This window comes from Bacteroides sp. HF-4919 (assembly GCF_018860125.1).
Genome location: NZ_JAHKNF010000015.1, coordinates 1 through 57,671, shown reverse-complemented (window position 1 = coordinate 57,671; position 57,671 = coordinate 1). Strand labels below are relative to the sequence as shown.

At 43.3% G+C, this 57,671-nt stretch carries 39 protein-coding genes, 3 tRNA genes and 10 pseudogenes; 34 read left to right on the top strand and 18 right to left on the bottom strand.

Going from position 1 to position 57,671, the window contains the following annotated elements; all coding sequences use genetic code 11:
- Positions 1-31: 31 nt before the first annotated feature.
- The 5 genes from KO473_RS20620 to rpsU all read right to left on the bottom strand — a co-directional run bounded on the left by KO473_RS20620 (position 32) and on the right by rpsU (position 1,818).
- A tRNA-Tyr gene (locus KO473_RS20620) sits at positions 32-114 on the bottom strand.
- 71 nt (positions 115-185) lie between these two features.
- Positions 186-259, bottom strand: a tRNA-Thr gene (locus KO473_RS20615).
- Between the two features lie 98 nt (positions 260-357).
- Entirely contained in the window at positions 358-657 is a 300-nt protein-coding gene (gene hpf / locus KO473_RS20610) for a ribosome hibernation-promoting factor, HPF/YfiA family (protein ID WP_005782154.1), read from the bottom strand.
- A 14-nt stretch (positions 658-671) separates the two neighbouring features.
- Positions 672-1,553, bottom strand: coding sequence for a tyrosine recombinase XerC (xerC, locus tag KO473_RS20605; protein ID WP_005811400.1), 882 nt, complete (start codon positions 1,551-1,553; stop codon positions 672-674).
- Between the two features lie 73 nt (positions 1,554-1,626).
- The gene (gene rpsU, locus KO473_RS20600; protein WP_005782152.1) at positions 1,627-1,818 is read right to left on the bottom strand and encodes a 30S ribosomal protein S21; all 192 of its coding nucleotides are present in this window, start codon (positions 1,816-1,818) and stop codon (positions 1,627-1,629) included.
- Between the two features lie 172 nt (positions 1,819-1,990).
- On the opposite strand from rpsU, the gene KO473_RS20595 reads away from it, so the two are divergent.
- Together KO473_RS20595 and KO473_RS20590 are read left to right on the top strand one after the other, a co-directional pair.
- Positions 1,991-3,769 (top strand): aminopeptidase P family protein, encoded by a 1,779-nt coding sequence (locus KO473_RS20595; protein ID WP_005822143.1) that lies wholly within the window; start codon positions 1,991-1,993, stop codon positions 3,767-3,769.
- A gap of 114 nt (positions 3,770-3,883) precedes the next feature.
- Positions 3,884-4,396, top strand: a complete 513-nt coding sequence (locus tag KO473_RS20590; protein ID WP_005822144.1) for a gamma carbonic anhydrase family protein — start codon at positions 3,884-3,886, stop codon at positions 4,394-4,396.
- An 80-nt stretch (positions 4,397-4,476) separates the two neighbouring features.
- Here the strand turns inward: KO473_RS20590 and KO473_RS20585 are convergent, their stop codons facing one another.
- Positions 4,477-5,697: a 3-deoxy-D-manno-octulosonic acid transferase gene (locus KO473_RS20585; RefSeq protein ID WP_005822145.1), complete on the bottom strand. Its 1,221-nt coding sequence runs from the start codon at positions 5,695-5,697 to the stop codon at positions 4,477-4,479.
- Positions 5,698-5,709: 12 nt separating this feature from the next.
- Positions 5,710-7,227, bottom strand: coding sequence for a glutamate--tRNA ligase (gltX, locus tag KO473_RS20580; RefSeq protein WP_005822147.1), 1,518 nt, complete (start codon positions 7,225-7,227; stop codon positions 5,710-5,712).
- A 94-nt stretch (positions 7,228-7,321) separates the two neighbouring features.
- On the opposite strand from gltX, the gene KO473_RS20575 reads away from it, so the two are divergent.
- A complete protein-coding gene (locus KO473_RS20575; protein ID WP_005822149.1) occupies positions 7,322-9,379 on the top strand; it encodes an HD family phosphohydrolase in 2,058 nt (685 codons plus the stop codon).
- On the opposite strand, the gene KO473_RS20570 is transcribed toward KO473_RS20575, so the two are convergent.
- From KO473_RS20570 to KO473_RS20555, 4 genes are all read right to left on the bottom strand, one after another.
- A complete protein-coding gene (locus KO473_RS20570) occupies positions 9,354-9,827 on the bottom strand; it encodes a low molecular weight protein-tyrosine-phosphatase (RefSeq protein WP_005822151.1) in 474 nt (157 codons plus the stop codon). The genes KO473_RS20575 and KO473_RS20570 overlap by 26 nt on opposite strands.
- Before the next feature lie 113 nt (positions 9,828-9,940).
- On the bottom strand, positions 9,941-11,740 hold the full coding sequence (locus tag KO473_RS20565; protein ID WP_005822153.1) for a DUF4091 domain-containing protein: 1,800 nt from the start codon (positions 11,738-11,740) through the stop codon (positions 9,941-9,943).
- A gap of 40 nt (positions 11,741-11,780) precedes the next feature.
- The gene (gene priA / locus KO473_RS20560; RefSeq protein WP_005782144.1) at positions 11,781-14,240 is read right to left on the bottom strand and encodes a primosomal protein N'; all 2,460 of its coding nucleotides are present in this window, start codon (positions 14,238-14,240) and stop codon (positions 11,781-11,783) included.
- A gap of 75 nt (positions 14,241-14,315) precedes the next feature.
- Entirely contained in the window at positions 14,316-14,894 is a 579-nt protein-coding gene (locus KO473_RS20555) for a porin family protein (RefSeq protein ID WP_005782143.1), read from the bottom strand.
- 340 nt (positions 14,895-15,234) lie between these two features.
- Between KO473_RS20555 and KO473_RS20550 the strand changes: the two genes are divergently transcribed.
- Positions 15,235-15,322 (top strand) — tRNA-Ser (locus tag KO473_RS20550).
- Positions 15,323-15,419: 97 nt separating this feature from the next.
- Here KO473_RS20550 and KO473_RS20545 read toward each other — a convergent pair.
- Both KO473_RS20545 and aspA read right to left on the bottom strand, forming a co-directional pair.
- Positions 15,420-16,580 carry a 6-bladed beta-propeller gene (locus tag KO473_RS20545; protein WP_005822156.1) on the bottom strand — a complete coding sequence of 387 codons (1,161 nt, stop codon included), beginning with the start codon at positions 16,578-16,580 and terminating at the stop codon, positions 15,420-15,422.
- A gap of 186 nt (positions 16,581-16,766) precedes the next feature.
- Complete coding sequence (gene aspA, locus KO473_RS20540; protein WP_005782141.1) at positions 16,767-18,200, bottom strand: aspartate ammonia-lyase; 1,434 nt, start codon at positions 18,198-18,200, stop codon at positions 16,767-16,769.
- 321 nt (positions 18,201-18,521) lie between these two features.
- On the opposite strand from aspA, the gene KO473_RS20535 reads away from it, so the two are divergent.
- The 4 genes and pseudogenes from KO473_RS20535 to KO473_RS23615 all read left to right on the top strand — a co-directional run.
- Complete coding sequence (locus KO473_RS20535; RefSeq protein WP_005822157.1) at positions 18,522-19,832, top strand: anaerobic C4-dicarboxylate transporter family protein; 1,311 nt, start codon at positions 18,522-18,524, stop codon at positions 19,830-19,832.
- Between the two features lie 43 nt (positions 19,833-19,875).
- A complete protein-coding gene (gene ansB, locus KO473_RS20530) occupies positions 19,876-20,934 on the top strand; it encodes an L-asparaginase 2 (protein ID WP_005782137.1) in 1,059 nt (352 codons plus the stop codon).
- Positions 20,935-20,966: 32 nt separating this feature from the next.
- Positions 20,967-22,154, top strand: coding sequence for a porin (locus tag KO473_RS20525; RefSeq protein WP_005822160.1), 1,188 nt, complete (start codon positions 20,967-20,969; stop codon positions 22,152-22,154).
- A 391-nt stretch (positions 22,155-22,545) separates the two neighbouring features.
- Positions 22,546-22,647 (top strand): annotated as a pseudogene (locus KO473_RS23615) (XRE family transcriptional regulator); the annotation flags it as partial.
- 20 nt (positions 22,648-22,667) lie between these two features.
- On the opposite strand, the gene KO473_RS20520 reads toward KO473_RS23615, so the two are convergent.
- Entirely contained in the window at positions 22,668-23,666 is a 999-nt protein-coding gene (locus KO473_RS20520; protein ID WP_005822162.1) for an IS110 family transposase, read from the bottom strand.
- A gap of 174 nt (positions 23,667-23,840) precedes the next feature.
- On the opposite strand from KO473_RS20520, the gene KO473_RS20515 reads away from it, so the two are divergent.
- From KO473_RS20515 to KO473_RS23855, 8 genes and pseudogenes are all read left to right on the top strand, one after another.
- A complete protein-coding gene (locus KO473_RS20515) occupies positions 23,841-24,005 on the top strand; it encodes a helix-turn-helix domain-containing protein (protein ID WP_371316905.1) in 165 nt (54 codons plus the stop codon).
- 7 nt (positions 24,006-24,012) lie between these two features.
- Positions 24,013-24,375, top strand: coding sequence for a hypothetical protein (locus tag KO473_RS23610; protein WP_005811421.1), 363 nt, complete (start codon positions 24,013-24,015; stop codon positions 24,373-24,375).
- Entirely contained in the window at positions 24,357-24,776 is a 420-nt protein-coding gene (locus KO473_RS23605) for a hypothetical protein (RefSeq protein WP_005811422.1), read from the top strand. Before KO473_RS23610 ends, KO473_RS23605 begins: the two co-directional genes overlap by 19 nt.
- 4 nt (positions 24,777-24,780) lie before the next feature.
- On the top strand, positions 24,781-25,038 hold the full coding sequence (locus KO473_RS20505) for a restriction endonuclease subunit M (RefSeq protein WP_005811423.1): 258 nt from the start codon (positions 24,781-24,783) through the stop codon (positions 25,036-25,038).
- Between the two features lie 6 nt (positions 25,039-25,044).
- Positions 25,045-25,920 (top strand): class I SAM-dependent DNA methyltransferase, encoded by an 876-nt coding sequence (locus KO473_RS20500; protein WP_224223199.1) that lies wholly within the window; start codon positions 25,045-25,047, stop codon positions 25,918-25,920.
- A 3-nt stretch (positions 25,921-25,923) separates the two neighbouring features.
- Positions 25,924-26,334: a type I restriction-modification system subunit M gene (locus KO473_RS20495; RefSeq protein WP_005811425.1), complete on the top strand. Its 411-nt coding sequence runs from the start codon at positions 25,924-25,926 to the stop codon at positions 26,332-26,334.
- Positions 26,321-26,829: pseudogene (locus KO473_RS20490) on the top strand (DUF1016 N-terminal domain-containing protein). The gene KO473_RS20495 and the pseudogene KO473_RS20490 overlap by 14 nt, the downstream one beginning before the upstream one ends.
- An 11-nt stretch (positions 26,830-26,840) precedes the next feature.
- A complete protein-coding gene (locus tag KO473_RS23855) occupies positions 26,841-27,326 on the top strand; it encodes a PDDEXK nuclease domain-containing protein (protein WP_014299517.1) in 486 nt (161 codons plus the stop codon).
- Here the strand turns inward: KO473_RS23855 and KO473_RS23850 are convergent.
- A pseudogene (locus KO473_RS23850) lies at positions 27,212-27,490 on the bottom strand (transposase); the annotation flags it as partial. The gene KO473_RS23855 and the pseudogene KO473_RS23850 sit on opposite strands and share 115 nt — an antisense overlap.
- 229 nt (positions 27,491-27,719) lie before the next feature.
- Here KO473_RS23850 and KO473_RS20475 point away from each other — a divergent pair.
- From KO473_RS20475 to KO473_RS20445, 6 genes and pseudogenes are all read left to right on the top strand, one after another.
- A pseudogene (locus KO473_RS20475) lies at positions 27,720-27,824 on the top strand (DNA-binding protein); the annotation flags it as partial.
- A 133-nt stretch (positions 27,825-27,957) separates the two neighbouring features.
- Positions 27,958-29,066, top strand: a pseudogene (locus KO473_RS23590) (tyrosine-type recombinase/integrase).
- A gap of 225 nt (positions 29,067-29,291) precedes the next feature.
- Positions 29,292-29,471 (top strand): membrane protein, encoded by a 180-nt coding sequence (locus KO473_RS23735; protein ID WP_005811434.1) that lies wholly within the window; start codon positions 29,292-29,294, stop codon positions 29,469-29,471.
- 6 nt (positions 29,472-29,477) lie between these two features.
- Positions 29,478-30,142: pseudogene (locus KO473_RS23845) on the top strand (transposase).
- A gap of 182 nt (positions 30,143-30,324) precedes the next feature.
- Positions 30,325-30,698, top strand: a pseudogene (locus KO473_RS20450) (helix-turn-helix domain-containing protein).
- A gap of 6 nt (positions 30,699-30,704) precedes the next feature.
- Positions 30,705-31,298, top strand: a pseudogene (locus KO473_RS20445) (AAA family ATPase); the annotation flags it as partial.
- Between the two features lie 6 nt (positions 31,299-31,304).
- Here KO473_RS20445 and KO473_RS20440 read toward each other — a convergent pair.
- The 3 genes from KO473_RS20440 to istA form a co-directional block, all read right to left on the bottom strand.
- Positions 31,305-35,228, bottom strand: a complete 3,924-nt coding sequence (locus KO473_RS20440; RefSeq protein WP_005822169.1) for a two-component regulator propeller domain-containing protein — start codon at positions 35,226-35,228, stop codon at positions 31,305-31,307.
- Between the two features lie 197 nt (positions 35,229-35,425).
- A complete protein-coding gene (istB, locus tag KO473_RS20435) occupies positions 35,426-36,217 on the bottom strand; it encodes an IS21-like element ISBf2 family helper ATPase IstB (protein ID WP_010993677.1) in 792 nt (263 codons plus the stop codon).
- Positions 36,186-37,745, bottom strand: a complete 1,560-nt coding sequence (istA, locus tag KO473_RS20430; RefSeq protein WP_011203618.1) for an IS21-like element ISBf2 family transposase — start codon at positions 37,743-37,745, stop codon at positions 36,186-36,188. The genes istB and istA overlap by 32 nt, the downstream gene beginning before the upstream one ends.
- Before the next feature lie 230 nt (positions 37,746-37,975).
- Between istA and KO473_RS20425 the strand changes: the two genes are divergently transcribed.
- The 12 genes and pseudogenes from KO473_RS20425 (at position 37,976) to KO473_RS20370 (ending at position 57,299) form a co-directional block, all read left to right on the top strand.
- Positions 37,976-39,610, top strand: coding sequence for a sialidase family protein (locus KO473_RS20425; protein ID WP_005822175.1), 1,635 nt, complete (start codon positions 37,976-37,978; stop codon positions 39,608-39,610).
- Positions 39,611-39,792: 182 nt separating this feature from the next.
- Positions 39,793-41,424 carry an IS1182-like element ISBf5 family transposase gene (locus tag KO473_RS20420; protein WP_005822177.1) on the top strand — a complete coding sequence of 544 codons (1,632 nt, stop codon included), beginning with the start codon at positions 39,793-39,795 and terminating at the stop codon, positions 41,422-41,424.
- A gap of 34 nt (positions 41,425-41,458) precedes the next feature.
- Positions 41,459-42,223, top strand: a pseudogene (locus tag KO473_RS20415) (AGE family epimerase/isomerase); the annotation flags it as partial.
- A gap of 9 nt (positions 42,224-42,232) precedes the next feature.
- Entirely contained in the window at positions 42,233-43,471 is a 1,239-nt protein-coding gene (locus tag KO473_RS20410) for an MFS transporter (RefSeq protein WP_005822181.1), read from the top strand.
- A 129-nt stretch (positions 43,472-43,600) separates the two neighbouring features.
- A complete protein-coding gene (locus KO473_RS20405; protein WP_250716602.1) occupies positions 43,601-44,707 on the top strand; it encodes a cyclically-permuted mutarotase family protein in 1,107 nt (368 codons plus the stop codon).
- Positions 44,708-44,974: 267 nt separating this feature from the next.
- The gene (locus KO473_RS20400) at positions 44,975-48,220 is read left to right on the top strand and encodes a TonB-dependent receptor (protein ID WP_005822182.1); all 3,246 of its coding nucleotides are present in this window, start codon (positions 44,975-44,977) and stop codon (positions 48,218-48,220) included.
- Positions 48,221-48,234: 14 nt separating this feature from the next.
- Complete coding sequence (locus KO473_RS20395) at positions 48,235-49,851, top strand: RagB/SusD family nutrient uptake outer membrane protein (RefSeq protein ID WP_005822183.1); 1,617 nt, start codon at positions 48,235-48,237, stop codon at positions 49,849-49,851.
- Between the two features lie 87 nt (positions 49,852-49,938).
- Positions 49,939-50,772, top strand: a complete 834-nt coding sequence (locus KO473_RS20390) for a glycoside hydrolase family 16 protein (protein ID WP_005798047.1) — start codon at positions 49,939-49,941, stop codon at positions 50,770-50,772.
- A 256-nt stretch (positions 50,773-51,028) separates the two neighbouring features.
- The gene (locus KO473_RS20385) at positions 51,029-53,389 is read left to right on the top strand and encodes a family 20 glycosylhydrolase (protein ID WP_122130212.1); all 2,361 of its coding nucleotides are present in this window, start codon (positions 51,029-51,031) and stop codon (positions 53,387-53,389) included.
- Between the two features lie 30 nt (positions 53,390-53,419).
- Positions 53,420-54,280, top strand: coding sequence for a glycoside hydrolase family 16 protein (locus tag KO473_RS20380; protein ID WP_005822185.1), 861 nt, complete (start codon positions 53,420-53,422; stop codon positions 54,278-54,280).
- A gap of 87 nt (positions 54,281-54,367) precedes the next feature.
- Positions 54,368-54,907, top strand: a pseudogene (locus KO473_RS20375) (beta-galactosidase); the annotation flags it as partial.
- Between the two features lie 517 nt (positions 54,908-55,424).
- Entirely contained in the window at positions 55,425-57,299 is a 1,875-nt protein-coding gene (locus tag KO473_RS20370) for a beta-galactosidase (RefSeq protein ID WP_005822187.1), read from the top strand.
- Positions 57,300-57,671: the final 372 nt, after the last annotated feature.

Here is a 57,671-nt window from a genome sequence, read left to right as displayed (position 1 = left end):
ATTTGCCAAAGTTTTCACTCTGTCTTCTCCGTGGGCAAAGATGGATTCGAACCACCGAAGGCGTAAGCCAGCAGATTTACAGTCTGCCCCATTTGGCCACTCTGGTATTTGCCCTTCATTACAGAAATCGAATTTCGAAGTAAGCGTAAGAACGCCCAAACTTTTTCTATTCTGATTTATTCTTGAGCCTCTTGTCGGATTCGAACCAACGACCCCGAGATTACAAATCACGTGCTCTGGCCAACTGAGCTAAAGAGGCGTTTTTACTTAAAAAATGCAACCGTCACGTCCTAACGCGAGCGAAACGGCTGCAAATTTAGTTATTTATTTCTTTCCCGCAAAATATTTGCGGTATTTTTATTTATTTCGTTGTTTTTCCTTGTACTTAACCAACTGCTTCTCCAATGCTTCCACACACAAATCAACCGCTTCTTCAAACGTATCACAGATTTTGCTTGCATGAAAATCATTGTTTGGAACCAACACCGTAATTCCGGCCTCCTTATTCTCCGCAGTTTCTGGTTTAACCACCTTTAATGACACCTCTACTTTCTTTATATCTTCGTAATATTTTTCCAACTTAGACACTTTCTTCTGAATGAAAGCCTGCAATTGTTCTGTTGCATCAAAGTGAATCGATTGAATTCTAATTTCCATACTTACCTCCTTTTTTAGGCTCGTGGATGAGCTTGTTTATACACTTTTTTAAGTTCTTCAAAAGTGGTATGCGTATAAATCTCCGTAGTCGCCAAACTACTATGACCTAAAAGCTCCTTCACCGCACCCAACTCCGCATCATTATTCAGCATTGTTGTGGCAAAGGTATGCCTCAACACGTGAGGACTGCGCTTCTTAAGCGTTACCACCTTCGAAAGGTTCCGTTTCACCAAATTATAGACCAGATTCTTATAAAGTCGTTCGCCATTCTCTCTAACAAAAAAAGCATCAGACTTCACTGAAATCACTTTGTTCCTTACATCAACATACTCAAACATCGCTTCTTTCAATTCATCCCCAAAAGGGATCAAGCGCTGCTTATTTCTCTTTCCCGTTACTTTCAGAAGAGAGGCTGAGAAATCTACATCCTTATCATCCAAACCTATCAATTCAGAGAGACGCATGCCTGTGGCATAAAACACCTCAATAATCAAACGATCCCGACACCCCTTAAACCCTTCACCAAAATCCGTGTCATCCAGCAATTTATTCATTTCACTCTCTTTCAAGAAAGAAGGAAGTGGCTTTTTATTTTTTGGCCCCGTTATTTTACGTAACGGATCAACACTCACCTCTCCTTGTCTGAGGAGATATTTATAAAACGACCGGAGCGAACTCAGCTTACGATTCACAGAAGTTGAAGTATACCCCCGATCCATCAGTGAAACAATCCACTCACGAATCAGTTCGGGCTTCACTTCCAACGGATTAAACTCCCCAATCTCCTCTTGAGCAAACTCCTGCAACTGCGAAATATCCTCGCCGTAAGCCAGTACGGTCTTCTCAGAATAATTCCGTTCGTACCGGAGGTAATCAAGAAAAGAATCTGCTAACATAATATCGCTACATCTATAATTCTGCAACGAATGTATGAAAAGAATTCAATAATTCAAAGGAAATTACGAATTATTAATCTTCTACTTGCTGAAGTTTTTGTACGTAAACTGCACGTTCTTTCTTAAGTCTTTTAGTTACAGACGGTTTGTCGAACTGTTGTCTGCTTCTCAACTCTTTAACGATGCCAGTTTTTTCAAATTTTCTCTTAAACTTCTTCAGCGCTTTTTCAATGTTTTCGCCTTCTTTTACAGGTACTACAATCATTTTGTTACTATTAAATATGTTATGGTTTAAAATTTCCGCAGTCAAATTGCGCCGCAAAATTACACATACTTTCTTTATTCACAAAACTTTCGGCAATTATTTCTCAAAATCAATGCAAAAGGAACAGAAAGTAGTTATCTTTGGAGAGTATAACATATAATATATATAATGTATGAAACAGTCTATCAGTGAACGAATACATGCATTACGCATGTGGTTTAAGCCAAACATTCAAGCATTCATCATCCCCAGCACAGACCCTCATCTCAGTGAATACGTTGCACCACACTGGAAATCACGAGAATGGATTTCTGGATTTACCGGGTCGGCCGGTACGGTAGTGATTACAGCAAAGAAAGCAGGACTCTGGACTGACTCAAGATATTTTTTACAAGCAGCAGAACAGTTACAAGGAAGTGGCATAGACTTATATAAAGAGATGCTGCCGGACACTCCAAGTATCACAGAATTCTTGTCTACCCAGTTAAAACCGGGAGAGGCAGTAGGTATCGATGGAAAAATGTTCTCAGTGGAACAAGTGGAGTATATGCAAGCCGAACTTTCATCAAGTAATCTTCAAATCATATTCTGCCCTGATCCTATGCAGGAGATATGGACAAATCGACCGCCTATGCCGGAATCACCTGCCTTTGTATACGACATTGAATATGCGGGAAAAAGTTGCACAGAAAAAATCGCATCCATTCGTACGGAGCTAAAGAAAAAGGGTGCAGAAAGTGTTATATTATCAGCTTTAGATGAAATAGCCTGGACCCTAAACCTACGCGGAAACGATGTACATTGCAACCCCGTAGTAATAAGCTATTTACTTATTACAGAAGACAGCACGATATTATTCATTGCTCCGGAGAAAGTAACTGAAGAAGTACGGAACTACTTAAAAGAGCAGCAAGTAGAGATACGGAACTACGCAGAAACAGAAATTTACTTATCAGATCTCAAGAGCACCAGCATCCTGATGAATCCGGCAAAAACCAATTATGCTATTTTTTCCTCCGTAAACCCCAAATGCCGGATCATACGAGGAGAAGCACCGGTAGCCTTACTGAAAGCTGTCCGTAACAATCAAGAAATAGCAGGAGTCCATGCAGCCATGCAGCGTGACGGTGTCGCCTTAGTCAGATTCCTTAAATGGCTGGAGTCTGCCGTCCCTTCCGGAATAGAAACAGAATTAAGCATCGATCACAAACTGCACAAGTTCCGTGCTGCACAGAATTTGTACGTAGGCGAAAGTTTTGATACCATTGCGGGTTACAAAGAACACGGGGCTATTGTACATTATTCAGCAACCGAAGAAAGCAACGCGACATTGCAACCCAAAGGCTTTCTTTTACTCGACTCAGGAGCTCAATACATGGATGGCACCACTGACATCACACGTACCATTGCATTGGGTGAGCTAACAGAGGAAGAAAAGACAGACTATACACTGGTCCTCAAAGGACACATCGCATTGGCGATGGCCGTTTTTCCGGCAGGAACCAGAGGGGCACAACTGGATGTACTGGCACGTATGCCATTATGGAGCCACAAAATGAATTTCCTGCATGGCACCGGTCATGGCGTAGGCCATTTCCTCAGCGTGCACGAAGGTCCACAAAGCATTCGTATGAACGAGAATCCGGTTGTATTGCAACCCGGCATGGTCACCTCAAACGAACCCGGAGTATATAAAGGTGGTAGCCACGGCATACGAATCGAGAATCTGACACTGGTATGCAAGGCTGGTGAAGGCTTGTTTGGCGAATACCTGAGGTTCGAAACCATCACGCTTTGTCCTATCTGTAAAAAGGGTATAATCAAGGAGTTGCTAACCGCAGAAGAAACAGACTGGCTGAATGATTATCACCGGCAAGTATATGAAAAGTTATCCCCCGGTCTGAATGAAGAAGAAAAAATATGGTTGAAAGAGGCAACAGCCGCAATCTGACAAACCAAAGGAAGGACCGCCTTTATAGGTCACCAAAATCATTATTAGTGTGAATCAGCATCTTATAGGATGCTGATTCCATCTATTTCTCAAACATATTTTAATCAATAACCTATGGCTTTAATAAAATCAGTAAGAGGTTTTACTCCTGAATTCGGAGAAAACTGTTTTCTGGCCGACAATGCCACCATCATCGGCGATGTAAAGATGGGGCGCGATTGTAGCCTTTGGTTCAGCACCGTGCTGAGAGGGGATGTAAACTCCATCCGCATTGGCGACGGAGTGAATATACAAGACGGGAGTGTATTACACACTCTCTATCAAAAATCGACGATTGAAATAGGTAATCATGTATCGGTAGGACATAATGTAACCATTCATGGTGCGACAATTAAAGATTACGCATTGATCGGTATGGGATCGACCCTGCTCGATCATGCTGTTATCGGTGAGGGAGCGATTGTAGCAGCAGGCTCACTTGTACTCAGCAACACCATCATCGAACCGGGAAGTATTTGGGGAGGAGTACCGGCAAAATTTATAAAAAAGGTTGATCCGGAACAAGCCAAAGAGTTAAACCAAAAAATAGCTCATAATTACCTGATGTACTCTGATTGGTATAAATAAGACCCGACCTGATAAACAAAAATATCCTCCGGAGGGACTGGGTTCCCCGGAGGATATTTTTGTTTATCAGGTTCAAAGCCTTAAAAATTTATCATGTGTAGTACCTTGTCCGTCGCTCCGGAGTTGCCAATCACATAATTACCAGCGTTAGTTCCCGTTTCTTTCAGGAACTTTTCATCGGACAGAAGCCTGTCGAGCAACGTCTTCAGCTCCTCGTAATCCTTAATCGAATAAGCCCCTTTGGCTTCAATCAATTGTACCGCCTCCATAAACTTCTGATATTTGGGTCCGAAAATTACCGGAATACCATAAACTGCCGCTTCAAGAGTATTATGAATTCCTACTCCGAAACCACCTCCGATATAAGCAATCTCTCCGTAACGATAAATAGAAGACAGTAAACCGAAACAATCGATTATCAGGCAGTCCGCCTTCCGGACATTCTTTTCATCGGCACGGGTATAACGCACAGAAGGACGTTTCAACTTACCAATAATCTCTACCAAATGATTCTCATCGATTACATGTGGTGCTATAATCAACTTCATCTCAAGATGATTATTAAAATACTCAATGAAAAGATCCTCATCCGGTCCCCAGGAACTTCCGGCCACAAAAGTAAATGCGCCATCCTTGAACTGTTCCACCAGCGGCAACTCCTTGGCCTGCTCACGAATCTGCAAAACACGGTCAAAACGCGTATCTCCCACTACCGTAACCCTTGTAATTCCAATCTTGGCAAGGAAACGCTTCGATGCTTCGTTCTGCACAAACAAGTGATCAAAATCCTTCAGCACATTTCTGTAAGTACCTCCATACCACTTAAAGAATATCTGATCTTTACGGAAAATGGACGAAACACTATACACAGGGATACGACGCTTGTGTAATTCATCCAGATAGTTCTTCCAAAATTCGTATTTGATGAAGAAAGCCATACAAGGATTCACAATATCCAGAAACTTCTTCACATTACGAGGTTTATCAAACGGCAAATAGCAGACAATGTCGGCTCCACGGTAGTTCTTCCGGACCTCATATCCCGAAGGAGAAAAAAACGTTTGCAGTATTTTATAATCCGGATACCTCTCCCGTATTTTCTCAATCAAGGGACGCCCCTGCTCAAACTCTCCCAAAGAAGCAGCATGAAACCAGATATAGCGCGCGTCCTTCTCTACCTGTTGACGAAGAAGGTCGTACACTACCCAATGCCCCTTCATCATCTTTCGGGGCTTACGGCTGAATGGTGCAGCCAGATGCACCAGAAGGTCGTAAATTCCTATTGCCAGATCGTAAAACATACCTCCGGATTCTTATTTCAAAACCTCTACGGCACGTTTCATACGAGCCAGTGTTTCTTCTTTTCCCAATACCCAGGAAATGTCAAACATATGGGGACCTTTGCCCTCGCCTACCAGCGTCAAGCGGAAAGCATTCATAATATTACCTGTATGATAACCTTTCTCAGCAATCCAATCCATTACAATTTTCTCTTGACCTTCAATACTGAAATCTTCTATTCCGGCCAATACTTCAGCCAGTTCGGCCATACATTTAGCCGAATCTTCTTTCCAGCGTTTTTTAACCGTCTTTTCATCATATTCTGCCGGGGCTACAAAGAAGAAACTGCATACATCCCACAGTTCTTTGACAAAGCTGACACGGTCCTTCATCATCCCAACCACTGTTACTACTTTTTCGAAAGGAGCTTCCACACCATGTTCTTTCAGAACAGGCACAAACAGTTCGGCTATTTCTTCGTCAGACTTCTGTTGAATGTAAGTATGATTAAACCAAATCCCTTTCTTATAGTCAAATTTAGCACCCGATTTACTGCAACGGTGCAAGTCGAACAGATGAATCAACTCATCCATGGACATTACCTCCTGATCGTTACCCGGATTCCATCCCAACAAGGCGAGGAAGTTAATGACAGCCTCAGGCAGATAACCCGATTCACGATAACCTGAAGAAACTTCTCCACTCTTCGGATCATGCCATTCAAGCGGAAATACAGGAAATCCCAGACGGTCACCATCACGTTTACTCAGCTTACCATTGCCCTCGGGTTTCAACAACAGAGGTAAATGAGCAAAAGCAGGCATTGTGTCTTCCCAACCAAATGCGCGATACAACAATACGTGCAACGGAGCGGAAGGCAACCACTCCTCACCACGGATCACGTGTGATACCTCCATCAGATGGTCATCAACAATATTAGCCAAGTGGTAAGTAGGCAGTTCATCGGCCGATTTATATAGAACCTTGTCGTCAAGGATAGATGAGTTAATAATCACTTCTCCACGAATCAGGTCATTCACATGAATGTCTTCGTTCGGCTCAATTTTAAAACGTACCACATATTGCTTTCCGTCAGCAATCAACGCCTTCACCTCTTCCTGTGAAAGGGTCAGCGAATTGCGCATTCCCACACGGGTAGATGCGTCATATTGGAAGTTGGCTATTTCAGCACGTTTGGCATCCAGCTCCTCCGGAGTATCGAAAGCAATATAGGCTTTTCCGTTGTCAAGCAACACTTGTACATACTTCTTGTATATTTCGCGACGTTCTGACTGGCGGTACGGTCCATATTCACCTCCAAAGCTGACACCCTCGTCAAACTGAATCCCTAACCACTTAAATGATTCCAGGATATATTCTTCCGCACCCGGGACAAAACGGTTTGAGTCAGTATCCTCGATACGGAAAATCAAATCTCCCCCATGCTGGCGGGCAAACAGATAATTATACAAAGCGGTACGCACACCACCTATATGCAATGCTCCTGTTGGGCTCGGAGCAAAACGAACTCTTACTTTTCTTTCTGCCATAATTTGCGTTAGTATAGGTAAATCGTGGCAAAATTAAACCTTTTTTTCCACACTATTGTTTTTTTTTGTACTTTTCGCAAAAAATTCAAGGGTTATGGAACACTGGAAGAAGAAAAATAGTTTCTCATACAAAGATTTGTTATATAAAGCACTGATTTTCGTCGGTACTGTGGCCTTCATTGTTTATTTCCTACCACGGGATGGGAAGTTTAACTATCAGTTTGACATAAACAAGCCGTGGAAGTACGGTCAGTTAATGGCTACTTTCGACTTCCCGATTTACAAAGACGAAGCAGTGGTAAAAAGGGAGCAAGACAGTCTTCTGGCCTCTTTTCAACCCTACTTTGAATTGAATAAAGAGGTGGAAAAGAACGCGCTCGCCAAGCTTAAGGAGAACTACCATACACATCTGAAAGGGATACTCCCCTCAACAGATTACATCCGTTATATTGAGAAAGGGCTGAAGACCATTTATCAATCGGGAGTCGTATCGACAGAGGAGATGCGAACCCTCCTCCATGACAGTCTCTCTTCTATCATGGTGATTGACGACAAATTAGCAAACCAGCGAATGACTGACGGAATATATACCGTAAAGAGAGCCTACGAGTATCTTATATCGAGTGACACCGCCCATTATAACAAAGACATCCTGCGTCAATGCGCACTCAACGAGTATATAACTCCCAATCTGATTTATGACTCCGTACGTACAGAGACTGCCCGGAAAGAGCTGCTCGACAACTATTCCTGGGCAAATGGAGTCGTACAAAGCGGACAAAAGATCATCGACCGTGGAGAAATTGTCAGCAAACAGACATACAACATTCTGGAATCTTTACGTAAAGAGTCTATTAAGCGGAGTGAATCTCTTGGACAAAAGCGGCTGATACTCGCCGGACAAATCTTATTTGTCGGTATTCTGGTACTTTGCTTTATGCTATATCTGGAACTCTTCCGCAAAGACTATTATGAGCGTAAAGGCAGTCTGTCGCTACTTTTCGCCTTAATTGTATTCTATTGCGTCATCACGGCATTGATGGTGACAAACAATATATTTAATGTGTACATCCTGCCTTATGCCATGCTTCCGATTATCATCCGGGTTTTTCTCGATTCACGCACGGCATTCCTGACACATGTCATCACCATACTGATCTGTTCCATCACCCTGCGATACCCCCACGAGTTCATCCTGACACAATTAGCAGCCGGACTCGTGGCTATCTTCAGCCTGAGAGAATTGTCGCAACGCTCACAACTGTTCCGCACCGCCCTCCTGGTGATACTGACGTATGCAGCCATATATTTCGCTTTTGAACTGATCAGCGAAAACGATCTTTCAAAGCTGAATGTCAGTATGTACATATACTTCATCATCAATGGAGTGCTATTACTGTTTGCTTATCCTTTATTATTCCTGCTCGAAAAGACTTTTGGTTTTACATCGAATGTAACGCTTGTAGAGTTGTCGAACATCAACAACGATCTGCTGCGAAGAATGTCCGAAACCGTTCCTGGTACTTTCCAGCACTCGATGCAGGTGGCTAATCTGGCCGCCGAAGCTGCAATACGTATCGGTGCCAAAAGCCAGTTGGTACGTACCGGAGCACTGTATCATGATATCGGAAAAATGGAGAATCCGGCTTTCTTTACCGAAAACCAGTCGGGGGTGAACCCCCATAAGAACCTGAGTTATGAACAGAGTGCCCAGGTAGTTATCAGTCACGTAACAGACGGATTAAAACTGGCCGACAAGCATAACTTACCCAAAGTGATCAAGGATTTCATCAGCACCCACCACGGGCGCGGAAAGACCAAATTCTTCTACATATCCTGGAAGAACGAACATCCGGGTGAGGAACCGGATGAAGAAGTATTCACATATCCGGGACCTAACCCGTTCTCAAAAGAAACAGCCATACTGATGATGGCAGACTCCGTAGAAGCCGCTTCACGCAGTTTACCTGAGTATACCGAAGAGAGCATCAGCAACCTGGTAGATAAAATTATCGACTCACAAGTGCAGGAAGGATATTTCAAAGAATGTCCGATTACCTTCAAAGACATTGCAACGATCAAAGCGGTATTTAAAGAAAAGCTGAAAACGATTTACCACACGCGTATCAGCTATCCTGAGTTAAAGAAGTAAGGAGTCCGGCACAAGCATCATCGAGTATATCGAGCACGTATTCAAAGCCTTCCGCACCTCCATAATAGGGGTCGGGCACGTGATCGGCGGGGATGCGGGTGCAGTATTCCGTCATCCGATGAATCTTTTCCCATTCTGCCGGAGAGGGAGCTTTCTCCCTCAGGTCATCGATATTCCGATCGTCCATGCCGATTATAAGGTCAAAGTCATAAAAGTCCTCTGTACGGACCGGACGCGAACGATGAACCAGTTCATATCCTCTGCGAGCTGCATGAGCACGCATGCGGCTGTCGGGCAGCTCTCCCTGATGATAGGCCAAGATACCGGCCGAATCAATCATGAACTGATCTTCCAATCCGGCCTCTCTGATCAGATGAAGCATCACGCCTTCTGCCGTAGAAGAGCGGCAAATGTTTCCCAAACAAACAAAAAGTATTTTCTTTTTCATTCTTTCTTATTTTAAATAATTAAGGCATAAAAATCCGCATGCAGGAACACGCTACATGGATCTCCCCTGCTACACGTTTCTGCATGCGGTATAAAAAGGTATTGTCGATAACTCTACAACGAATTCAATATTTTGTTCGCCTTATTCACCGTTTCAGCAGCCGGCACTTCCGGGAAGTCCTTCAGTTTAAAGGTGGATAGCATTTTTTCCAGCTTCTTAAATCCGTTCTTGTTTTTCTTATCCGTAAACTCTTTACGTAAGATTGTTATCTTCTCATGAGCCTGAACGCCCTCGATAAGTTTCTCGAAACGGATGGAAGAACGTGCTCCCGGATAAACCAGATAAGTATCACCACCGGCCCAAGCCTCAAAACGTGAGTCGAGCAACGGCTCTTTCGGCCAACTGTTATATGCCCAACGCAGGTAACCGTCGAGGTGATCTTTAGCAGAATAATAGCTCATCCAGGCAGCCTCGGCAGGATCGGAGAAAGTAAAGGTATTCGGGAAAGCTTCTGTACAACAGGTGTAATAAGTTGTAGGCAACTGCTTTTGTGCACGGCGTGCCAATACCTCTTTCGGATAAGAAGCGCCGATAGGAATACAGTAATCGTAAATATCAGCCTCCAATTCTTTATGGAAATTTCCGGCCAGCGAAACTTTAAATTCCGGATCAGCTTTACGGATCACCTGCAATGTTTTCTGCATTACCTCCATCGGGCGTTCGTCCATGGCGATGGCACAAATGTCGAACCAGCCTTTTTCACGCAAATGTTTAGAGAATGACTTCAGCATAGCCACCCACATCTCTTCGTAAGCTTTCTCGCCCGGAGCAGTCTTGGCGTATTGCATACTGTTTGTAGCCTGATCGAAGTACTGGAATGACAATTTCCACGGAACCATTGAATAGCAGTTGATTTGCTTGTCAATGCCTACGCTCATCATCATCTCCACCCACTTGTCGAACACACCATAGTCGAAAGCCCATGTGCCATCAACCTTTTTCGTCCAGGTAACCATCGATTCAAAATAGTCATAAGTCTGTCCGTTCCAAGGTTTGTGCATGATGGTAGCCGTAATAATCTTCTGTCCGGCATCCGCCAGCATCTTCATCAACGGACGCATGGCATCCATATGTTCCTGACTCCAAAGCGGAACCTGATAATAGCGTGCCACGGCAAACGGGCTCTGCCACAAATCCAGATGATAAGCCCATTCGGACGGAGCGGGCAATACGCGGGAAGAGACTTTAATGTCCATCTTGAGGGTAGACAGCCTCTGGTCTCCGTCTTTCACCTCAACGGTGCCGCGATAAACTCCCGGAGACACGGTCTGGGGTATCTGGCAATTGATCCAGATAGCTTGGGTACTCTTAGCCTCCATAGGCATGGAAGTCAGCAAGTGGTCAATCGGATCGGCCACCAACAGAGAGTCGTAAATAGAATGATCCGGACGATAGCCACAGGCACCGCGTCCATCCTTATTCAGTTCATCCGTCATCACATAGCGGACAAAACCTCCGCTGAAGGCACTTGCCGGAAGCACGTCGCCCTTGGAGTTTTTAAATTCGGAAAGAGAATAATTCAACCCTTCCAGATCGGTACCTGTCCAGACAACAGCCTGAGCATGGAGTTTCTCGCCACGCCAGCCTTCCAGTGTGACGCTTTTCTGTGATTGAATCATGGGGACAACATGTTTTGCATACCGGGTATCGGTATTTCCCCATTGCACCTGAGGAGTTTTGACTGCCGCCCACTCCTTCCCGGAAGGAGTAACCGGATCGGGTAACTCTTTGTAAGATTGAAGTGGGAACGGAGCCTGTCCGGTCGGTATTCCACATTGTGTCACTCCTTGCTGTGCAAGAAGCGGGCCTGTACTAACCAGGCAAGAAAGCAAAAGTGTCGTGATTCGCTTCATGGTTTCATTTTTTAAAGGTATATATTAAGATTGGTTTTCATTACATAGGATCTACATCATAATAGACAATCAACGATTTAAACCGTTCGTCTTCTATCATTTCCCGTTGTACACGCAAAAGTAATTCACGGGCGCGACTCATTGGCGCATTTTGTTCTATTTTAACAACTATTTTCCGTATAAACAAAGTCTGGATACGGGCAACGGGAGGCTTATCCGGCCCCAGTATACGGTTTCCGAACAATGCGCGCAGCTTTTCGGCCATGGTATGTGCCATCACATCCAGCAATGTCTCGTTCCGGTTCTTCAGATAAACATACACCATCCGGTAGTAGGGAGGATAATGGAACATCTGTCGTTCGGCCAATTGTCCCGCTACCATATCCTCGTAATCGTTCGTCATCACCTGACGGATGATGGGGTGATCTATACTTTTGGTTTGCAGCACAACCCTGCCCCGTTTATTTTTTCGCCCGGCACGTCCGGCAACCTGTGCCATCAACTGGAAGGCACGTTCGTACGAACGGAAATCGGGATAATTCAACATCGTATCCGCATTGAGGATGCCCACTACACTGACATGATCGAAGTCGAGTCCTTTTGATACCATCTGGGTACCGATCAGTATATCAGTCTTCCCTTGCTCAAAATCTGCAATAATCTTTTCATAGGCCGACCGGGTACGGGTAGTATCCAAGTCCATACGTGCCACAGAAGCTTCCGGAAAAATCAGTTTTACGTCATCTTCTATCTTCTCCGTACCAAAGCCCCTGTGCATAAGTTCGACTCCCTCGCAAGCCGGACACGAACGGGGCAACTGGTAGGTATACCCGCAATAATGGCAAGTCAGCTGATTGATGCCTTTATGATAAGTCAGGCTGACATCACAGTTTTTGCATTTAGGCACCCATCCGCAAGTGCGGCACTCTATCATCGGGGCAAAACCGCGCCGGTTCTGAAATAGAATCACCTGCTGTTTATTATCAAGCGCCTCACGGACGTATTGCAATAACAAGGGGGAGAATTGCCCCGTCATCCGCTTTTTGCGGTGTAATTCCTTGATATCTACCGGAATAATTTCCGGAAGTTGAATTTCTTTATATCGTTCTTTCAACTCCACCCATCCGAATTTACCGGTAGTGGCATTCTGCCAGGTCTCCACCGAAGGAGTGGCAGTGCCTAACAACGTCTTTGCCCCATACATCGAAGCCAGTACGATAGCGGCATTGCGGGCATGATAGCGTGGCGCGGGGTCCTGCTGTTTATAAGTGTTCTCGTGCTCTTCGTCCACAATGACCAGTCCGAGATTCCGGAACGGGAGGAATACCGAAGAGCGCACCCCCAGAATAATGTCATATCCTTCTTCCGTCAATTGCTTCTGCCAGATCTCAACCCGTTCGGCATCGGGAAACTTGGAGTGATAGATCCCCAACCGGGAGCCGAACACCCGTTTCAGACGTTCGGTAATCTGAGTGGTCAACGCAATTTCGGGTAACAGGTAAAGCACCTGTTTCCGCTGACGTAAAGCATCTTCTATCAGATGGATATACACTTCAGTCTTTCCGCTGGAAGTCACACCGTGGAGCAAGCAGACATTCTTCTCTTGAAAGCTCCGCACAATTTCATCATAAGCCCGCTGCTGATGTTCGTTCAGAACGTTCAGTTCCACCGTTTGTCCCGAGATACGGTTCAATCGGCCGATTTCCCGTTGATAGACTTCAAAGACCCGCTTTTCTACCAATCCGTTAAAAACGGCAGGAGAAGCGGAAGCACGCTGCAACAATTCCTTTTTCGATACTTCCTTCAACGTGCCGTCCCCCAATACCCCGGAAAGCTCGACGTACTTCATCAACAGTGCCAGTTGCTTCGGGACGCGTTCTAATTTATCAAAAAGTCGCCGGAGATTCTCCTCGCCCGAAGCGTCGGCCGTCAGCCGGACCCGGACTTCTGTTTTGGGTTTATAGGTACGGCGAAGTTCCTCTTTTACAAAAAGGGCTTCCTTATCGAGCAAGGATTTAATAACAGTAAGTATGTTTTTCAGACCACTCTCCTTTTCAAGTTTGGTGACGCACTGCTCAGGATCTTTTGCAAGCAAGTCAAGTATCCGTTGTTCCCGTTCGGGAAGGGGAGCATCGGCTTCAAAGTCAGGGTTGTATTCAACAATTGTCTCGCTTTCCAGTTTTAAACCGGAAGGTAACGCCGCTTTGTAGACATCGCCCTGTGTACAGAGATAATAATCGGATAACCATTCCCAAAACCGGAATTGTACAGGGAGCAGTATCGGAGAGGTATCAAGTACGGCGGAAATCTCTTTGACTTCATATTCGGTCGGCGCATAATAGTGAACATTGCAAACAATGGCTGTATAATACTTTTTCCGCCCGAAAGATACGACTACCCGGCAACCGATTTGCACCTCTTCTGCTCCTTCGTCCGGAAGGGAATAAGTGAAGCAACGGGGAAGAGGCAAAGGTAATATGACATCTACATACTTTTTCATCGTGAGGACAAAGATACAAAAAAATCCCCGACGCAAACGCCGGGGATTTGTATATCATCAGATGATTCTGATTTCTTAGAAAATATAAGCAGCAGATATCTGCCACATTTTAGTCTTATAAGAAAAATCAGCCTCTTTCCATTCCGCTGTTTTATTCAACGGGATATTATAATTGGCTCCTATCTGCAAATGCCTCAGTAATTTCACACCGGCACCTACATTAATACCTATCTGTGCGTTCTTTTTATTCAACCGACCAAGGTCCTCGTAATTCTTATCGCCTGAGAAGTTAAAATAAAAATCCGGACCGGCTGCCACGTAGATACCCAATGCACTACCCAAGCCAATAGTATACTTCAAGTTAATTGGAATATCGAGACCATTCTGTCTGATAGACTCATCACCTACTTTGACACCTCTCTGAGAGAACAAAAGAGCACCGTCAACCCCCAAACCTACCAGTGGGATAGTAACCTCAGCCATCGGGCCGATAAAGAAACCGGTAAAGTTGTCTGTTTTTAAATCAGACTTATTAAAATCAGCTTTTGCCAGGTTTACACCACCTTTCACACCAAACTTGATAAGTTGTGCCTGAGCAGGCATAGCCATACCGATACATACAGCTATCATTAAAGCACTAATAATCTTTTTCATAACTAAGTTGTGTTTAAAATTCGGGACAAAGATATAGTTTTAAATTAAAAAAACATTAAATTCGTTTGCATATTTTCAGCAAAGCGCTCTATTCTATAACATTACTCAACAGCATTTTGTTGTTTCAATCCCCAATATAAAGGACTTGCCGTTTTCTCAATAAAAAGATCCATCTTTATCATCTAAGGGAACTATATACGAGATGTACAACTGGTATATCGGATTTTTTAATAATAGACCCACAACCTCATAAAGTAGCAGCAAAATCCCGGCAAGAAGAAAAAAACACCCTTACCGGAACAACAAATCATAAAACGATTTACCTTTGTAGTACATTTAAGGAAAGATGCCAGAGTGATCGAATGGGCCGGACTCGAAATCCGGTGAACGGCTTGTCTGTTCCGTGGGTTTGAATCCCACTCTTTCCGCACAGGCTTGCAGGTTCCGATTAAGAAAAAGAGCCTTGCAAAAGCCCGTTTCACCACAGACTGTGACACCTCCCCCTTCTCTATGAAGACCGTTTCCCTATCCCTTAAACTGTATCAGCATCAGGACAGGATTATCATCTACTTTCATTCCCGAAACAATCTTTTTCAGTTCACCACTCAACTCACCGGCTTCGTAAGCCTCCACCAAATCTTCCGACTTCAGAATGACTAAAGCGCAATCTTCGGGATAACGATAAAACATGATGCCTGAGACCGGTTTCGAAGTATCTTCACGATTCTTGAAAATATAGCGGAAAACCTCCTGGGTACGGCGATCATAAAGCCATTCTTCATTTTGCAAATCCAGATGATCAATGCTGTTCATAGGTATCTCCATCGGTTGCTTGGTCAAAAAAAGATAGGGTCCCGCCACTCCTTTCAAAAACAAACCATACTGGTTCCCTTCTTCATTATGTGAAGGGGTCCGGACCAGCAAAGGTTTTAAAGCAAAATCCGGCTCCATCGTAAACAAAGTATCCGAGTCCGCATTGCCTATGTAGAACCGGGAACCATTGCAAATAATCGATGGCTCATGCATATAGCCATACAGATGCGCTTGCTCGTTGATGATTAATTTAACTTGCACACATTTTTTCTGCACATAGCTCAAAGAATCCAGCTGTCCGCTCTCGGTAGAGACAAGGAGGTAGGGATGGAACCCGGCATCCGAACCTGCGGAAGGAGTGAAGTCCCGGGAGGCAATCAGATATTCGGGAGAGAAAAGATACATCTGGTTCAACCATATATTTTCGGGATAAGGAAGCGAACGCTTGAACGTGCCATCCAGCGAATAGACGTGAATTTTTTGCCGGTTCATCTCTTTCAGATAAAGTTCGCCATTCTCCCAGTTTACGTCTACCGTCGCAATATCTTTGTATTCTCCCGGACCATTTCCCACCCGGTGGATGCGGGTAAGGGCTTTTCCCTCCCGGCTGAACAGACAGACATCTTCACTCTGATGACCTATCGTCACGATATATTTATCGGACACTATCGCGGCAACACCATTGAACAGAAAGTCATCGGTAGTTTCTAAAGGAATATATTCCACATCGGCAATGTCTTGCAGAACAATCTCTTTTTCAGGGTAACTTTTTGTCATGTCGACAACGGATAAAGCCTGAGTCTCCGCCCGCTTCGTCCCCTGGCATGAAACCAACAGGTACAGCACCAGAAAGTAAAAAGGGAATTTTTTCATAGTATCATCATTAATCACACCGGCAAGATAGAAAAAAAATACCGGATTCAGCTCTCAAACTTCAGAAAATAAAAAAAGAAGTTGTACCCCAAACCGTTGCAATTCTCCTATCCTCCCTAAACGGAAGAAAGAACTGTAACCGGATTGGGATACAACTTCTTAAATATGCTGACCGGATTCCCCGGATCAGTTGTTAGGCTTAATATCGAGTTTAACCGGATGAATCATGTTTTCCGGCTTCAGGATCGTATCAAGGTCTTCTTTCGAAAGAATGTTATGTTCCAACACCAGTTCGTAAACTCCCTTACCGGTCTCCTGTGCCTCTTTGGCAATTTTGGTAGAATTCTTATACCCGATGACAGGGTTGAGGGCCGTCACAACACCGATACTGTTGTGAACATCTTTCCGGCATTTCTCCTCATTGGCCGTAATGCCGTCTATGCACAAAGTACGCAGTGTATCGAAGCCATTCATCAGCAAATCGGCAGATTCAAAGCAACACTGTGCCATAACCGGTTCCATCGCATTCAGCTCCATCTGAGCCGCTTCGCCACTCATAGCCACGCAAAGGTCGTTGCCTATCACTTTATAGTCGATCTGGTTCATCACTTCGGGGATAACCGGATTTACCTTACCGGGCATGATAGACGAACCGGGTTGCATGGCAGGCAGATTGATCTCACCCAACCCGCAACGCGGACCGGATGCCAGAAGACGCAAGTCATTGCAAATCTTATTCATTTTTACAGCTATACGACGCATGGCTGAAGAATACCCCACCAGACAGGAAGTATCGGAAGTAGCTCCTATCAGATCGTCGGCCAAACGGATATCCAGCCCGGTAATCTTCCGAAGGGCCGCGATGCATTTGGTAGCATATTCCGGTTCGGCGGTAATTCCGGTTCCGATGGCAGTAGCTCCCATATTGACTGTCAGGAAGTCCTGTGCAGCAAAGTCCAGATTCTTAATTTCATCTTGAAGGATGCTGGCAAAACCATTGAATGTCTGCCCAAGCGTCATCGGCACCGCATCTTCCAACTGTGTACGCCCCATCTTGATCACATGTGCAAACTCTTCTGCTTTTCTCCGGAAAGCACCGATCACTTCTTTGAAATGCTTCACCAGTTTCAAATGGGTATAATACATACCTATATGGATGGCAGTCGGATAGGCATCGTTGGTGGACTGCGAACGGTTGACGTGGTCATTGGGCGAACAATATTGATACTCTCCGCGTTTATGTCCCATCAGTTCGAGGGCACGATTGGCTATCACCTCGTTGGCATTCATGTTGGTGGTAGTTCCGGCTCCACCCTGAATCATGTCTACCGGGAATTGGTCGTGATGTTTGCCTTCCAGAATTTCTTTACATGCATGGAGAATGGCATTTGCCTGTTCTTCAGTCAGCAATCCAAGTTCAAAGTTAGCCATAGCGGCTCCCATCTTGGTAATGGCCAGTGCATTGATAAATAAGGGATACTCACAAAGATGATATTTGCTAATGCGGAAGTTCTCTATTCCCCGAAGGGTTTGTACGCCATATAAGGCGGTTTCGGGTACTTCACGTTCACCTATTAAATCACTCTCTGTACGAGTTGCTTTCGATAATTCTTCTTTCATAATATATCTTTATTAACAATTATAATCTTAACTGTGTTTATAATAACCAAACTTAAGCAATATTGTTTTGAAAGCAATCATATTCACTATTTAGTTAACATACTTTAAACAAGGAGTAATTTACGTATAATAAAGCAAATACATGTATCATATTGTAAATAGCATCCGATTGAGAGATATTTTATAAAATCTCCTTCACAATGAAAAAATATGCAAACCAGCAAAAACCAATTAACTTCTTTTTTGTTGATTACCATATCATTTACCAATTCAGAGACAATTTATTAAATTATCTTTGCCAAAAAATTAAAAAAGAAAGATATGATTTTACAATTGGCTTTTGTACTGACAGCTATTATTATCGGTGCCCGTTTGGGAGGTATCGGACTCGGAGTAATGGGCGGCGTAGGTTTAGGAATACTGACTTTTGTCTTCGGACTGCAACCCACAGCCCCTCCGATCGATGTAATGTTGATGATTGCCGCGGTTATTTCGGCCGCATCATGCATGCAGGCAGCCGGCGGACTGGACTATATGGTGAAGCTGGCAGAAAAGTTATTGCGTAAAAACCCGTCACACGTCACTCTTTTGAGTCCTATTGTGACTTATCTGTTCACCTTCGTCGCCGGTACGGGACATGTTGCCTATTCCGTACTGCCGGTGATTGCCGAAGTGGCCACCGAAACAAAAATCCGTCCGGAACGCCCGCTGGGCATTGCCGTTATCGCTTCTCAGCAAGCCATCACGGCCAGCCCCATCTCGGCAGCCACAGTTGCCTTGCTCGGACTTCTGGCAGGTTTTGACATTACTTTATTTGACATTTTAAAAATAACGATCCCCGCTACCATTATCGGTGTGTTGGTAGGTGCACTGTTCTCAATGAAAGTGGGCAAAGAACTGGTGGACGACCCGGAATATCAGAAGCGATTGGCAGAAGGGTATTTCAACTCTAAGAAAGTAGAGATTAAGGACGTACACAACAAGCGCAATGCAATGATCTCGGTTCTGATTTTCATTTTAGCAACGGCCTTCATCGTATTCTTCGGTTCTTTCGACGGTATGCGCCCCACCTTCCTGATAGACGGAGAAACCGTTACATTAGGGATGTCTGCCATTATTGAAATCGTAATGCTTTCGGCAGCTGCGCTTATCCTGATAATTACCAAGACGGATGGAATCAAAGCAACACAAGGTTCTGTTTTCCCGGCAGGAATGCAGGCGGTAATCGCCATCTTCGGTATAGCCTGGATGGGTGACACATTCCTGCAAGGCAACATGGGGCAACTGACAGAATCTATCGAAGGATTGGTTCGGCAGATGCCGTGGTTATTCGGAATAGCTTTGTTCGTAATGTCTATCCTGCTTTACAGTCAGGCAGCCACAGTACGTGCACTGATGCCACTGGGCATCGCCCTCGGCATTTCGCCGTATATGCTGATCGCCATGTTCCCGGCCGTAAACGGATACTTCTTCATTCCGAATTATCCGACAGTGGTTGCTGCCATCAATTTCGACCGTACAGGAACAACCAAAATCGGTAAATATGTGTTGAATCATTCGTTTATGATGCCCGGATTGGTATCAACCGTTGTAGCTATCGTACTCGGATTGCTCTTCATCCAGGTATTTTAAAAATACGAACTATCTATTTTTTAACCTAAATAACAGTTGAGTCATGAAAGAACTAAAAAGACTAAGCCTTGTAGTGGTTACACTACTGCTTTCCACAATGATGGCCTTCTCACAGAAGCCAAACATTCACATCCTTGCTACCGGAGGAACGATTGCTGGGACAGGCGGCTCGGCAACCTCTACCAATTACACAGCCGGACAAGTAGCAATCGGTACACTGCTGGATGCAGTACCCGAACTAAAAAACATTGCCAATGTGACCGGTGAACAAATTGTGCGCATCGGTTCGCAGGACATGAACGACGAAGTATGGCTGATACTTGCCAAAAAGATCAACCAGTTGTTGAAACGTCCGGATATCGACGGCATCGTTATCACTCACGGAACAGATACAATGGAAGAAACGGCTTACTTCCTGAACCTGACCGTCAAAAGCGATAAGCCGGTAGTGCTGGTAGGAGCCATGCGTCCTTCCACCGCACTTAGTGCCGATGGTCCGCTGAACCTTTATAACGCCGTAGTCACCGCAGGGGCCAAAGAATCTGTAGGCAAAGGCGTACTGGTAGCCATGAACGGATTGATTCTCGGGGCAGAAAGTGTATTAAAAATGAATACAATCGATGTACAAACCTTCCAGGCACCCAACTCCGGAGCGTTGGGCTATATCTTCAACGGAAAGGTATTTTACAACCAAGCCCCACTGAAAAAGCATACCACTCAGTCTGTGTTCGACGTAACCAACCTGAACTCTCTGCCTAAAGTAGGTATCGTTTATAGCTACTCAAACATTGAGGCAGATATGGTAACCCCACTTCTACACCACGATTATAAGGGTATTATCCATGCCGGCGTAGGTAACGGAAACATTCACAAGAACATTTTCCCGGTACTGACAGAAGCCCGTAAGAAAGGAATACTCGTTGTCCGTTCATCCCGTGTACCGACCGGACCTACGACACTGGATGCCGAGGTGGATGATGCTCAATATCAATTTATCGCTTCGCAGGAATTGAACCCGCAAAAGTCACGTGTACTGCTGATGCTTGCACTGACCAAAACCAACGACTGGAAGCAGATTCAGCAATATTTTAATGAGTACTAACCGGGCATCGGACCGATAAAACCTGAACACTTATGAAGAAATTAATGGCAATGCTGCTCCTTGCGGGCAGCATTCAAGGAGTATATGCACAAAAGGCAGAAAAGAAGGAAATGTTTCTGGAAAACAAATCGTTGTACGAAGAACTGGCCAACGTGCAAAAAAAGACGGATAAGTTCAATCTGTACCTCAATATGCAAGGTAGTTTTGACGCTAACTTCCGCGATGGTTTCGACGAAGGAGTATTCAAAATGCGTCAACTCCGCATCGAAGCAAAAGGCAATCTCAACAGCTGGCTCTCTTACCGCTATCGTCAACGCCTGAACCGTTCGAACGAAGGAGGAGGAATGATCGATAACATCCCTACCTCGATAGACTATGCCGGAATCGGTGTGAAACTGAATGATCAGTTCTCTTTCTTTGCCGGTAAGCAATGTGCCGCTTACGGGGGATTTGAGTTCGACCTGAATCCGATCGACATTTACGAATACAGTGACATGATCGACAATATGAGTAATTTTATGACCGGACTGAACGTCGGTTATAATATTACCTCCACCCAGCAACTCAACCTGCAGATTCTGAATAGTCGTAACAGTTCGTTTGACAAAACATACGGAATCACCGAAGATTCGGAAGGCAAATTGCCGGATCTCAAATCGGGGAAGATGCCACTGGTCTATACCCTGAACTGGAACGGCAACTTCAATAAGGTATTCAAAACCCGCTGGTCAGCCTCCGTCATGAGTGAAGCCAAAGGCAAGAACCTCTACTATTATGCAGTGGGCAACGAGCTGAATCTGGATAAGTTCAATATGTTTGTCGACTTCATGTATTCGCAGGAAGGCATCGACCGCAACGGTACTATCACCGGAATCGTGGGTAATGCCAGCGGACACAATGCTTTCAACGCCGGTTACTTATCCGTGGTGACCAAGCTCAACTACCGTTTCCTCCCGAAATGGAATGCTTTTGTAAAAGGTATGTACGAAACCGCTTCGGTTACTAAAGCAGCTGACGGCATTGAAAAAGGTAACTACCGTACTTCCTGGGGATACCTGGCCGGAGTAGAGTTTTACCCGATGAAGACCAACCTGCATTTCTTCCTGACTTACGTGGGACGTTCATACGACTTCACACATCGTGCCAAAGTACTGGGACAGGAGAACTACAGTACCAATCGTTTGTCTTTAGGTTTCATCTATCAGTTACCGATGTTCTAATACCAATAAAATAGTCCCGATAAACCGGATCGTTTATCGGGACTATTTATTATTTTCAATTCATTCGTTCGTATCAATACTCCTCTTCGTTAAAGAAATCAATTAGCATTGATTTTCAATTTATTGTATAAATTACATCGTCGTTTAGCCAAATAAACTGCGCCATTAGAGACGGTCTGAGGCGATAGAAAGAATGGGCGGACAAACAAATTATTAGTTGGTATAACACTACAGCATTTAGAGTCCTATTCCATGATAAGCATTAAATAGGAATATAATTGACGTTTTTATCATATTTTAGCGAGCCAAGGCTATATATCGCCTGTTCTATCAAGTATATTCTCTGAATTATTAGTATCTTTGCCTCTATATTTGAAAAAATTCATTGGATATAGAGCATAAATTACTGAATCGAATCAAAGTCGTCCTCGCGGAGAAAGATAAGAGCAATAAATGGCTCTCCGAACAATTGGATAAAGATCCTGCCATACTACTATGATTTTTGCAAATTATTTATGATAAAATAGGTTTATATCTCTCATTTCTTTTGATGACCGCAAACATCCTCGCCACGATTTTTGCTCGTAGGGCATTGATTACGGACATCTTGTTTTTGCCTTCGGCAACTTTTCTTTCGTAATACTTCTTCAACTCACCTCCAATCCGGTGCGTTACAGCCACGGCAGCCAAATGCAGCAATCTTTTCATCACCTTGTCTGCCCGGTGTGATACCCTTGCTTTCGAGTGTTGGGAACTTCCGGAAGAATAAGAGAAAGGTGCTACTCCGGCATAACAGTTGAACTTCCTCGGATCATCAAAACGTGTAAAGGCTTCCGTTGCGATTATCATGTTGGTTGCCACCACACGCCCCACGCCATCTATGGACATCAACAGTTCCCTCTGCCTGAATAGTACCGGACAAGAAGCTATCACTTCATCCATTTCGTCAGTAATGGACTGTATGGCTTCCTCCAAGTCGTCCATCAATGCCTGCAAACGCTTCATCTTGCGTTCATACAGGGATTTGGGCATATACTCCTTTTGGTCTTTCATCTGTCCTTTATATTTGGCAAAATCCGTCACATACAAGGTGCGTTCGGATTCAAGCTGTTTCAATCTTTCAATATCCTCCGTGGGACGTTCGTAATAGCGCACTTTGTCTTGAAAACGGCTGGCATAAATGGCGATACGCTTGGCATCCACCTTGTCACTCTTTCCCCGTTGTACACCGGAAGAGTATTTGATTTCCGCTGCATTTTCAAGCCATAGCCTACATTCTACTGCTTTGCAGGCACAAGCCAAAGGGAACGTGTACTGCCCCGTATGCTCCGCACAGACAAGCATTTGACCGCTTGCTATCCCATAATCCTCTTCCAAATGATGCAGCAACGACATGATCGCGCCTTGATGGTTGCTTGTTTCTTCTTCATGTACAACCTTTCCCTCAAACATTACGCAGAAGTTCAGCTTCTTTTTCAACACGTCCACACCGATAAAATAAAAATTTTCCATTCTTTTGTCTTTTACTGATTTAAGAAAGAAAGGGCTTGAACTTAACCCAATTACCTTAACAATGGATGCTAACCTACTATCTGGGTCTGGATTCAAACAAGCAGGAAGTCCGCTTATGGCAATGAAGCTCGCAAACTTCTTAATTCTAACTGGTTCACTTTCTGCATTCTTTCTTTGTATCACAAATTTATCCTTTCTATTTTATCTGTAATCTTCAGATGCAAATCTAAGGTAATATTCAAATGGGTTACAAACACAACTCAGCCTAATGTGGAGACGCTAATTCAAATATCCAAAGTATTGGGTGTCACTGTGGATGAATTATTGAGGACGGAATAATAAGTTGATGGAAACAGAGAAATTATATAAGTATCTTGATTTCAATGATGGAGTGATGATGTTGCATTATAGTAATCTTCAATTTACCAATGCTACGCAGTTGAACGACCCGTTTGACTGCCACCCATCGTTAATTGATTTCTCCAATGTTCCGAAAGAAGCATGTGGAGGATGGACTCCGGAAATAATTGAAGAATTAAGAAGAGATCCATTTCGTAGAACCAGAGAAGAGGTGTGGATATGTAGCCTTTCCAAGATACATGATTCAATCTTGATGTGGAGCTATTACGTAAGCATAAAGGTGTCTGCATCGGTTTGGACATGGAGAAAGTTCGAAAATACCTTTTTTGCATGTATGGCGGAATTATGATTGGTTGTTCCGAAGTGGAAGTCCAATATAAAGATATTGTAGAGAAGCCTGATTATTTCAGGGATGCAAAAGATTTCTTCCATTATCAATTATCCACAAAGGCAAAGGCTTGGGAGCATGAACAAGAGGTCAGGCTATTTATTTTAGACCCTAGTCCTACATATATGGCATTATTACCTGGTCAGAATGATGATAAAGGTCCGATTGCTTGGAAGGAAGTACGAGCTTTTCCTAAAATCGGAGGAGAGTGTTTCGAGTCCGTTTATTTGGGAATCAATATGAATGCAGATGAGAGATCAAAAATAATAAGTGTTGTCCAGAAACTGAATTCAGACATTAAGATTTACCAAATGGGGATTGATGCAAATGCTTTTAAATTAAATACAGAACTGATAAAATAATAGAATGGCTAAGAAACAGAATAAACCGGTAAAGGAAGAGACCCTTGAAACGATACTTTTCAACTGTCGTAACAGTCTGCGTGGGCGTGCAGCCATGACAGATAAACGCGACTTGCTGTTGACTCTTGTATTCCTGAAATTCATAGGAGAACGGTTCAAACAGCAAAAGGAGAAGATCAGGTATGAAATAGTGGAAGTGCAGGGCATTGATGATAAGGATTTCATTGAGTTGCAACTTTCGCGCCCCAACCAATATATGTAGGACGGAGTGTTTTTCCTAACGGATGAAACATTTTGGGACAAGTTGATTCTTACCTTGCCTACTGGTATGGCCATAAAATCGTTGGACGACAACGAGCCTAAGCTGAAAAATGCCCTTCCGCAGCAGATTTTCACAAAAACAGCTCTTGAACCGGGCGTTTTGAAAAGCGTTGTGGATGAAATAAACAAGATAGATCCTCAGAAATTTAATGACCATGACCTCATAGGACGTGTATATGAGTCTTTTTTACAGGCTTTCTCAATCAACGCAGACAAAGAGGAAGGGGAATTTTACACTCCGCATTCTATCGTAGAGCTTATCGCGTCCCTTATAGAACCTTTTGATGGGACGGTCTATGACCCTTGCTGTGGTTCCGGCGGTATGTTCGTTCAAGCTGCAATATTCATAGAGGCTCACGGCGGAAATACTAAAGCTGTCAATGTGTATGGGCAGGAATCCGAACCGGCCACCTATCGCCTTGCAAAGATGAATTTAGCTATCCGAGGCATCTCTTACCATTTGGGGGATAGAGCCGTGTCCACTTTCTCTGATGACCAGCATAAGGAACTCAAGTTTGATAACACCATGGCTAACCCATTAAAGAAATATGCCGAATATGGAGGTTTTGAGACTGATCCTCGATGGCAAGGCTATGGAGTCCCTCCGACAAGTAATGCCAACTATGCGTGGATTCTTCATATCCTAAATAAACTGAATGTCAGTTGCGGAATTGCAGGATTCCTGCTTGCCAATGGTGCTTTGGGTGATAGTGATACGCAGGGAATACGCAAACAGCTAATCGAAAGCGACAAAGTAGAAGCGATTATCGTTTCGCCGCGAAATATGTTCTATTCTACCGATATATCATCTGTCACCCTTTGAATTTTGAACAATAACAAGAAAGGCGGTCCATGGCATGGCAGACAACTTCGCAATCGTACGGGTGAGATTCTGTTCATCGATTTGCGAATCTGGAACAGTAATATATACGAAAAGAAATATGTCCGTCTGGCAGAAGCGGAAATAGACAGAGTGCGTCAAATATACTTCGGTTGGCAAATCGAAAATTTTGCCGAGTATGCCGAGCCAGAATTATACTATGCGGCGCATTGTGACGAAATTCAAAAAAAAGGATATTCTCTCGTACCTTCAGATATAGATCGCGATACGGAAATAGACTATAAGTCCGCTCTTTCCGAGATGAGTGATAAATTTGATGCGCTGAAGAAAAGATGGGATGCAAACGAAACGGAACTTGTAAATGCTTTCAAAATTTTAGGGTATGGAAAAGAATAAAATACAGCATCTCAATATTACAACCGACAAGCTCTTTGATGACATTCGGAACATCATAGAACAAGGTCGGAGACAGGCATACGCAGCAACCAATCAGATTGTGCTACTTACCTATTGGCACATTGGGCGGCGAATCGTGGAGGAAGAGCAGCATGGAAAAGCCCGTGCACAATATGGTACTCGGTTGATTAAAACATTAGCAGAGCAACTAGTACCTAAATACGGTGCGACATTCTGCAAACGAAATTTGGATTACTTCCGCCAATTTTATTTGTGTTTCAATGATTTGGAGCGATTATACAGGTTGCAGACCCTAAGGCCAGAGAGTGGTATGTAAAAGAGGCATCGGAACAGATGTGGAGTGTGAGGACACTCAATCGCAGTATCGGCACGCAATACTATGGTCGCCATATGGCCTGTGTAAGGGAGGGATTAGCATTGCCTGCACCGGACATCGAATCTAACGATCCCTTGGAATATATAAAAGCCCGGTAGTTGCCGAATTCTTGGGATTCCGTAAGGATAGCAAATATGACGAGAGCCAGTTGAAACAAGCCTTAATAGACCATTTGCAACAATTTATCATGGGGCGTGGCTTCGCTTTTGTCGATAGGCAGAAACATATATCAATAGATACAGGTGATTTTTACATAGACCTCGTGTTCTATAACATCAAGCTCAAGCGTTATGTACTGTTTGAATTGAAAACACGTCCTCTTACACATGCGGATGTGGGACAATTGGATATGTATGTGCAGATGTATGATGATCTTTTCCGTAGGACGTTTATAGTACTGCACCTTGTCCTGAAAACGGCTGGTATAGAGGCGATGCGTCTGGCATCTACTTTGTCATTCTTTCTTCGCTGCACACCTGAAGAGTATTTGATTTCAGCAGGGTTCTCAAGCCAAAGCCTACATTCTACAGCTTTACAAGCACAAGCCAAAGGGAACGTATATTGCCCGGTATGCTCTGCACAGACAAGCATTTGACCATTATTTATCCCATAATCCTCTTCCAAATGGCGTAGCAACGACATGATTGCGCTTTGATGGTTGGCTGCTTCTTCTTCATGTACAACCTTTCCCTCAAACATTACGCAGAAGTCCAGCTTCTTTTTAGATACATCCACTCCGATAAAATAAAAATTTTCCATACTTTTGTCTTCACAAATTTTCAGTAAAGAAAGAGCTTGAACTTAACCTAACTACCTTAACAATGGATGTTAATCTACTATCTGGGTTTGGATTCAAACAAGTAAGAAGTCCTCTTATGGCAATGGAGCTTAACTCTTCCTAATCGTAATCGGTTCACTTCTTGCTATCTTTCTTTCACAAATTTATTCTTTCTATTTTATCTGTAATCCTCAGATGCAAATCTAAGGTATCGTCAAGGTGAAGCACATCGGAAAGATAAAGGTCGGCGTGAAGAGCCTGCTTTTGCACTCCGATGTGGAACGTGTCATGGCTGAGAGGGACAAACAACCGTGAGCAACCGCCATTACCGGAAAATTATTTCAAAATGATTGTCGTGGAGTTATTCACGGCTGTTTCACGTTGTTCCTTTACCACCATAAACACGGGGACACCTCCGAAAATGTATAACCAGTAAAACATCATCAATATGAGTAAATGCAAGACAGTCACCTTGCGCTTGCGCAAGGTGAAGAACGGGACACAGTATTCTCTGTGTCTGGATTATTATCCCGGCTACCGTGACAACATCACCATGAAAGTGATTACCCGTGAAGCTCTGGGGATTTATATCTTCGCCAAACCTGCCAACCAGCAGGAACGCGATTTCAACGCACGCATGATGAAAAAAGCGGAGATATTGCGTAACCGGCGTTATGAGTCCATCTTCAACGAGAACAACGGCTTCTTTGACAAAGCCAAGATGAAAGGCGATTTCCTTGCCTACTTCAAGGGGGTGGCAGACAGGAAAAATATCACGTGGCAGCACGTCTATAAACATTTCGAGCGGTTCGTGAACGGCAAATGTACCTTTGAGGAGGTGGAACCGCAAGTTCATGGAATATCTGCTTAACCGCCCCACAGTCCATACACACCAACCAAAAGTTGCATATAAATTCCGTAACAGGTTACTGGTCGGCTTTCCGTGCCGTTCTCCACGCCGCCTACCGTGACGGGAAGATTAAAGAGAACCCCAACGGTTTCTTAGACCGCATCGAGAGCATCCCCACCATAAGGGAGCATCTGAGCCAAGAGGAACTGATACGGCTTGCCGAAACGCCCTATGAGGAAGAAGTATTGAAAAGGGCATTCCTTTTCAGCTGCCTGACCGGGCTGAGGAAGAGCGACATCAAGCAGCTCACTTGGCAACAGATACAACCGTACACCAACGGCAAGATGTTTGTGACCACCCGTATGCAAAAGACCAAGCAGATTGTACACAACCCCATCAGTGATGAAGCCTACGGGTTGCTCGGAGAACGGTGCGAGGGGCTTATCTTTGCCGGATTCAAGGACAAGATGCTGCAAGGACCATTGAAACGGTGTCTTTTGGCGGCAGGCATAACCAAGAAGATAACCTTTCACTGCACCTGGCATTCATTCGGAAGCCTGCACGTGGAAATGGGTATGGACATGGCTGTCATCCAAGCTTATCTGGAACACAAGAACATTACCACCACGCAGATTTACTCCAAGATGGCAGCGCAGCAGATGTGTGAGGTCGTGGACAAGATAACCTTGAAACGCAGAGAGGCATAAGGCGATTTGAATATTCAGAGAGAGGTTATTGCTTGGAGCTTTAACCACTCCTTTTATTTTGGGTGGTAACCAATAAGTCCTTAAAGTATGATAATTGAGTATGATTTCGGATATTTGGTGAAAAACATTGAAAAAGAAACCGCTAACCAAGGATAATGAGTAACAATTGAAAGAAGACTATTAAATTTGCGAAAACAGTAACAAGTAACAACCAGATAAGACAATATGGAACCGTCCGTAAAGGACAAATATATCATTTTAGGATTCATCGGCTTTGCCATTCTCTTGATCCCATTTATCGCAACGCTGATTGTTGCCAACAAATTCAATCAGGATACTTTTGTAAGGCTGATTGTCTTTGTATGCAGCAACCTTTTAGGCTGGCTGCTCTACTTCTCCTTCTAGACAGTCATCTTCGACGCATACGAAATCTACAAAATCAAGTTCGGCAAGAAAAAGACGCCTGCCACCGAGATCATAACAGTTCAGGAAGAGCCGTCCCAAGAAGCGCATGAGCCTATAACACCGTCATCAATGCCGACAGGTGGAGAAGCGACCCCGAAAATAAAACCGGTAGAGATTGCCATTGCCTCGGAGCTTCACGAGAAGAACCGTGCCAGCTATGAGGACAAGCAGAAGCAGGAAGAGGAGGAGCGTATCCGCATGGTCATGGAATACATCCATTTCGTCATGCCCCGCATTGCAGACCAAGGGACCGTGAACCATATCTGTGGCGAGGTCAACAACTGGATACGCCTTCACAGTTACAAGCCCAAGCCGATAAAGGGACGGCTAACCAAGGATGTTTCAAACATTCCGCTCCTCCATTTCGTGTGGAATATCTCCGAGCGTTTCATGTACAAGAAATACTACACGGGGGACACCGTGCCCGTTTCATCAGCACCCTTTTCCCACGGGAGTTCGCCGATACGGACTTGGCGACCATCAAAAACTTCAAGGTAGAGCCGTTAAAGACACAAATTCCCATAGACGAGCCGGAAAACGGCAAGCCGGATTTCCAGTATCCTGCGGATTATGTACGGGAAGAGTATAGCCAGCCTTTCCACAACCAATAACCGCAAGTATTCAACAACAGATAACTGTCTATATCACACCGTTTCCCGAACAGCTTTGTCCGTCAGTCACGGTTGGGCATCGTTATTCGGGAATTATTTTGCAATGACCTTTCGTGGAGGTGTTCACGGCTGTATCATTCCAGTCCTTTGCGCCAAGCCTTACAAAAGAGGCGAGTACGCAAATGGAAAAAACAGTGATTACATTCAACGACCTCCCGGAGGTTGTCACCCAGCTTCGGGACGAGGTGATGGGCTTGAAAAGCCTGCTTAGAGAGCAGCGCAGTGTGAACAATGCAAAAGCGGTGGACACCCATGTTCCCATGTCGGTGAAAGAGGCGGCGGAGTATCTGGGCATTCCCAAAGGCACGCTCTACATGAAGCTGTCAGAGGGAAGCATTCCTGCCACCAAGCCCGGCAAACGCTATTGCCTTTACCGGGACGAGCTGGACAGATGCTGGAATCCTCCCGGAAGAATCCCGTACCCTTGTCCAATGAGGAACTCAGCGAATCCATATCCTCTTCCCACCGCCACAAGCCTAATCCCCGTAACTGGTAAGAACCCATGGAAGAGGATAAGGATTATATCAATCTGATACATGGCGACCTGACGAGGGCAACCCAAATACAGAACGGTATGCCGGACAGCATCGGCGTGATGAGTATCAAGACCGCCAACTGGACGATACTCGAAGCGTCGCTGCTACCCACGCCCCGTGCGTTGTGGAACAGTTTTGGGTATGAGGGGGAGCTGTCCTGCGTCTTTGCGGATTCCAATGTGGGCAAGTCTATCCTTGCCGTGCAGATAGCCGACCGTATCGCTCGGACTGACAATGTGCTGTATCTGGACCTCGAACTATCCGAAAAGCAGTTCCAGCTCCGCTACACGGGCGAGCACGGAAAGCTCTATACCTTTCCCGACAGGCTGTACAGGGTATCGCTTGACTCTAATTCGTTGCTGGAAGACAATTTCGAGGAAGCCATCATCGGCGGCATGGAGCAAATGGCACTGCAAACCGGCTGTAAAATCTTCATTGTGGACAATCTTACCTACCTGTGCTGCGCCATGGAGAAAGGCGATGCGGCGGGACGGCTGATGATACAACTCAACAACCTCAAAAAGAGATACGGGCTGTCCATCCTTGTTCTGGCGCATACCCATGTATCATTTATTACATTTTTCATTTCTAAATTGTTTTGGAGTCATTCCTGTCATGCTTTTAAACGTAGAACTGAAATATCGGGGATAAGTAAAACCCACTTCGCAACTTATTTCATTTATATTTAAATTTGTGTTAACAAGTAGTGACATCGCTTGCTCTATGCGTAATCTGTTTATATAGTCATTTACTCCCATACCTGTTATAATTTTTATTTTGCTGTATAATGAAGATCGGCTGACTATCATTGCATCCGCCAATTGCTGGACGGAGAACTCTTCGTCAGATAGATTTTCATGTATGACAGCATTTATCTTTTTCATGAAATCCTCATCGGCCTTACTGTTTGTCAAATCTAATAAGGAGGGTGAACCAGTAACCGTTACATATTGACTGTGTATTTTTTCTCTGTTTTTTAAAATATTGCCGACGACGACCTTTAAAAAGGCCAAATCAAAAGGTTTAGGGATATAAGAATCGGCTCCGGATTTATATCCGGTTGTTATTCCTGTTTGGTCATAACGTGCTGTCAGCAATATTACTGGTATATGGCTTATCCGGATGTCGTTTTTTATTTGACGGCATAATTCAAAACCATCCATTTGGGGCATCATTACATCGCTCACAATGATAGACGGTTGTTTCTTTCTGCATGTTTCCAGTGCCGAGATTGCATTGTCTGCTGCATAAACTTTTTTAAAAGTTTCTGTAAAGGACTCTATTAGGTATTCTCTTAACTCCTTTTCATCCTCTACGATAAGTATGGTCTTCCCCGTACAATCGAAATGTAAATCTTGAGTTGTGTTCACAATGGGGGCTTCTTTTTGTAGTAACTTTGTGGCTTCTGCCTTTTCATTGATATCAAGAAGCGGCAACTCTAAATAAAATGTCGCCCCTTTGTCGGTATTATTATAGGTCCCAATATCCCCTCCATGCATTTCCATGATTGTTTTGGCATAATATAATCCGAACCCGCTTCCTTTTTCCTTATGATTACCTTTATAAAACCGTGTGAAAAGGTTTGTTATATCCGAATCTTGTATACCGATTCCTTCATCTACAACTGATATTCTGACTTTGTTTTCAAGCTTCCGTGTGTTTATTGTTATACAACTTTCGGGCATGCTGAATTTCAGTGCATTCATCAGCAGGTTTGACAGTACGGTATGACATTTTTGCTTATCAAACCATACCTCTTCTATATCGGTGGTCATTTGTAATTTTATGCATATCCCTTTCTGCCTAGCTTCTTCTGTAAAATCTTTTACAATATTAGTTATCCATTCGTCTAATTTGCATTTTTGTATTTTCAATTTACTATAGCCTGCTTCCATACTGTTCCAGTCTAGTACCATGTCCACTATTTCCCTCATATATTGTGCCTGATTGAATATTAATTGCAATTGTGGCATCAGATATGAAGGTAACCCTTGTGTCTCGTTTTTATCTATCAAACATTTTAGTGGAGCATAAATCAATGTCAAAGGGGTCCGTAATTCATGATTTATGTGAATGAGAAAATCTATCTTCTTTTCATTAAAATATTGTCTATATTCTTTTAGTCTCTTTTGTATTTTGACTTCTTTTCTTATATTAAAAATAGACATTCCTACAATGATTCCTCCTGTAAGAAAAATGCAACATAGGATTATAAACCAGTCCGTTTTATACCATGGTGGGGTGACATGAATGTCAGTTAGGTGGATGGGCATGGTATAATTCCCGTCTTTTGTCATGCATGATACTTCAATGTGGTATTTGCCTGGGGAGAGATTGGAAAGTTCCAGCATCGGATGATATGAGTCAATGCTTTTATCAACGTCTCCTTTTATAATATATCGAAATGGAACCCGCTGGAAAATATCTTTGTTTTTGATATGTACCTGTAGTATGAGTGTATTATATTTCCATGGAATCTTTATGTTGCGTATATTTATATCTGATGTTTGTAGTTGTCCGTTAAGCTCCACTCCACAAAGATCTATCTCAGGATATGGCTCATTAGGCTCTGGAATATCCGTGTTAATTTGCACCAGCCCTTCTATACCACCGAAATAAAGATATCGGTGTTTTTTCATAGTCCGTTGTTGATAAGTGAATATTATTTCATTGGGATGAAATCCGTCGCTTCTGTTCCATTGGATAAACTTGTCGTCTTTTATACAATACGAGTACAGCTGGTTTTGCGCGCAAATCCATACCCTTTCAGAGGAAGGGTCATAGCGGAGTGCACTAATGTCACTGAACAATTGTGAGTCTATTTTTGAGTATCTTTTTTCTTTTAGATTGTAATATCCTATCCCGGCTGTTGTTCCCACCCATATCCTATCTTGTCCGTCACAATCGATTGCAGTGATGGTCTCTTTTTCGTCTATTTGAAAAAGAGGTTGGATGCTATCATTTTTATTAATGATTTGGAATACTTTATTGCCACTCATCGTTAGAGACATCTTTTCATCAGAATACCCCATTACTGAAGTTGGTAATTGGTAATTCTTGTCTGTTTTGATCGGAGAGAATTTTCTATTATTTATATCATATATCCATATATCTTTGCTTAGTATATATATTTTGTTCTTTGTCACCCGATGGGCGCGTGGAATATATCCGTAAAAGCATTGCCTGAAATTGATACTATCATTTATTATTAAAAATGGTCGGTAAGCTCCCGTGTGTGTGTCGAATAAAAAGAGTCCTTTGGTATAAACAGATACTATCAGCTCTTTTTCTGATATAGGAGCTATGGAAACCACTTTATCTCCATAGGTGGAGTAAAAATGCTTGAAATCTCCCGTTTGAGGCTCATACAGGTTTATTCCGCCACCGTCTGTACCGATCCATAGCCTTCCATTAGGCTCTTCGAATAAACTTGTTACCGATTTCTCGCTCAGTCCGTTAATATATCCTAATGGGCAGTCTTTATATGTGCGTATGTAGCTTTCTTTAATATTGAAAACCCCTCCTCTGACACTTCCGGCCCATAGGCCTTCATTTTCATCCTTATATAATATAGTAACAGAATTTACGGGTAACGAATTTTTATCTCCAGCAATATGGTAGAGATTGGAGAAATTCTCATTAGACAGTTCCAGACGGTTGATTCCTCCTCCGTCAGTCGCCAGCCATAGAAACCCTTCCTTCTCTACGATATCCAATACATAATTGTTTGTTAGGTCGGAGTTTTCTTTTGTATACCGTTTTATAAACTTACCTGTTTTTTCATAACAAAACAAACCTTGTCCCCAAAAGGATAAATATATATATCCGTTTGACGATAGATACGCCCCTTGCAGAATATTGTTTGAACCAGAGAAAAGCCTTTTCAGTCGCATGGTCTGATAGTCCAATACGTATACCCCATCTCTTCTGGTGGCGACTAGTGCCTCTCTTTCAGAAAATGCTATAATTTTTTGTACCCTGTACTTTGTAACATCACTACCTTTATCCTCTTGCTTTTTAATATTAATGGATTTAAAAGAGCGTTTTTTATAGTCATATTTGTATATTCGGTTTTCGCTTCCGAAAAGTATTCCATCGGTTATGCATAAAGAGGAGTATATTATATCTCGATTAACAAGAGTAAAATTCCCATGTTTCTCATCATATGTTACCATCCCCTCCCGGGTGGATATCCATATATTGTTTAGAGAATCTTGAGTTAGATGTAGAATCTCATTGTCGGGTAAAGAATATCTGTCTTCCGGGTTACTCTTGAATATTTTTAAATCTTGTCCCGTATAAGAATTTAGTCCATTCCTCGTTCCTATCCATAACTTTCCCTTTTTATCCAAGAGAATGGATTGGACAGTTGATTGTGAAAGCCCTTCCTCAATGGAAATGGACGTAAACTGATAGTTTACGCCGCGGCCCAGGGCAGAGGATGCACAAAGTAATATTACTATAATAAGTAGGGCTGTGTTTCTATGCATTTTTATCTTTATAGTGTTATTTCAAGTTTGTATTTTATTAATAAACGATATTGTTACATAAAATGTTTGTTAAATCCATGTTTTTAAGACAAAAAAATAATTATTGGATGTACCGAGCAAATTTACAGGTCCCTTTTTTGTGCAATTTAACAGTATCCACTTTCCTTAGTTCTCTTCTTTACTTTCATTAACTTTTTTTAAGATGCAGTCCCTATCTGTTGATTGCTAAAAATTGTTTTCCTGTTTTCCATGCGGTAGCTTTTTCCTGATAGCCTGATTATCTCACAACAATAGAGTAGTCTGTCCAGTAGAGCTGCCGCACAAACTTCGTCTCCTGCCATCTCCAGCCATCCGGTAAGATCCCGGCTTGCGGTAATGATAAGTGATGTCTTACCTTGAACGCAATTCACCAGTTTAAACAGTAGCAGTACATCTTCTCCTTTCAGGGGAAACAGCGTAACATCATCGATTGCCAGCAGCTGCGCTTTCATTATTCGTTTGTATGTTTTCATCGCGGGTCGTGATATCTCCTTAGTCTTCAAACAGACAAACAGTTCTTCCAAGGTCAGCAGGTATGCCTTATAACCCGCTTTCACTGCTTCATGGATAAGTCCTGAAGCAATGAATGTCTTTCCGGTTCCGGAATCTCCTACCAGCAGAAGATTATATGTCCTTCTTATCCATACCAGTTCACGCAATTCGCGCATCTGCCTTTGGTCAATCCCTTCGGTACGTGAGAAATCATATAGATCCAGATCATACCTTGCAGGCAATCCTGCAAATTTCAACCTGGTCAGATAACTTCTCCTTTCCTTGTCCCGAAGTTCCCGCATCAGACAAGTTGACAGAAACTCGGAGTAAGTCTGTTGCTTTTCCTGTGCTTCATGTAGTATTTCATCCAGGTGTTCTGCCAGGAATGGCAGCTTCAGGTTGCGGGCACATTCGGTCAGTTCTTTCTTATACCTTGCCATTGTTTCTAAAGATTTCATTATATGTTTTTACCAATCCGGTTGACTGTGTCCGGGAGGCAGGATTTTTTCCTACATCCGATTCTCTCATTTTCTTCTTCCATATATGTCCGCACAGGCTTTTAACGGACTCACCATTATAGATTCCCTTGTCCAGACATACACTAACCGCTTCTGTCAGGATGGCTTTGTCATATCCGGGAATTATGCGTAGAATTACCTCCAGATTCTCCCTGTAATAACGTTCCTTCCTTCTCTGCAGGTTCTCAAGCCATAAGGCGACCTCTCTATTGTACGATACATAGATAAGAATGCGTTCAGCCAGCTTTTGTGCTCCGATATTTCTTTGCCTTCTGTGTCCTTCACCATAGATAGTCTTTCCCTTGAGTTCGCACAGATCATGCCGGCAGACAAGCTTTCCCGTCTCCTTATTATAAAGTTCCAGGCATCCGTCTGTTTCATGGAGCCATACTGTCGTTTCTCCTCCCCGATAGGTTCCGCATGGCAGGCTATAGTAGTTTCCCCTGTACTGTACGGTATTGTCTTTACGTACATGATATTCCTTCATTTCTCCACCGGGTGAGTGCGGAGTACCGTGATAGGGTACAAGGTATTCTCTTTCCTGTGCAAATTCCTCAAGGGGAATCCGGTGTGTGGTACCATATTCCTTCCCGTTTCCCGTTCTTTCAAGCCAGAGACGTGCTTCTTCATTAAGTCTGTCTACATTCTGAAAAATACGTGCCGTGAGGAAATTCGTCTTCACATATTTCACAACATTCTCTACCCTCCCCTTTGACTCCGGATCGGCCTTGTGACAGAACACGGGATGGAAATGCTGCTCTTTTACAAATGCCTGAAATTTGCCGGTCAGTATCAAATCCCCCATGTTCGCCCGTGCTATAAGTACTTTATCCTGGTCGTAAATGATCTTTTGCGGCCTGCCTCCGAAGTATTCGAAGGCAAGTTCATGGGCATAAACCGCAAGCCCGGTGTCAAAGGGCCTCCGGCTAAAATAGATAAATTTATATCGTGAACGGGACAAGACAATAGCAAAGAAGTACACTTTGATGGACTTCCCGTTTTCAGTGCGCATACATTTCTCCCCAAAATCCGCCTGTGCGTATTCCCCGTAGGGAGTATCAGGCTGCTTCTCGTAGTTTCGCTTATGCGTTTCAACCTTTTTCCCGATGCCGTATTTTTTGCGTACCCTTTCCACGAAACCGGATATGGTTCTGTTACATACACGGGGGAAGTCCGGATAGCATTCCTTCAGCCAGTCATGTATCCTGGCGGCCGATATATACGGGTATTCTTCCAGGTTTGCACGTACATATTGCTCGTAGTTTTCCAGTTTCAGCCTGTACTTGCGGTGAGAACTTTGTTTTTTAACAAACTCCTCCATAGTCATATTCAGATACCGTCGTACAGTCTTACGGTTCACACCCAGATATATTCCAATTTGTGTTTTGTTCAGTCCTTTCAACTGAAGCTCCCTTACTTTATGCCACATATATTGTTTCTCCTTAAAATATTGTTTCCTTATTTCCATTGCAGTATCTGTCTATGCTTTGTTTGAGCGGCAAAGATAGACATTCCCCGACATGCAAAAAACACTGTATTCGTCTCTATAAAAGTGGTACCTTTGCTTTTTCCACTTTTTGAAAGATAAAGTTACAGCCTACATTATTGGATTATACATGACTTTTTTTGCATGATTTTTGATCTTTTTTTTTACGCTGCTACATACTTTTGCTACAAATAATTAACTGTTTTTAGAATATGAAATTTTATTTGCTTTTTATTTTTATCTCCTTAAATCTGTGTTCCTTTTCTGCACGAGCTACAGATACTATTTTTGTTTATGAAACACAAGTTCCAATTTTGATAGAACGCCAAGATAACATGTTATTTTTAATGCGTTTGACTACTGCTAGAAGTGATACAAAATTAAATGAAGTGGTTTTACGATTGGGTCAAAATGTGAACTTGTCAAACATCCAATCTATCAAGTTGTATTATGGAGGTACGGAAGCACGTCAGAACTATGGTAAGGAGCTTTATCTTCCTGTTACCTACATTTCTCGTGATGTGTCAGGGAAGACATTGGCTGCGAATCCTTCTTATTCGATTAATAAATCACAGGTAAATAATCCCGGGCGGAAAGTGATACTGAATGCTAATCAGAAACTTTTTCCCGGAATCAATTATTTTTGGATCAGTCTGCAAATGAAACCGGGCGCCTCTTTGCTGGATAAAGTGTCAGCTAAGATTGTTACTGTTAAGGTTGATAATAAAGAAGCACTTATATATACGGTTTCACCGGAGAATATAACTCATAGGGTAGGAGTAGGGGTACGCCATGCCGGTGATGATGGTTCGGCTGCTTTCCGTATTCCGGGATTGGCAACTACTAATAAAGGAACATTGCTGGGAGTTTATGATGTACGTTATAATAGCAGTGTTGATTTGCAGGAACACATGGACGTCGGTTTGAGCCGTAGTGTAGACGGTGGTAAAACATGGGAGAAGATGCGTTTACCTTTAGCTTTTGGTGAAACTGGCGGTTTGCCTGCTGCTCAGAACGGCGTTGGCGACCCTTCGATCTTAGTGGATACCAAGACCAACACAACATGGGTGGTGGCGGCTTGGACACATGGAATGGGTAATCAGCGTGCTTGGTGGAGTTCTTATCCGGGAATGGATATGAATCATACGGCCCAGTTGGTATTGTCAAAGAGTACGGACGATGGTAAAACGTGGTCGGAGCCTATTAATATAACAGATCAGGTGAAAGAGCCATCCTGGTATTTCCTTTTGCAAGGACCGGGACGAGGTATCACCATGCAAGACGGCACATTGGTATTCCCGATTCAGTTTATCGATTCTACCCGTGTTCCGAATGCGGGAATTATGTATAGCAAAGACCGTGGCGAAACATGGAAAATCCATAACTATGCGCGCACCAATACAACAGAAGCTCAAGTAGCGGAAGTGGAGCCTGGCGTACTGATGTTAAATATGAGAGATAACCGTGGAGGTAGTCGTGCTGTCGCTACTACCAAGGATCTCGGTAAGACTTGGACAGAACATCCTTCTTCCCGTAAAGCTTTACAGGAACCGGTGTGTATGGCAAGTTTAATCAGCGTGAAAGCGGCAGACAACACATTAAATAAGGATATTCTTTTATTCTCCAATCCGAATACGGTAAAAGGTCGTCATCATATCACGATCAAGGCTAGTCTGGATGGAGGTATCACCTGGCTACCCGAACATCAAGTGATGCTGGATGAAGGTGACGGTTGGGGATATTCTTGTTTGACAATGATTGATAAAGAGACAGTCGGCATATTATATGAAAGCAGTGTCGCTCATATGACTTTTCAGGCAATCCGACTGAGAGATATAATACAATAGGAATTATCATACGACCTGTAATCATGAAAAACAGACTCATATTATTTATATATATTATAATTAACTTATGCACAATTTCAGTGGTAAAAGGGGCTGTCCAAAAAGTCGGATAGCCCCTTTTGCTATTGTTTATTTCGGTAAAAATCAGTATCTTACCGTTGCAACAAATAAACATTATAGCAATGGCTAAGATAGTATTTAAAGAGTTAACTTCCAACCAAAATGTACTTTTTCCTGTCAGTTTATCGGAAAAGATCGCTCCCAATCATCCCGTTCGTGTTGTAAACAGTGTTGTAGACGCATTGGATATTAGTTGTCTGCTTTGGGCATATAAAGGCGGAGGCACCAGCAGCTATCATCCGCGTATGATGCTCAAGGTCCTGTTTTATGCCTACCTGAACAATATCTATTCCTGCCGCAAAATAGAAAAGGCCTTGCAGGAGAATATTCACTTCATGTGGTTGTCCGGTAATAGTACTCCCGATTTCCGTACAATCAATGATTTCCGTGGCAAACGTTTAAAAGAACACATAAAATCGTTGTTTTCAGCCATTGTTCTACTACTACAGGAATCCGGCTATGTCAGTTTGGATGTACAGTATATCGATGGCACCAAAGTGGAATCGGCATCCAACCGCTACACTTTTGTCTGGCGTGGCAGCGTGGAAAAGAACAAGGCAAAACTGGAATCGAAAATACAGGCAATCCTTAGTGAGGTTGACAGACATATCGAACAGGACAAACAGGAAAGGACCCCGGATGCCTTACCGGATATGGATTCCTGTGGCTTGAGGGAAAAAGTGAGCGCTTTAAACAAACGGCTCTCCGGGATGAACAAGGCTGAGCAGAAGCAAGTCAGAAAGCTACAGGAAGAATATCTGCCCCGCCTTGCCAAATATGAATCGCAATTAGAGAAATTAGGGGACCGTAATTCTTTCAGTAAGACCGATGAGGATGCCACCTTCATGCGCATGAAGGAGGATCATATGAAAAACGGGCAATTGAAACCCGCCTATAACATACAGATTGCTACAGAGAATCAGTTTATTACAAACCTAGGGATTTACAGGCGCGCCGGAGATACGGGAACTCTAATTTCTTTTTTGAAAGATTTTCGAGAGACTTATCATAGGCAATCCTCTATAGTAGTGGCCGATGCCGGTTATGGAAGCGAACAAAACTACGAGTTTATGGAGAATGCGAGTATAGAGGCTTTTGTCAAGTACAATTATTTCCACAAAGAGCAGAAGCGTGCATGGAAGAAGGATGCTTTTGCCATACAGAACCTTTACTATAATCAGGAACAGGATTACTACGTATGCCCGATGGGACAACATCTGGAACATACAGGTCAAAGGAAAAGCAAGTCCGATTTGGGATATGTATCCGTACTGAAGCGTTATCAGGCACAGAACTGTGAGGGTTGCCCGCTGAAATCTCAATGTCATAAATCAAAAACTAACCGGATCATAGAAGTTAACTATAACCTTAACAGGCATAAACAAAAAACACGGGAAAAACTCATGAGTGAGGAAGGTATTTATCATCGGGGCAGACGATGTATAGAACCGGAAGCTGTCTTTGCGCAGATAAAGCATAACTCGGCATGGAACCGGTTTAGATTAAGAGGGTTGGAGAAGGTAAAAACAGAGTTTACCCTGGCTGCTATTGCACATAATCTAAGGAAACTGGCTAAAAAAGTCAGTGCTCTTTTCTTTTTTACTTATTTCTGTAGGATAACTTCTCGGAAAAAGATAATTGAGAAAAACAAAGATGGTTTTAAAATAAAAATGGATAATAGAAGAGCGGCATAACAAAAAAAAGAAGGCATCCTTTTCAGACACCTTCCGGGTGCTTCGTTTCATTACGACCCCAGGAATATTGTCTCCGAAATATTGTGATACCCTTTCCTTGCGGGGGCATTCCATTACGATGATTCTGATCAATACAGCTTCCCGTATACGTGAGGCTATTGACAATCCCGTATTAACAGCCAGAATCGATGATTCGCTTTCCGATTTGAAGACTTTTTTTATGCATCCTGAGTTTCATGCCCTGCTTGAGACTGTGGGGGAAAACGGTGAGTTTATAGATACCATTAACGGACGTATCATCAATCCCGGGCATTGTATTGAAACGGCATGGTTCATACTTGAAGAATCCAGATACCGTGGCTGGGACAAGGAGATGCTTGAAACAGCCCTGACCATTCTGGACTGGTCTTGGGAGTGGGGCTGGGATAAGGATTTCGGCGGTATCATCAATTTTCGTGATTGTAGGAATCTCCCCGTACAGGATTATTCACAGGATATGAAATTCTGGTGGCCGCAGACGGAAGCAATCATTGCCACTTTGTATGCCTATGAAGCTACAGGAGATGAAAAATACTTGAAAATGCACAATCAGGTTAGTGATTGGACATATGCACATTTCCCGGACCGGGAATACGGAGAATGGTACGGGTATCTGCATCGCGACGGCAGTGTGGCCCAGCCCGCCAAGGGGAATATCTTCAAAGGGCCTTTTCATATTCCCAGAATGATGATTAAGGGCCATGTTCTGTGTAACGAGATCTTATCCGGTCTGTCCGGTACGGAAAATATAAAATTGTAATTGGACATAATGAAAAACAACAGAATATATCCCTGGATATTGGTTGGTTTGCTTTGGGGAGTGGCCCTTCTCAATTATATGGACCGCCAGATGCTTTCCACCATGAAAGAAGCCATGCAAGTGGATATCTCGGCGCTTGAGTCTGCGGAGAACTTTGGTCGTCTGATGGCGGTCTTTCTTTGGATTTACGGATTCATGAGTCCTGTTGCGGGCATGATCGCTGATCGTCTTAATCGCAAATGGTTGATTGTAGGCAGTTTGTTTGTCTGGTCAGCGGTTACTTATGGAATGGGATACGCTGAAACGTTCACACAGCTTTATTGGTTGCGTGCTGTAATGGGGATCAGTGAGGCTTTGTATATACCGGCCGGCCTTTCCCTAATAGCGGATTGGCACCAGGGAAAGTCACGTTCGCTAGCCGTGGGTATTCATATGACGGGCCTTTATACCGGTCAGGCTATCGGGGGATTCGGGGCCACCGTGTCTGCCGTCTATTCCTGGCATGCCACTTTTCATGGCTTCGGAATTATTGGGATCATATACGCAGTCGTTCTGATCCTTTTTCTTCGTGAGAACAAGGGGACAGGCACGGCAGAGCAGGTGTGTCGCGAAGGGGTGAAAGCACCTTCCCCGTCTATCTTCAAAGGAATGTCGCTGTTATTCTGCAATATCGCCTTTTGGGTGATTCTGTTCTATTTTGCGGTGCCCTCCCTGCCTAGCTGGGCTACTAAAAATTGGCTTCCGACCCTGTTCTCTGACAGTTTGGATATGCCTATGTCCGAAGCCGGTCCGTTGTCCACGATCACAATAGCGCTCTCCTCTTTTCTCGGAGTAATTGCCGGAGGGATACTGTCTGACCGTTGGGTCCTAAAAAATATTCGTGGTCGTGTGTATACAGGGGCTATTGGATTGGGGTTAACGATCCCTGCCTTGCTATTGTTGGGGTTCGCTCATAGTGTTTTCGGTGTGGTCGGGGCAGGTCTGCTGTTCGGTCTGGGGTTCGGCATCTTTGATGCAAACAATATGCCTATTCTTTGCCAGTTTGTTCCTTCCGGATACCGTGCTACAGCCTATGGAATCATGAATATGACAGGCGTCTTCGCCGGAGCGGCCGTGACCCATGTGTTGGGGCGGTGGACTGACCAGGGGAATCTGGGATTTGGGTTCGCCATACTTGGTGTCGGTGTTTTATGTGCCCTTGTCCTGCAGCTTTATTTCCTAAGGCCCCAAACGGATAACATGGAGTAGTATGAGTTTTGCGGAGTCTGTCTCTGCTCGGAAATATATCATGATTTTACGAATTGGCCAGGAAAGATCTTTGTCGCTCCGTTTAATAAAGTGTTTATGTGGAATTATCAGAAAAATATACTTGTTTGTATGATTGCAGGTTTAGGTTTGTCAACTTGTACCCCGTCAGATGTTAGTATTCCCGGGGCTGCAACAATTGATGTCATGAACGGTTTTCCCGATGGAGAATCCGGATATGCTTTGGGAGTATCCGGTTGCTATGCCGGAAAGTTAGGAGATTTCTTGTTAATGGCCGGCGGATGCAATTTCCCGGATAAACCGGTTTCGGAAGGGGGGATCAAGCATTATTATAAGGGCATTTATATAGCCCGGGTGGATGACTCTTCTTCCTTGCGTTGGGTGAAGGCTGGAGAACTTCCTATGGAGGTGGCCTATGGAGCTACGGTATCCTTGCCGGATAGGCTTATTTTTATTGGAGGAAGCAACTCTTCCGACCGGTTTTCTTCCGTACTTTCCTTTTCTTTTGATTGCATGAAGGATTCAGGCTTGATATGTGAGACTTTGCCTCCGCTTCCTCATGCGGTTGATAATATGTCGGCAACCCTATTGGGCGATACATTGTATGTCCTGGGTGGGAATAGGAACGGGATTCCTTCCAGTTCCATGTTCTCTCTTTGCTTGGACAATTATTCTGCAGGATGGACAGAGGTTCCTTTTCCCGGGAGGCCACGTGTGCAGCCTGTGTGTTCCTCTCTGCTTGGCAAATTGTATGTTTTCGGTGGATTTACCTCCGGAGGGGATGCGTCTGTTTCAACAGATGGATTATGTTACCATCCTGAATCTGGACAATGGCAGGTGGTTAAGGCACCTCTCACCACAAAAGGTGAACCTCTCACATTGACGGGCGGTGCCTCGGTCTCCTATGGGGATGTTCTGCTTATATGTGCAGGCGGGGTTAATCGGGATATTTTTGAGGATGCCATCAGTGCCCGCTATCAGATGGTTCGTGAATCAGAGTATCTCCTACAGCCTATAGAATGGTATCGTTTTAATGATCAGCTGCTGGCGTATAACGTACGGTCGGGTGAGTGGATACGGATTGGTGTCCCTTCTCCGATGCTGGCTCGGGCCGGTTCCTCATTGGTTGTATTTGGAGATATTTTGTTCTATATTGGGGGAGAGCTTAAGCCCGGCGTGAGAACTCCTGGTATCTGCCGTATATCTCTTCAAAAATAACAGCGGAATTGAAGATGTAAGCTTGGGCCCTTTCATTCTGTTTTGTGGTTCTTTTTTTGATGGAATTTTCATGTTCTGGATGTTGGATGAGTTTTTTTAAATGATTTCTGACTTTTTTTTATTTTATGCAGATTTTCTTTGCATCCATAAATTAACCTACAAATTTAATTGATATGTGTTTATTTGTATCTTCATGAACTGTGACTTTTGGGGATCTGAATCCCCCTTTATTACAAAATTAATTTTTAATGAAAAACATCAAATTGCATGAAAAAGAATTTTATTTTATTTATTTTCCTTTTGTGCTCCATTGTAGCTGTAGCACAGAAGAAGAGTATTACGGGCATAATAACGGATACTGCGGGAGAGGCCGTTATTGGTGCCAGTATTGTGGAAGTCGGGACAACGAATGGTACGGTCTCTGACGTTGATGGCAATTTTACACTTTCTGTTTCTGAGAATGCCAGTATTCAGGTATCATTCATCGGCTTCTCTTCCCAAACCTTGAGTGTGAAGGGAAAAACAAATTTTAAGATTGTATTGAAAGAGGACAGTGAACTTTTGCAGGAAGTTGTTGTTACGGGTTATGGCGGTAAGGTATCACGATCCAAACTTACGAATTCCATTTCGACAGTCAATCCCCAGATGTTGGACAAGGGTATATACACCAATCCCTCTCAGGCCTTGTCAGGCTCTGTTCCCGGTTTGAAGGTCTCTCTCACCTCGGGGAATCCAACCTCGTCTCCTAAAATTATATTACGTGGTGGTACAAATTTCGATGGTTCCGGGGGGCCCTTGGTGGTAGTGGACGGGCAGCTTCGTGATAATTTTGATGATATCAATCCTCAGGATATTGCATCTATGGATGTGCTGAAGGATGCCGGGGCTACAGCCATCTACGGCGCCCGTGCAAGTAATGGTGTCATTTTGATTACGACAAAGTCAGGCAAGGCAGGACATCGGGAAATAAACTTTAGGGCCAATGTGGGGCTTGGTTACGTTAATAATCCCTATGATTTTCTGGGCGCGGAAGACTATATTATAGCCCTTCGTACCGCCTATAAAAATACCCCGTGGGCACCTCAGGCGAGTTTGACAGGTTCCACTGCCTTGGGTACGGGAAATCAGATTGGACCGAAAATGGTATGGAACATTATGGGAAAAACAGATGCAAACGCCTACCTTTTGGATAAGGGATGGCGTGAAATGCCGGACCCCTTGGATCCTTCCAAAACAATCATATACAAAGAGACAAAGCCGGAGGAGTATAATCTTCGTAACCCGGTAGTTACGCAGGATTATACAGTCAGTATGTCCGGTGGTAATGATAGGGGTACTTATTATGCTAGTTTGGGCTATAATGATTCCCCAGGAGCTCCTATCACTACCGAGTATACACGTTATAATTTCACATTTAATGGTTCATACAAAATTGCGGATTGGTTGAAAACGACTTCCAATGCAACTTTCAGCCGTGCTAATTATGTATGGTTAAACAACGATTGGGGGACGGAGGCGGATTATTTTGGTCGCGTGATGAGCTCCCCCCCCACCGTCCGTTTTGAAGACGAAGACGGTAATTCGACGTTGGGTCCATCTCCGGGCGACGGTAACCAGACCTATGTTGCAAGAAGTTATGACCAGGACAATGAACGGACCAAATTGACCCTTATGCAGTCCGTGGAAGCAAATTTATTCAAAGGGTTGGTTTTGAGGGCCTCTGCCAGCTGGTATTATTTTCATACTGTAGAAGAAAATATGCGCAAGGATTATGAGACGGTTCCGGGACAATGGGATCGAACCCGTTCAACCAGTGCGAGCTATTCCCGCCAGTTCTCTCAGACTTATAATGCCGTTTTGGACTATACAACAACATTTGCCACTTCACATAATTTGAATGTTATGCTTGGTAGTGAGTTTTATGATCAGTATAATAACGGTTTCTCAGCATCCGGTTTTGGTGCCTCTACCGATGATTTTAAAAAATTAGGCTTGACCGATGCGGGTGAGGGAAAACGTTCTATAGATTCGAGTCATAGCCGTTACCGTATCCTGTCTTATTTTGGTCGTTTGAACTATGACTATGAGGGTAAATATTTATTCTCTGGAGTATTCCGTTATGACGGTTATTCTTCTTTGTTGGGTAAGAACCGGTGGGGTTTTTTTCCGGGAGTTTCCGGTGGCTGGGTTTTCACGAAAGAGGATTTTGTGAAGGAGTCACTTCCTTTCCTTTATTATGGAAAGCTGAGGGCTAGTTACGGTTTGAACGGTAATGCCAGCGGAATCGGTCCATATACCCTTCAAGGTTCATATAATTCAAACAAATATCATGGTAATAACGGTTTCCTGATAGGAGCCTTACCCAATCCTTCCCTTCGTTGGGAAAAGACGGCCAGCTTTGACATAGGCTTGAATGTAGGACTTTTGGATGGACGGTTGAATCTGGATATCGATTATTACAACCGTCTGACCTCTGACAAATATGCGGACCTCACACTTCCCTCAACCACGGGATTCTCTTCTATAAGGAACAATAATGGGAAACTGCGTAATCGTGGAATTGAGCTACAGCTTTCCGGTAAAATTATGGAAACCAGGGATTTTACTTGGGACGCTTCCCTTAATATAACTTATAACAAAAATAAGATCATAGCCCTGCCCTATAACAAAGAGCCGCGCAACAGACAGGAAGGACAGCAGGTGTACACAGGACGGAAGATAGCAAATCCGGAAACAGGTGTATTCGAAGATGAGAAGGTGTGGGTCGGAGGTTTTCAGGAAGGAATGGAATATGGCGTGCTTGTCGGTTATCAGGCAGAAGGTATTTACCAAAGTATGGATGACATTCCCGGAGATTTGGTTGTAAAGTCTGGTAATGCTCAAGGTAAATATCAGTATGGTCCTGATGCCTGGAAGAGACTTTCTGCTGCCGAGCAGGCAAAAGGTGTAGAGATTAAGCCGGGAGATATGAAATGGAAGGATGTGAATGGAGATGGCATGATTGACCAGTATGATCAGGTGGTAATAGGAAATACCACTCCTCGCTGGTTTGGTGGTTTTAATACCACAATGTCTTGGAAGGGACTTAGCTTGTATGCCCGTTTTGATTTCGCGCTTGATTATTGGGTTTACGATAATCAAACCCCATGGCTCTTAGGATGTATGCAGGGGACTTACAATACGACAAAGGATGTCTTCAACACCTGGAATGAAAGCAATCCAAATGCAAAATATCCCCGTTATGTATATGGTGATCAGCTAGGAACCGCCAACTACAACCGCACCTCTACCTTGTTTGCATCCAAGGGCAACTATTTAGGTGTCAGGGAGTTGTCTCTGTCATATACTCTTCCTCAAGAATTGTCTAAAAAACTGTATATGCAGAAGTTACAATTCTCAATTACAGGACAAAATTTGGGTTATTTGACATCTGCCAGGACAGTGAGTCCGGAAATCTCCTCGGGATACCCCTTGCCACGGACCGTCATTCTTGGCGTTAATGTTACATTTTAAAAAATTGGAATAAGATGAGAAAGATAAAATTTATAAATCATATGGTGTTGTGTGTAGCTGCTATTGTTACAACTTCATGCGGGGACCTGCTCGATCTCGCCCCGATAGACAATTATGGAAGCGGCAATTTCTGGAAGACGGAGGCCCAGGTCAGTGCATATGTGGATGGGCTTCATGATGCCTTAAGAGCTAAGGCCGGGCAGCACGTCATCACTTTTGGAGAATTGAGGGGGGGGCATTACAAGGATGGTGTAAGTGCAGATGGACTGACTATTTCCAACGGTGCAATTATTTTACAGAATTTATCCAGAGAGACTCCTGGAGTTAGTAAATTTGGAGATATTTATGGTTGTATAACTAATATCAATCTTTTTATTGCCCATGTAACAGATGCCGCTTTTATGCCGGAGAATAAAAAGAATTATTATTTGGGACAGGCATATGGTCTTCGCGCCTTTTACTATTTTGATCTTTATAGGGTCTATGGTGGGGTGCCCATTCGTTTGGGTGTGGAAGTTGTCGAAGGAGAGCTTGACCCGCTCAAACTTTCCTTGGGGAGGGCTAAACCCAGTGAAGTCATGGCACAGATTAAAAAGGATCTGGACACTTCACTTCAGTATTTTGGAGAACAATCAGGTTTCGACCCATATGGACACGGCAATAAGTTATACTGGTCAAAGGCCGCTACGGAATGTCTGGCCGGCGAGGTCTATTTATGGAATTCTAAAGTGACCATTGGTGATAACAAGGCCGATATATCAGATTTGTCAAAGGCCAAGCATTTCTTAAAAAATGTAGAGGGTAATTATGGACTCCAGTTGCAACAGGATTTTAAGCGTATATTCAGCACCGATAACGAAGGTAATAGTGAAGTGATATTGGCCGTTTCCTATATGGAGGGTGAAGCTGAAAATTCACTTCCTCGCGCATATACTTATTCCCTTGTTTCCGGGACGACCAATAAAGATAGTTACAGGGCGGATGGAAGTGTTTGGAATGATGCGCTTGATATACAGAATAACGGGCAGCAGCAGTATGAGTATAAGTTCGCCCTTTATGAGAAGTTTGAGGATAGTGATTCTCGTCGTGAAGCTACATTTATGCCTTCATATCGGAAAAAGGAAAGTGGAGAATTATACATATATGGTACCCATGTATGTAAGAATTTGGGTTCTCTCAATGCTCAGGGGAACAGAGTTTATGATGGTGATTTTATTCTTTATCGTTTATCCTGGGTATATCTGGCATTAGCCGAGATTGCTAATATGGAGAGTGATAATGTAAATGTTGAGAGATATATAAATTTAGTCAGAAATAGGGCGTATAAGTCTGAGACAGGTTCGCATATATATAAGGCATCTGATTTTCTAACTAATGAATTAGCTATTTTACATGAAAAGGATAAGGAGTTTGTACAGGAAGGACAGCGTTGGTGGGATTTGTGCCGCATGAAAAATGCAAAGGACGGAATTCCATTAGTGTTCTGCAAAGAAGGGGATATTGAAGGTAAACGAGCGGTGCTTAATCAAGAAACTGAGGCATATAAAGTTTTGTGGCCGTTGGATAATGAGATACTTAATAATGATTCGGCCTTGGAACAGACCCCCGGTTACGAAAAGCAAGAAGAATAAATGAGGGTATCCGGTTGGAGGGGAAGGTATGTCTTATTCCAACCGGATGTACTTTTCCGTGTATTTAATTATATAAATAGAGATTGTATGAAAATGAAATATTTTACTTTATTGTTTTTTTGTAGTTTATTTGTCGGATGTTCAGATGAAACCTCTACCTCTTTTGTTAACAATCAAAACCAACAGGCTAGGGATACCATTGATAATGAGGATGATAATTCGTGGGTTTTAATTTTTGCAGATGAATTTAATATCGATGGGGCCGTTGACTCCAAGAAGTGGAATTATACTCCCAGGGGAGATGTTGCTCATGCCTATTATTATAAGCCGAATGATACATCCGTTGTTTGGTGTGAAGATGGCATGTTGAATCTCAAGTTTATGAAGGATGAAACAGATCCCCGCGGATATAAATCCGGAAGTATACGCACTGATGGGGGGAAATTTGATTTTACTTATGGTAAGGTAGAGGTCAAGGCCAAGTTTTCATCAGGGGACGGTTCATGGCCGGCTATATGGATGATGCCCGCCAGCTCAAAATATGGGGGATGGCCTGCAAGTGGTGAAATAGATATAATGGAGCATATAAAAGATTTAGATGTTGCTGTACAAACGGTACATACTACTGGTACGGAGCAAAAGACATATCCTTTTGGTCATTCAGGGTCTAAATTCAAGCGGGGTGAATGGAATATATGGGGAATAGAATGGAACGATAAGAAAATTGATTTTATGGTAAATGGAGAAGTTTGCGCAACCTATTATAACAAGGGTTTGGGCGCTGTACAATGGCCCTTTGATATTCCTTTCTTCTTGATATTGAATGTTGCAGGTGGAAAGGGGATGGCTGGTCCTATAAATGAGAAACATTTACCTTTTACCATGCAAGTTGATTATGTGCGGGTATATCAGTGGAAATAGATTTTGTAAAGCACGCTGGTAGAGGTTGACAAGATATATTCTATGATGTGATATGATAGGTAATTTATATTTTTCATTTTTTGACGTAAAAGTTTGTTTTAGGGGTGATCTCTATTGAAAGGATTTGTCGGCATTGTTGTGTCGACAAGTCCTCTTCGGTATTCTTGGGAAAGACGGATAATAATATTTCTCCACTCTCCCATAATGTGTTCTTGTCCTTCAAAGAGAAAAAGTTTAATGCAATAATTGTATCTTGATGAATATTAAAAAAAGTATCTTGTTTTTATGCGCAGGCATATTCTTGATTTCGTCACTCTCGTGTAGAGAGGGCGGACATGTTGCGAAATCATATAATGCCGGCATTAATATCATTCCCACGCCCCGCTCTTTAGAAAAGCGTGAGGGAAGTTTCAAATTGTCCGATGGTGTTTCTATAGGAGCCATTACCCCTGAGGCAAAAAAGATTGCAACGTATTTTGCCGCTAAAATCAGTCTGGCAACCGGGTACGATGTCAAGGTGGAGGATAAAGGAGAAATTACTCTAGTACTGGATTCTTGTGCAACGTTCTCTCCGGAAGGCTATGCATTGGATGTGGAATCATCCCGTGTGCAGGTAACAGCGTGTTCTCCCCGGGGATTATTTTACGGGATGCAGAGTTTTCTGCAGTTGCTTCCGGCAGAAATAGAAAGTGCCGGGATCGTGCGGGATGTTGACTGGGAGGCTCCTGCCGCCAATATTATCGACTCGCCACGTTTTGCATACCGCGGAATACATATGGATCCTTGCCGCCATTTTATGACGGTTGAAGAAGTGAAGAAGCAGATAGATGTTTTATCCATGTTCAAAATAAATACGATTCACTGGCATCTGACGGACGACCAGGGATGGCGTATTGAAATAAAACAATATCCAGGATTGGCGGAGATCGGCGGCAGGCGTATTGAAGGGGAAGGCGTGGAATACGGCCCCTTTTATTATACTCAGGAAGAGATCAAGGACATTGTCTCGTATGCGGCCGAGCGTTTTATCACCATTATTCCGGAATTAGAAATTCCGGGACATGAACTTGCGGCTATATCCGCCTATCCCGGGCTGTCCTGTAAGGGAGACCCCGTTACCCCTCGGAATATTTGGGGAGTGGAGGATATCGTAATGTGTCCGGGTAAGGAGAGTGTTTTTACATTCCTGGAAAATGTCATTGATGAGATGGTTGCCCTTTTTCCGGGCACCTATTTCCATATTGGCGGTGATGAATGCCCCAAAGAGAGTTGGAAGTCCTGTCCCCTTTGTCAGAAGCGTATTCTGGAGGAGGGAATAAAGCCTGATGGCAAGCATACTTCAGAGCAGTTGCTGCATACTTACGTTGTGGAGCGCATAGGGAAATATTTAGCCCGATATGATAAAAAAATAATCGGTTGGGATGAGATTCTGGAAGGCAAGCCTGACTCCACGGCGACCATTATGTCATGGCGGGGTGATGCCGGCGGTATATCGGCCGCTTTATCGGGACATGATGCGATAATGTCTCCCGGTCCGAACGGGCTCTATCTGGATTATTATCAGGGGGACAGCAAGATTGAGCCTATAGCTATCGGCGGTTGTTCGACTTTGGAAAAAGTGTATAATTACAATCCCGTACCCGACACATTGGTGCTTATTGGGAAGGACCATCATATAATAGGGGTTCAGGCTAATAATTGGAGTGAATATTTTTATAATAATGATATCCGTGAGTATCACATGTATCCCCGTTCCTTGGCTTTGGCGGAAGTCGCCTGGACTGATGCCAAACGCAAGAATTACGTGGATTTTGAACGGCGTATCAACAACGCGTATGTCCGTCTGGACGGACATGGCGTCAATTACCACATTCCATTGCCGGAGCAGCCGGGCGGTTCTTGTGACCATATCGCTTTTACAGACAGTGTGTCTCTGGAATTTACCACGAGCCGTCCTATTAGCTTAGTTTATACGATTGACGGTACTGAACCTGGAGTATCCTCGGAAATTTATACTTCTCCTCTTTCTTTTTATCAGAACGGTATCCTTAAGATCGCTTCGTTGCTATCCTCTGGAAAACTGAGCAAAGTGCGTACAATCCAGATAGAGAAGCAGGTACTTTTGCCTGCTGTGGATGTAGAAGGGAGTTTTCATGGGTTAAATATGGAAGTGACATACGGTATGTTTCTTAATATGCAGGAGTTTATGAAAACGGGCAAGAGTGTGGATGTCAGTACGGATATCAGAGAAACGGGGGAATTAACGTCATTCGTGCCTTCTACGAATTCTATGCGAGACGTAAGACAATATGCTGCTGTGGCCACTGGATTTATTGATATTCCTGAAAATGGTGTTTACTTTTTCTCCTCTGATCTGGAAGAGGTTTGGGTCGGCGGAAAATTACTTGTAAACAATGGTGGAGAGGTGAAACGTCATTCCCGAAATGACCGCTCCATTGCTTTGGAGAAGGGGATGCATGAGTTGAAACTCGTTTTCTTGGGGCACATCATCGGAGGATGGCCTTCGAACTGGAATAACGGAGTTGTCATGCTGCGAAAGTCTGATGAGAAAAAATTCCGAAAAATAACAAGTGACATGCTTTGGAGAAAAAAGTAGAGCTTATAATCTTTTTAAAAATATAATCATATGAGACGAATTTTATATTGTTTTCTGTTTATTGCAGGCGGGGGTATTATCCATGCATCTGCCAGAGAAGAAAGAGTAGGGACAGAGGATCGGATTAAACCGGATAGTGTTTTATTTGTTGACAGTTTTGACGGTAGCTCCGTCGTGCCCGATACAGCAGTCTGGAAACTTTGTACGTATGCTAACAATGCCTGGTCACAGTGGTTTAGGGATGTGAATGGTTATGAAAACGTAAAAGTGGAGGATGGTTATTTGAAGTTGAGGGCCTGTAAGGATAACGGGACTTATAAAAATGGCGGGGTATTCTCCAAAATCGGTTTTCCCTGTGGTACACGTTTGGAAGTTAAAGCCAGATTAACCAAATTGGTTCGTGGAGGTTTTCCCGCTATCTGGCAAATGCCCATAGGAGCACCGGAATGGCCCAGAGGGGGAGAAATAGATCTTATGGAATGGGTTCAAGGAACTCCCTTGCAGATCTATCAGACAGTACATACTTATTATATAAACGGAGCAAACGGTTCTGCGGGCGTAACTAACAAGAATCCTGATAAAAACTTTGATGTGACTAAGGATCATGTATATGCAGTGGAGCGTACTGAAAAGGAAGTTATATTCTATGTCGACGGCAAAGAGACCTGGAGATATGGGAATCAATACTTGGATGAGGGGAAATTACAGTATCCGTTTTGTGAATATCCCTTCAATATAATTCTGAACTTCTCGTTGGGAGGCGAATTGAATGGCAGGATGACATGGTCGGGAGAAATCTGTGATGAAGATTTGCCGGGAGAGATGTGGGTTGACTGGGTGCGTGTTGTGTCGTTAAATAATGAAAATCAGTCCGATACGGGCGATAAATAAATATCATTTGTTACAAGGCTGTTTTAAAACTGAAAGGTAATAAGTGTAAACAATATATGTGTATAATTTAATTTTATAAGATTTCATATGAAGATTTTTTGCCTTCTACTATTGTTGCTTTGCTCAATGAATTCCATGTCTCAGGAAAAAATTCCTTTCGAGATCAGGGATGGACATTTTTATCGGTATGGGGAGAAACCCCTATTCTTTCTAGAGAGATGCATTATGTCCGTATACCACACTAATATTGGCGCCACCGCTTGCAAATGATGAAAGTAATGGGCTTAATACCGTGGCAACGTATGTTTTTGGGAATCTCCACGAGGTTGAACCAATTTTTCCGAAGATGAGAATCTGGCGGAATATATAAGGATTGTCGGGGAGGAAGTGATGATGGTCATCCTTCGTCCCGGACCTTATGTTTGTGCCGAGTGGGAATTCGGCGGGTATCCTTGGTGGCTGCAGAATATACCAGGTATGGAAAATAAAGAGGGATAATACGGAGTTTCTGAAATATACGAAAAAATATATTGATTGTCTGTTTCGGGAACTACTCTCTTGTAATATATCAAGGGTGGCCCTATCATTATGGTACAGTGTGAAAATGAGTTTGGCTCATACGTTTCCTAGCGTAGGGATATTTTTATCAATAAACAATATATGTGTATAAATGTTGCTAAACATATGTCTATTAGTAAAAAAGATAGTAACATTGGACAATACATGAGTTATTTTACATGATTTTTGATCTTTCTTTGTGTGTTCCAATTTAATTTTGCAAAAAATAAATGATATATATATATCTTATATTTTTGTTTCTTAAGATATCATCTTGGTTCGTGTGGGATAGTGCGCTAAGGAAATATGCTATTTTTAATGCGTTTGACCACTGCAAATCGGATAGTGTTTTACTGGCAGGCAGTTATGATGAGTTTTTCGTCATAACAGATAAGGGGGGGGGAACTTTATAGGTACGCTAATGTCTAGCCATAATATTCCAAGGATGTGAAGGAGTACGAAAATGTAAAAGTGAAAAAATGGGAATGAGTCTGATACGGGCGATAAATAAATATCATTTGTTACGTAGGACTGAAAAGTAAAAGTATAAACAATATGTGTATAATTTAATTCTATAAGATTTCATATGAAGATTTTTTGCCTTCTACTATTGTTACTTTGCTCAATGAATTCCATGTCTCAGGAAAAAATTCCTTTTGAGATCAGGGATGGACATTTTTATCGGTATGGGGAGACAACCCCTATTCTTTCTGGAGAGATGCATTATGCCCGTATACCACACCAATATTGGCGCCACCGCTTGCAGATGATGAAAGGAATGGGACTTAATACCGTGGCAACGTATGTTTTTTGGAATCTTCATGAGGTTGAACCTGGAAAATGGGATTTTTCCGGAGATAAGAATTTGGCAGAATATATAAGGATTGCCGGGGAAGAAGGGATGATGGTCATCCTTCGTCCCGGACCTTATGTTTGTGCCGAGTGGGAATTCGGCGGGTATCCTTGGTGGCTGCAGAATATACCAGGTATGGAAATAAGGAGGGATAATACGGAGTTTCTGAAATATACGAAAAAATATATTGATCGTCTGTATCAGGAAGTGGGCCCCCTGCAATGTACCAAAGGTGGTCCTATCATTATGGTGCAGTGTGAAAATGAGTTTGGCTCATACGTTTCCCAGCGTAAAGATATATCGTTTGAAGAGCACCGTTCCTATAATGCAAAGATCAAAGGGCAGCTGGCTGATGCCGGATTTACCGTTCCGTTGTTCACCTCCGATGGAAGTTGGTTGTTTGAGGGCGGGTGTGTGGCAGGTGCCCTGCCTACGGCCAATGGGGAGAGTGATATCGCTAATCTTAAAAAGGTGGTGAACCAGTATCATGGTGGCAAAGGACCGTATATGGTTGCAGAGTTTTATCCGGGCTGGCTGTCGCATTGGGGAGAACCGTTTCCTCAGGTCTCTGCCTCGGAAATCGCCCGCCAGACTGAGGCTTATCTGCAAAATAATGTTTCATTTAATTTTTATATGGTGCATGGAGGAACGAACTTTGGTTTTACCAGCGGTGCCAATTATGACAAGAAAAGGGATATACAGCCTGATTTGACCAGTTATGACTATGATGCTCCTATCAGCGAGGCCGGTTGGATCACTCCAAAATATGATTCTATACGTTCCGTCATCCAGAAATATGTGAAATATCCCATACCTACTCCTCCTGCCCCTATACCGGTTATAGAAATCTCTTCGATAAAACTGGAGAGGGTAGTTGATGCCCTGCTTCTTGCACAAAGTATACAACCAGTGAACGCCTCTACTCCTCTGACGTTCGAGCAACTTAATCAGGGATATGGTTACGTTTTGTACACCCGTCATTTCAATCAACCTATCAGTGGAATCCTTGAAATCCCAGGATTACGTGATTATGCCGTGGTTTATGTAGATGGTGAGAAAATAGGTGTTTTAAATCGCAATACCAGAACATATTCTATGGAGATAGATATCCCGTTCAATGCCACTTTACAGATTTTGGTGGAGAATATGGGACGTATCAACTATGGAAGTGAGATTGTATATAACACAAAGGGGATTATCAGTCCTGTCACTGTTGCCGGTAAAGAAATTACGGGTGGCTGGAATATGTATCGGTTACCAATGGATAAATGTCCTGTATTGACTGAATTTGGCGATAATGTCTGCAGGAACACACCTTTGCAGGCTGTTCAATTCAAGGATCGCCCGGTTATTTATGAGGGAGAATTCACATTGGATCAACCGGGAGATACCTTTATCGATATGCGTGCATGGGGAAAAGGGGTTATTTTTATAAATGGTAAACACATCGGCCGTTATTGGAAAGTGGGACCACAACAGACTCTTTACATTCCGGGTGTATGGTTAAGAAAAGGTGAAAATAAGATTGTAATTTTTGAACAGTTGAATGAGGTTTCCCAACAGAACGTCAATACGGTCCGAAAACCCGTGTTAATGAATTTAAAATAGTATTATCGATATAATGGTTGTATTTATAAGCACTGATATTTGTGCTGTTTGTGTCTAGGTTGAAAATGGATGATCGGAAAAATCTGCTGGTGGTTTCTTCCAATTGTATTAATTTATTTTGATGTTTTTAGTGTGTTCAATCAAAGAAATACGAATAGGGGGGGATTTTAGTTTTTTGATAAAGTATAACGCTGAAATAGTTTTTTATCTTTTAATAAACAATCTATGAATAACATTTTAAAACAAGCGGGAGCAATTCTGTCGCTCTCGCTATTGTGTGGGATGCAGGTTTATGCGTTCCCTGACTACCCTTCCCTGAGGGGACAAATTATCGAACAGAGTGATATCTGTCAAGGAGTTGTCAAAGATGCC

Bases quoted from the DNA above. Each gene is read 5' to 3' on its own strand.
- hpf (WP_005782154.1), bottom strand. From the start codon at position 657: ATGGAAATTAGAATTCAATCGATTCACTTTGATGCAACAGAACAATTG.
- xerC (WP_005811400.1), bottom strand. From the start codon at position 1,553: ATGTTAGCAGATTCTTTTCTTGATTACCTCCGGTACGAACGGAATTAT.
- rpsU (WP_005782152.1), bottom strand. From the start codon at position 1,818: ATGATTGTAGTACCTGTAAAAGAAGGCGAAAACATTGAAAAAGCGCTG.
- KO473_RS20595 (WP_005822143.1), top strand. From the start codon at position 1,991: ATGAAACAGTCTATCAGTGAACGAATACATGCATTACGCATGTGGTTT.
- KO473_RS20590 (WP_005822144.1), top strand. From the start codon at position 3,884: ATGGCTTTAATAAAATCAGTAAGAGGTTTTACTCCTGAATTCGGAGAA.
- KO473_RS20585 (WP_005822145.1), bottom strand. From the start codon at position 5,697: ATGTTTTACGATCTGGCAATAGGAATTTACGACCTTCTGGTGCATCTG.
- gltX (WP_005822147.1), bottom strand. From the start codon at position 7,227: ATGGCAGAAAGAAAAGTAAGAGTTCGTTTTGCTCCGAGCCCAACAGGA.
- KO473_RS20575 (WP_005822149.1), top strand. From the start codon at position 7,322: ATGGAACACTGGAAGAAGAAAAATAGTTTCTCATACAAAGATTTGTTA.
- KO473_RS20570 (WP_005822151.1), bottom strand. From the start codon at position 9,827: ATGAAAAAGAAAATACTTTTTGTTTGTTTGGGAAACATTTGCCGCTCT.
- KO473_RS20565 (WP_005822153.1), bottom strand. From the start codon at position 11,740: ATGAAGCGAATCACGACACTTTTGCTTTCTTGCCTGGTTAGTACAGGC.
- priA (WP_005782144.1), bottom strand. From the start codon at position 14,240: ATGAAAAAGTATGTAGATGTCATATTACCTTTGCCTCTTCCCCGTTGC.
- KO473_RS20555 (WP_005782143.1), bottom strand. From the start codon at position 14,894: ATGAAAAAGATTATTAGTGCTTTAATGATAGCTGTATGTATCGGTATG.
- KO473_RS20545 (WP_005822156.1), bottom strand. From the start codon at position 16,580: ATGAAAAAATTCCCTTTTTACTTTCTGGTGCTGTACCTGTTGGTTTCA.
- aspA (WP_005782141.1), bottom strand. From the start codon at position 18,200: ATGAAAGAAGAATTATCGAAAGCAACTCGTACAGAGAGTGATTTAATA.
- KO473_RS20535 (WP_005822157.1), top strand. From the start codon at position 18,522: ATGATTTTACAATTGGCTTTTGTACTGACAGCTATTATTATCGGTGCC.
- ansB (WP_005782137.1), top strand. From the start codon at position 19,876: ATGAAAGAACTAAAAAGACTAAGCCTTGTAGTGGTTACACTACTGCTT.
- KO473_RS20525 (WP_005822160.1), top strand. From the start codon at position 20,967: ATGAAGAAATTAATGGCAATGCTGCTCCTTGCGGGCAGCATTCAAGGA.
- KO473_RS20520 (WP_005822162.1), bottom strand. From the start codon at position 23,666: ATGGAAAATTTTTATTTTATCGGTGTGGACGTGTTGAAAAAGAAGCTG.
- KO473_RS23610 (WP_005811421.1), top strand. From the start codon at position 24,013: ATGGAAACAGAGAAATTATATAAGTATCTTGATTTCAATGATGGAGTG.
- KO473_RS23605 (WP_005811422.1), top strand. From the start codon at position 24,357: ATGTATGGCGGAATTATGATTGGTTGTTCCGAAGTGGAAGTCCAATAT.
- KO473_RS20505 (WP_005811423.1), top strand. From the start codon at position 24,781: ATGGCTAAGAAACAGAATAAACCGGTAAAGGAAGAGACCCTTGAAACG.
- KO473_RS23735 (WP_005811434.1), top strand. From the start codon at position 29,292: ATGGAACCGTCCGTAAAGGACAAATATATCATTTTAGGATTCATCGGC.
- KO473_RS20440 (WP_005822169.1), bottom strand. From the start codon at position 35,228: ATGCATAGAAACACAGCCCTACTTATTATAGTAATATTACTTTGTGCA.
- istB (WP_010993677.1), bottom strand. From the start codon at position 36,217: ATGAAATCTTTAGAAACAATGGCAAGGTATAAGAAAGAACTGACCGAA.
- istA (WP_011203618.1), bottom strand. From the start codon at position 37,745: ATGGAAATAAGGAAACAATATTTTAAGGAGAAACAATATATGTGGCAT.
- KO473_RS20425 (WP_005822175.1), top strand. From the start codon at position 37,976: ATGAAATTTTATTTGCTTTTTATTTTTATCTCCTTAAATCTGTGTTCC.
- KO473_RS20420 (WP_005822177.1), top strand. From the start codon at position 39,793: ATGGCTAAGATAGTATTTAAAGAGTTAACTTCCAACCAAAATGTACTT.
- KO473_RS20410 (WP_005822181.1), top strand. From the start codon at position 42,233: ATGAAAAACAACAGAATATATCCCTGGATATTGGTTGGTTTGCTTTGG.
- KO473_RS20405 (WP_250716602.1), top strand. From the start codon at position 43,601: ATGATTGCAGGTTTAGGTTTGTCAACTTGTACCCCGTCAGATGTTAGT.
- KO473_RS20400 (WP_005822182.1), top strand. From the start codon at position 44,975: ATGAAAAAGAATTTTATTTTATTTATTTTCCTTTTGTGCTCCATTGTA.
- KO473_RS20395 (WP_005822183.1), top strand. From the start codon at position 48,235: ATGAGAAAGATAAAATTTATAAATCATATGGTGTTGTGTGTAGCTGCT.
- KO473_RS20390 (WP_005798047.1), top strand. From the start codon at position 49,939: ATGAAAATGAAATATTTTACTTTATTGTTTTTTTGTAGTTTATTTGTC.
- KO473_RS20385 (WP_122130212.1), top strand. From the start codon at position 51,029: ATGAATATTAAAAAAAGTATCTTGTTTTTATGCGCAGGCATATTCTTG.
- KO473_RS20380 (WP_005822185.1), top strand. From the start codon at position 53,420: ATGAGACGAATTTTATATTGTTTTCTGTTTATTGCAGGCGGGGGTATT.
- KO473_RS20370 (WP_005822187.1), top strand. From the start codon at position 55,425: ATGAAGATTTTTTGCCTTCTACTATTGTTACTTTGCTCAATGAATTCC.